Genomic DNA, 57,329 nt, shown 5'->3' with positions numbered 1-57,329 from the left:
CTCGCGATCAGTTCGGTGGCGAACGCGGCTTCGTCGAGCGCCCATGAGGCCAGCTGACGGGTGACGAGCGACCGGGCGGTGGAGACGACGGCCGGATCGCTCGGCAGGTCCCAGCAGGCGACCCGGCCCGGGCCCAGCGCATGCGTACGGGCCACGAGCAGTGCCGCGTCCTCCCTCGGCCGGTCGGGGACCAGGGCCTCCAGCAGCATCCGGCACGTCTCGCGCACGGAACCCGGAGCACGCGCCAGCGCACCCAGCAGCCGTGCCCCGGCCGCCTCACCGGCACCGGCCCCCGGTGTCCCCGTCCGGTCCCGGGCCGCGGGCGCAGCACCCCCGGCCGGGGACTGCAGCAGCCCCGGGGTCCAGAGCACGAGCACCGCGTTCTCCGGCAGTTCGACCTCCGTCCTGCGGAACGGCGGTCCCGGACGGCCGAGCGGTGCCCCCGCCGGCACGTCGAGGTAGGTGACCGAGCCGTCCGGGCGGGCCACGGCCGGAGCGGGATGGCCGGCGCTCGCCATGGCGCAGCGCTGCGAGATCGGGTCGTAGACCAGGTACAGGCAGGTGCATCCGGCCTCCTCGCCCGTGACCGGGGCACCGGCTCCCGGGGTGGCCGGTGCCGAGGGTTCCTCGTCCCCGCCGGAACGCCGTCCGCCGAGTGCCACCTCCGGGCCGTCGCCCCCGTCGAGGCGCCGCACCAGGTCGTCCATGCGGGCGAGCAGTTCCTCCGGATCCAGGTCCAGATCCGACAGCGTGTGCACCGCGGCCCGGAGGCGTCCCATGGCGGCGGCGGTGGCGACCCCGCGTCCGGGGACGCTGCCGGCCACCAGGGCGACCCGCGCCCCGGACAGCGGGACGACGTCGACCCAGTCGCCGCCCGCGCCCGCGTGCACGTATTCGTGGGCCACCTCCACCCCGTGGTGGTGCGGCAGCTCCCCGGGCAGCAGACTGCGCTGCAGTGCCATGAGCGTGTTGCGCTCGCGCAGGTAGCGACGCGTGTTGTCCAGGCACACCGCCGTGCGCCCGGCGAGCTCCGTGGCGAGGGTCAGGTCCTCGTCCCGGAAGGGGCCCTGTGCTCCCCAGCGGTAGAAGGTGGCGATGCCGAGGACCCGGTCCTGGGCGACGAGCGGTACGACCATCAGCGAATGGATCCTGTCCTCGAGGATCCGCGCGCCGCGCGCCGGATCCCGCAGTACCCACGCGCTGTCGGCCCCCACCGCGTCGACCAGCCGCGGCTGGAGATCGGTGAGAGCCTCGAGGGACGGGGAGGCCGGCGGAAAGGTGCTGACCTCGCCCTCCGCGTACACACCCGCCGGTTCCGCCGGACTGTCCGCCAGGGACGCCGCACGGCGCAGTACCGCCCCGGGGCGCACCGCACCGGGAAAGATCTCCTCGCCTGCCAGGACCTCCTCCAGGACCTCCACGGCCATGCTGTCGGCGAACCGCGGCACCGCCACCTCCGCCAGCTCCTGCGCCGTCCGCATGACCTCCAGGCTCGTCCCGATCCGGGCCCCGCCCTCGGCGAGCAGCGTCAGCCGCTCCTGCGCCCGGTGTCGTTCGGTGACGTCGATCGCGGCATCGGCGACCCCGAGGACGCGGCCGTCCGTGTCCTCCAGCCGGAAGGAGGAGGCCGAGTACACGTGCTCGTGGCCGGGGTCCCCGGGCGGCCTGCCGCGCTTCTCCCAGCCGATCACCGGCAGGCCGGTGCGGAGCACCTGGCCCATCACCCGCTCGGCGAGTTCCGCGCTGAAGTCGGGCCACGCCTCCCCGGGCCGCTTCCCCAGCGCCTCCTCGACGGCCACACCCTGCATGCCTTCCGCCGCGGGGTTGATACGGATGAGCCGGAGTTCGGGGTCGACGACGAACAGCCCCACGGGGGAGCGGCTGAACAGCGCCTCGAGCAGCGCCCTGTCCAGCTCCGCGGCGGACCCCGCCCCGCCTGCGGTCCCGGTCGTGGGAGCCGGTCCCGCCGTGGCGGGACCGAGCAGCACCTCCCAGCCGACGCCGGGCCCGTCGGCCGATCCGGGGCGGATGCCCACACGGCAGGAGAGCAGCCCTCCGTCCCGGTGCCGCAGCAGCACGCCACCGACGCCAGGACCGGGACCGGGACCGGAGAGGGTGTCGGAGGCGGTCCCCGGGGCGGGACGGGAGGTGGAACCTGAGCGGGAGGCGGAACCGCGGCCGGGACCGGAACCGTCGGGCGCGGGAGCACCGGTGGCGGAGGACGGGGGTGCGGCGGGTGCCGGGCCCGCTCCGTGAGCAGCCACCTCGTCCGCCCCGGCCAGCAGTTCGACGGCGGGACGGCCCAGGACCCGGTCCGCCGGCCAGCCGAGCAATTGGTGGGCCGCCGAGCTCCATCCGGTCACCACACCCCGCTCGTTCACGACGACCTTGGCCCAGCCCCGCGCCGCGGCCTGCTCACGCCCGTCCCTGCTCCGGGTGACGCCGCCTGTGCCCATCGCAACCAGCCTCGCCTGAGTCGAAGCCCCGTCCGCTCCCCTTCTCTGCTCCCAGTCTCCTCCACGGCGGGGAGGTCACCACTGGGGACGGCGCGGTCACACGCAGGCTCCGCGCGGGGCGGGGCCGCGGCCGGGCACACGATCACGCCCGGCCGCACACACGGCCCGGTGGGACTCGCGTACCGAATCCCGGCGGACGGCCGACAGTCCGCCCCGCAGCCCGCCCGTCACTCCGACCGCCCGGCAGGACCGGACAGTTCCGGCAGTACCGGTACCGCTCCGGCAGCACCGGAACAGGCGATTCCGGTCGTGTTGTCGTGGGCACGTAGAAGGGATGACCGAACCAGCCCTGAAGCATCCCGTGCCACCGCCGCCCGCCCGCTCCCGCCGCGCGCTGCTCGCGGGCTCCGTCGGCAACTTCGTCGAGTGGTACGAGTTCGGCGTCTACGGCTACTTCGCCACCGTCATCGCCGCCAACTTCTTCACCCCGGAGGGCGGCAGCGACGTCGAGGCCCTGGTGAGGACCTACGCCTCCTTCGCCCTGGCATTCTTCTTCCGTCCGATCGGAGCCGTCCTCTTCGGCCGGCTCGGCGACCGCATCGGCAGACGGCCTACGCTGATCCTGGTCATCGGCCTGATGACACTGGCCACCACGCTGATCGGGCTCCTACCCACCTACGCCACGGCGGGCGCGGCCGCGCCCTGGCTGCTGACGCTGCTGCGAGTGCTCCAGGGCCTTTCCGCGGGAGGTGAGTTCGGCGGCGCCGTGTCCCTGATGACGGAGTTCGCCCCGCCCGGCCGGCGTGGGCTCTACGGCTCCTGGCAGTCGTTCACCGTCGCCCTCGGGCTGCTCGGCGGCGCGGGTGCCGCCGCCCTGTCGGCGACCGTGCTGTCCGGCGCGGCACTGGCCGACTGGGGCTGGCGGATCCCGTTCCTGCTGACGCTCCCGCTCGGACTCGTCGCCCTGTGGCTGCGACTGCGGCTGGAGGAGACCCCCAGCTTCCGCCGCGCCGAGGCAGACGCCGCCGACGCGGCCCCTCCGTCCCGGGCAGAGGTGGCGCGCGCGATCGTCCTGGGCGCCGGGCGGATCATGGGCTGGGCGGCGGCGGGCTACACCTTCCTCGTCGTCCTCCCCTCGTACCTGCAGTCCACCCTCGGCGCCTCGTTCCGCGAGGCGCTCGTCGCCACCGTCCTCGCGAACCTCGGCTTCGCCGCCTCGATCATTCCGGCCGGGCTCCTCAGCGACCGTTTCGGCCGTCGGACCGTCATGCTCTCCGGCGCGATGCTCGTCGTCCTGCTGGCCCTGCCACTGATCGACCTCCTCCAGGAAACCGGCGTCCCGGCCGCGGTGAAGGGCGGGGCGGTGCTGGTCGCGGGCGCCGTCGTCGGACTGATGGCCGGCCCGGGGCCCGCCATGCTGGCCGAGATGTTCCCGACCAGGGTGCGCTGCACCGGCCTGGGCGTGGCCTACGCCCTGTCGAACGCGGTGTTCTCCGGCTGTGCCGGGCTCGTCATCACCGAGTTGGTCGCACGCACCGGCGACGCGGACATCCCCGCGTACTACGCGGCCGGCGCCTGCGCGGTCAGCGCCCTCGCCCTGCTGACCCTGCGCGGCGACGACCACCGGCGGCCGCTGCGGTGAGGGTCGTCGGACTGATGTCGGGCACCTCGTACGACGCGATCGACGCGGCCGCAGTCGACCTCGGGACCGAGGACGGCGCGCTGGTCCTCACGCCGCTGGGCATGGTGAGCGAGCCGTACGGCGACGAACTGAGGGCACTGCTCGCCAACGCCCTTCCGCCGTCCGCGACGACGCTGGCGGACGTGTGCCGGCTGGACACGCTCATCGGGCGGGCCTTCGCGGCCGTGGCCGTACGGGCGGACCGTGAACTCTGCGGCGGTGCCGCGGAACTGGTCGCCTCCCACGGCCAGACCGTTTTCCACTGGGCGGAGGACGGCCGGGTGCACGGGACACTGCAGGTCGGCGAGCCGGCGTGGATCGCCGAGGCCACCGGCCGGACCGTGGTGTCCGGTTTCCGGACCCGGGACGTGGCGGCCGGCGGCCAGGGCGCCCCGCTGGTGAGTCTCGTCGACCTGATGTGGCTGCGCGGGCGCCCGGGTGTGCCGGCCGCCCTGAACATCGGCGGCATCGCCAACCTGACCGCCCTGCCCCGCGGCGGACAGCCGGTCGCGTTCGACACCGGGCCCGGCAACGCGCTCATCGACGCAGCGGTCCACGAACTGACGGCCGGGCGGCTCGCCTACGACGACGGCGGGGCTCTCGCGCGCTCCGGCCGCGTCCACGAACCCCTGCTCCTCAGACTGCTCGACGAGCCGTACTACCGCAGACCCGCCCCCCGGACCACCGGCAAGGAGCTGTTCCACCGCGGCTACCTGCGCGCGGCGCTGGAGGGCTTCGGCGGACTCCCGGCCGAGGACGTGGTCGCCACCGTGACCCGGCTGACCGCGCGCACCGTAGCCGACGCGGTCCGGCCGCTGGGCGCCACCGAGGTGATCGTCTCCGGCGGAGGCACCCGGAACCCCGTGCTGACGGCGATGCTCCGGGACGAGCTGGCGGGAATCGTCCTGCGGACCTCGGACGAACTCGGGCTGCCCTCGCCGGCGAAGGAGGCATGTGCCTTCGCCGTCCTCGGCTACCTCTCCCTGCACGGCCTGCCAGGCAACGCCCCGGAGTGCACCGGGGCGCGGGGGGTGCGGGTCCTCGGCTCGATCACACCGGGGAGCCGCCCCCTCCGGCTGCCCCGGACTCCCGCCGGGGCCCCGGACTCGCTGGAGGTGCGGGCACGGCGTGACCTCCGCCCGCCGTCCGGGGGGCATACGCGCGCGGCCCCGGCAGCCGGGTAGCGGCAACGGCGTGCGTGCACTGGCCCGGGCCGCCCCGGGGTGGAAAGCTTGCGGCGCACAGACTGTCGCCGCTCACCGACGGGTGGAGGCCCGACGCGTGGAGGCCCCATGACTCTCCGACGACTGGTCGTCCTCAGGCATGCGAAGTCCGCCCGGCCGCCCGGGGTGGCCGATGTGCGACGGCCGCTGGCCGAGCGCGGGCAGCGCGACGCACCCGCCGCGGGCCGCTGGCTGAGGGACGCCGACTGCGTCCCGGACCTGGTGCTGTGCTCACCCGCCGTACGGGCCCGCGAGACCTGGGACCTCGCAGCCGGAGAGCTCCCCACCGGCCCGCGGACGCGCCATGACCCTCGGCTCTACGGCGCGGACCCCGCGGACCTGCTCGCCGTCGTACGGGAAACCCCGGACGACGTGGCCACATTGCTCCTCGTCGGTCACAACCCCGCCCTGGAGGAGTTCGTTCTGCTGTTGGCGTCGGAAGGGCTCGGCGACACCCTCCAGCGGGTGGAGGAGAAGTTCCCGACCGCGGCCATCGCGGTGCTCACCCAGCAGAGGTCATGGCCCGAAGCCGCTCCCGGGGGCTCCCTGCTCACCGATTTCGCCGTGCCGCGCGGCGCGCGGCACTGACAGCGGCACGGCTCGTCTCGGCCGCCACCACCGCGCTCGCGGGCGGCCTCACGGGATCGGTGCCGGCGCTGAGGACCGGCGCCCGCACGGGGGAGAACGGCGGCAACCGCGGGGCCCGGCCACGGCACGGGGCTTCGGAGCGCCGGTCCCGGTTCCGGGCAGTGGGCCGCACACGCCGAGCGTCGACTCCCGTGGGCACCGGGGCCCCGCGCGGCCCCCGCACCGGACGGGTTGCCGATCGCGAATCCGGGCAGTGCCGAGGGCCGTCGCCCGGAGATCGCGCATGTCGGCGCGGGCACTACGGCCGCTCGAACGCCTGGAGCACCCCGCCGACGCAGAAGCAGACGGCGCCCGTCAGTGTTCCCCAGTCGGCGATGCCCGTGTTCACCAGGGCGCCGGTGGCGGGCACGGTGAAGTCCGCCAGCGCCGCGATCATGAACAGTGCGGATCCCAGCTGGTTGACGGCGACGATCCACCAGCCCAGGTCGTGCGGCAGGACCCTGGGCGGCCCGTGGGTGACCTCCATCAGCGCCAGCTGCCCGGAGACGAGGAAGAGCAGACAGCCGATCATGTCGGGGGCCCAGACCAGCCGGTTCGCCTGCTGGGCCGTCAGCCCGTGCAGGAACGAGTCCAGCAGATTGACGCCGAAGACCAGCGTGCCGGCGAACAGCACGAAGGTGCTGACCCAGTCGATCCGCCTCGGCTCGTACCTCCACCAGCGCCAGCGGCCCGACTCCAGAGTCCCGGCCCTGCCCCCGGGCCGCGGCGCGTTGGTCGCCTGGAGCAGCGAGGCGTAGGCGCCCGTGGTGAAGAACAGCCCTCCCACGAAGTACACGGACGCGCTCGTCATCGCACCGGCGGAACGGAGGGCGAGCCCGGCACCGAGCGCGAAGAGGGCGCCGCCGACGGCGAAGGACCACGAGGCGACGACGTTGAGCCTGCCCAGCCGGGCGAGTGCGGCCCGGTCCGCCCGTTTGGGGACCGGCTCGGCCCACTCGGCCGCCCTGACGCCGAGCACCCCGCGCTTGCGTCCCGGGCGCGACTCCCACACGGCGAGACCGCCCTCGGCGAGACGCCAGGTCAGACGTGTCGTGAACGGTCCGGCGCCTTCCGCCAGTGCCTCCGGTTGACCCACGCCGGTCAGCGTACTGATCACTTCGCCGCGCGGTGCCGATCGCTCCGCCGCACGGGGGAAACGGGGCGACGTGGCCGGGCGCGACACCCCGCTCACCGTTCCCGGCCGGTCCCGATCGGCGCGGGACGGACGACACTGTTCCGGGCCGCCGGGCACGCGGCCCGGACCGGAGGCCACGTTGACGAACCTCCCGCCGCCGGACCCGGCGTGCGAGCCCGACCCACGGCAGCCGACCCGGATCAACAGGCCACACCGCGGTCCGAGGCGATCTCGCCGACCAGCTCCGCGAGATGGAACGGCAGGCGGACGTGCGCCGGACCCTGTGAGACGTCTCGGGGGAACGGCGAGTCGAGTCGCCTGCCCGATCGGCGTGACGAGGAGCGGGGCAGCGACTCTGCGACCGGCATGCGTCATCATGGTCTGCCGGGCGGAACAGCGTGTGGCGGCCTGGTGGGCCGATCCGGCGGTGGGGGTGGATGCGTGGACCGGAGCGAGGACCGGATCCTGGCTGACGAGCTTGCCTCTCTCGGCGCGGTGGGCGCGGGCGGCGGTCGCCTGGTCCGGGTCGTGGCCAGGATGATGAGGAAGAACGTCCATGAGATCGACCTGCTTGTGCCCCTGCCGTTCGACGACGTGGTGCGGCGCGTTTCGAGCGTGCTCGGAAGGGCGGGCCGCGCGGTCGAAACCGAGCCGGTCGGCGCGGGCGGGAACGAGGAGACGATTCGCGTCGTCGCCGGCGGCGGTGCCGGCGGTCTGAATCCCGTGGTGGTGACCGCATGGGTGCTGAAGGCCGACGGGAACAGCTCGGAGGTCCGGCTTCGCGCGGCTGCCAAGGAGGGCCTGATCAGGCAGCGAGCCGGGGAGAAGACCGCCGTCCGTCTCGCCGCCCTGCTGAGCAGGGCGACCGGGGCGACCGGGGCGGAGGGGTGAGCGGGGCGGAGGGGTGAGCGGGGCGGAGGGGCGACCGGGGCTGAGGGGTGAGCGGAAAGGACGACAGCCGCCGGGACCGGCTCGGCGCGACCGGTCCTTCCGCAGGCCCCAGCCGGCGGTGCACAGGCTCACTGCTCGGCGAAGGGCCGCCGGGCCGGGCGTGCTTCCCCCGAGCGGCGCAACCCCCGCGCTGCGCCGCGCCCGAGCCCCCCACCGGCCCCTACGGTGTGCCATCGGAAAGGCCGGTGATCGATGGTGGCGTCGGGACAGCAGGGCCCGGGGGCGACTCCGGAGGCGGTGGCCACCGCCGCGCGGGCGGGCGACACCGCTGCGGCGCGGCTCAAGGAACGCATCTACGCGACCATCACGCTCACCGCCGTCGTGGTCGCCCTCGCCGAGACGGCACACCCCGAGCTCCTGGAGTCCGCCCTCACCGTGGCCGTGACCGCGCTCGGGATCTGGCTGGCCACCCTCGTCGCCGACGAGCAGTCGCACCGGGCGCTCACCGGCCGTGCCGCGAACCGCCAGGAGATCCGTGCCGCGCTGCACGTCTCCAGCCCGCTGCTGCTCACCGCGGTGGGTCCCCTCACGCTGATCGGCGTCTCGGCGCTGGGCGCGCTGGACCTGGGAACCGCTCTGCTCCTGAGCGCGGCGGTCGAGGTCGCCACCTTGTTCTTCTGGGGCTGGCGGACCGGACTGCGGATGGGCAACGGCCCGCTCAGCGCGTTTCTCTCGGGGATCGTGGACACCGCCATCGGGGTCAGCGTCATCGCGGTGAAACTGCTCTCAGGCCATTGAGAGTGGTTCGCGCCGGATGTCCGCCGACGAGGCATCAGAAGAAGTTCGCACCGGTGCACAGCGGACATCCCGCCCGTGTCGGGCTACGGTGGCGGCACTGAGTGCCAATTCAGCGAGCAAGGTCACAGCCGTCTCCTCTGCTGCTCATCCGTAACCCTGCCCTAGCATCCGAGCATGACGGTTCTGCCTGATGACGGGCTCACGCTCGCCGCCGAGTTCCCCGACGCCACCCATGAGCAGTGGCAGCGCCTCGTCGAGGGTGTGCTGCGCAAATCGGGCAAGGACGTATCGGGAGCGGCGGCCGAAGAGGCGCTGACGACAGCCCTGGACGACGGGCTCGCGGCGAGCCCCCTCTACACCGCGCGGCACGCCGCGCCCGACGCCGGCTATCCCGGCTTCGCGCCCTTTGTGCGCGGCGGCCGACCCGTCGGCGGCTGGGACGTGCGCCAGCGCCACGGCCGGCCCGAGGCCGACCGCACCAACGAGGCCGTGCTCACGGATCTAGAGAACGGCGTCACCTCGCTCTGGCTCACCGTCGGCGCCGCGGGGGTGCCCCTGACGGGCCTCGCCCGGGCCCTGGACGGCGTCTACCTCGACCTCGCGCCGGTCGTCCTCGACGCCGGCGCGGAGACCGCTGCCGCCGCCGCCGAACTGCTGCGGCTGTACGAGGAGCGCGGCGTCCGCCGCGATGAGGCGCGCGGCAACCTCGGCGCCGACCCGCTGGGCCTCTCCGCCCGCACCGGGGCTTCCGTGGACACCGAGGCGGCCGTGGAACTCGCCCGCCGCGTCCACGAGCGGTACCCGGGACTGCGCGCGCTCACCGTGGACGCGCTGCCCTACCACGAGGCGGGCGCCTCGGCCGCTCAGGAGCTCGGCGCCTCGCTCGCGACCGGCGTCGCCTACCTGCGGGCGCTCACCACGGCCGGACTGTCGGCCGGGACCGCCTTCCGGCAGCTGGAGTTCCGCTACGCCGCCACCGCCGACCAGTTCCTCACCGTCGCCAAGATGCGCGCCGCCCGCAGGCTGTGGGCGCGCGTCGCCGAGGTGTCCGGTGCCTCCGGGGACGCGGGCGCGGCCCAGCGCCAGCACGCGGTGACGTCGCCGGTGATGATGACCCGCCGCGATCCGTACGTGAACATGCTGCGCACCACGATCGCCTGCCTCGGCGCGGGTGTCGGCGGCGCGGACGCCGTGACCGTCCTGCCCTTCGACCACGAACTCGGCCTGCCCGACCCGTTCGCCCGCCGCATCGCGCGCAACACCTCCTCGATCCTCCTGGAGGAGTCGCACCTCGGCCGGGTCGCCGACCCCGCGGGCGGCTCCTGGTACGTCGAGCGGCTCACCGACGAACTCGCCCACGCCGCCTGGGCGTTCTTCCAGGAGCTGGAGCGTGCGGGCGGTCAGGGCGAGGCCCTGCGCTCCGGGCTGGTCGGCGAACGCATCGCCGCCACCTGGGAGGAGCGCAAGCGCAGGCTCGCCGAGCGCCGTGAACCCGTCACCGGCGTCAGCGAGTTCCCGTTCCTGGCGGAGAGGACCGTCGTGCGGGAGCCCACCCCCGAGGCGCCCCGCAACGAGGCCGGCCTGCCCCGTGTCCGCCGCGACGAGGACTACGAGGCCCTGCGCGCCCGCTCCGACGCGCACCTGGCCGCGACCGGCGCCCGCCCTCGCGTCTTCCTCGCCGCGCTCGGCCCCGCCTCCGCGCACACCGCGCGCGCCGGGTTCGCCTCGAACCTGTTCCAGGCGGGCGGCGTCGAGCCGGTCCACGACCCGGTGACGGTCGACGCCGCCACGGTCGCCGGCGCCTTCGCGCGCAGCGGCGCCGCCGTCGCCTGTCTCTGCTCCAGCGACGCGCTGTACGAGGAGCAGGCCGAGGAGGTCGCCGAGGCCCTCAGGTCCGCCGGTGCCCAGCAGGTGTTCCTGGCCGGCCGGCCGGGCGACCACACCGGTGTCGACGCCTACGTCTTCGCGGGCTGCGACGCCGTCGGCGTCCTGTCCTCCGTTCTCGACCGCATGGGAGTGGCCCCGTGACGCAGATCCCCGACTTCTCCGAGGTGGCCCTCGGCGAGGGCACCCCGCCCGCCGAGGCCACGGAGGAGCAGTGGCGCGCCGCCGTGAAGGAGTCCACCGGCAGCAGCGCCGACGACCTGCTGTGGGAGACGCCGGAGGGCATCGGCGTCAAGCCGCTCTACACCGGCCGCGACCTGGAGGGCCTGGACTTCCTCGGCACCTACCCGGGCGTGGCGCCGTACCTGCGCGGCCCGTACCCGACGATGTACGTCAACCAGCCGTGGACGATCCGCCAGTACGCGGGCTTCTCCACGGCCGAGGAGTCCAACGCCTTCTACCGGCGCAACCTCGCCGCGGGCCAGAAGGGCCTGTCGGTCGCCTTCGACCTGCCCACGCACCGCGGCTACGACAGCGACCACCCGCGAGTGACCGGTGACGTCGGCATGGCGGGCGTCGCCATCGACTCCATCTACGACATGCGGCAGCTCTTCGACGGCATCCCGCTGGACCGGATGACCGTGTCGATGACGATGAACGGCGCCGTGCTGCCCGTACTGGCGCTCTACATCGTGGCGGCCGAGGAGCAGGGCGTACCGCCCGAGAAGCTGGCCGGGACCATCCAGAACGACATCCTCAAGGAGTTCATGGTCCGCAACACCTACATCTATCCGCCTCGGCCCTCCATGCGGATCATCTCCGACATCTTCGCGTACACCTCGCAGAGGATGCCGCGCTACAACTCCATCTCCATCTCCGGCTACCACATCCAGGAGGCCGGTGCCACGGCCGATCTGGAGCTCGCGTACACCCTCGCCGACGGAGTGGAGTACCTGCGCGCCGGGCGGGACGCGGGCCTCGACGTGGACGCCTTCGCACCGCGGCTGTCCTTCTTCTGGGCGATCGGGATGAACTTCTTCATGGAGATCGCCAAGATGCGCGCGGCCCGGCTGCTCTGGGCCAAGCTGGTCAAGCAGTTCGAGCCGAAGAACGCCAAGTCGCTGTCGCTGCGCACCCATTCGCAGACCTCCGGCTGGTCGCTCACCGCGCAGGACGTCTTCAACAACGTCACCCGCACCTGCGTGGAGGCCATGGCGGCGACCCAGGGCCACACTCAGTCGCTGCACACCAACGCCCTGGACGAGGCGCTCGCCCTGCCGACCGACTTCTCCGCCCGCATCGCCCGCAACACGCAGCTCGTGCTCCAGCAGGAGTCCGGCACCTGCCGCGTCATCGACCCGTGGGGCGGCAGCGCGTACGTCGAGAAGCTGACGTACGACCTCGCGCGCCGGGCCTGGCAGCACATCCAGGAGGTCGAGGCCGCCGGCGGCATGGCGCAGGCCATCGACGCAGGCATTCCCAAGCTGCGCGTCGAGGAGGCGGCGGCCCGCACCCAGGCCCGCATCGACTCCGGGCGGCAGCCCGTCATCGGGGTCAACAAGTACCGGGTCGAGAACGACGAGCAGATCGACGTCCTCAAGGTCGACAACTCCTCCGTGCGCGCCCAGCAGATCGCCAAGCTGCGGCGGCTGCGCGAGGAACGTGACGAGACCGCCTGCCAGGACGCGTTGCGCGCGCTGACCGAGGCGGCCGGACGGGACTCCGGGGCCGGCCCGGAGAGCAATCTGCTCGCGCTCGCGGTGAACGCCGCCCGGGCCAAGGCCACCGTCGGCGAGATCTCCGACGCCCTGGAGAAGGTGTACGGACGGCACGCGGGCCAGATCCGTACGATCTCCGGCGTGTACCGCAACGAGGCAGGAGAGTCCCCTTCCGTGGACCGCACACGTGCGCTGGTCGACCGCTTCGAGGAGGCGGAGGGGCGGCGTCCGCGCATTCTCGTCGCCAAGATGGGTCAGGACGGCCACGACCGCGGGCAGAAGGTGATCGCCTCCGCGTTCGCCGACCTGGGCTTCGACGTGGACGTCGGCCCGCTGTTCCAGACCCCGGCCGAGGTGGCGCGGCAGGCGGTCGAGGCGGACGTCCACGTCGTGGGCGTCTCGTCGCTCGCGGCCGGGCATCTCACCCTCGTCCCGGCGCTGCGCGAGCAGCTGGCGGAGGAGGGACGCGACGACATCATGATCGTCGTGGGCGGGGTGATCCCGCCGCAGGACGTGCCGACCCTGCTGGAGATGGGGGCGACGGCGGTCTTCCCGCCGGGCACGGTCATCCCCGACGCCGCCCACGACCTGGTCGAGCGCCTGGCCGCGGCGCTGGGCCACGACGAGCTGTAGCCGCGGATGGCCAGGGAAGTCGACGTCGACGCCTACGCCAAGGGTGTGCTCGACGGGAAGCGGGCGGCCGTCGCCCGCGCCATCACCCTCGTCGAGTCCACCCGGCCCGACCACCGCGCCGCGGCCCAGCGGCTGCTGACGGAACTGCTGCCGCACAGCGGCAGCGCACGGCGGATCGGTGTCAGCGGAGTGCCGGGGGTGGGGAAGTCCACCTTCATCGACGCCTTCGGCACGATGCTGACCGGGCTCGGCCACCGGGTGGCGGTGCTGGCCGTCGACCCGTCCTCGACCCGCACCGGCGGCTCCATCCTGGGCGACAAGACGCGGATGGAGCGGCTGGCCGTGGACCCGGCGGCGTTCGTCCGGCCGTCGCCCTCGGCCGGCACGCTCGGCGGGGTGGCCAAGGCGACCCGCGAGTCCATGGTGGTGATGGAGGCCGCAGGCTACGACGTGGTCCTGGTGGAGACCGTCGGCGTCGGGCAGTCCGAGACGGCCGTCGCCGGGATGGTGGACTCCTTCCTGCTGCTCACCCTCGCCCGCACCGGTGACCAGCTGCAGGGCATCAAGAAGGGCGTGCTGGAACTGGCCGACGTCCTCGCCGTCAACAAGGCCGACGGGCCGCACGAGCGAGACGCCCGCGCGGCCGCGCGCGAACTGGCGGGCGCGCTGCGCTTGATGCAGCCGGCCGACGCCGCCTGGACACCGCCCGTGCTGAGCTGCAGCGCCCGGGAGTCCAGTGGGCTCGACACCGTGTGGGACCGGCTGGAGCAGCACCGCGCCCTGCTCGACGCGGACGGCCGCCTGACCGCCAAGCGCCGTGAGCAGCAGGTCGACTGGGCCTGGGCGATGGTGCGGGACGAACTCCTGGGCCGCCTGTGTGCCCATCCGGCCGTACGGGCCCTCGGCCCCGCTCTCGAACAACGGGTCCGCGACGGCGAACTGACCGCCACCCTCGCGGCGGAACGCATCCTGGAGGCGTTCGCCCGGGAGGCGTGAACCGTGGCGTGCACCGCGGGCGTCCTCGCCGTGGCGGGAGCGCGTCGCGAGCCGCACCCGCCTGCCGGGGCCGGCGCGGCGGTGCGGGGCTTACGGGCAGGGAGGGGCGTACGCGGCTGGTGGCGCGTCCCCTCCTGTCCGGGGTGTGGGAACCGGGGGCTCTGCGCGGGTGGTGCGTCGCCTTCCGACGGGGGCATGCCCGTCCGCGCGATGATGTGCGGCCGGGGGCCCGGGCCGGCGCCGTCCCGTCGACGGCCCGGACCCGCCCGGTGGCCGCCTCAGCGTGCCAGCGCCAGCATCGCCAGCCGGCGCCAGTTCAGCCGCGGCCGGGCGAGGGGGACCCCGGGCCGGTGGCGGGGGACGCGCACCCGCAGCGCGCCGGGCCTGACGGTGCAGCGCACCGGCACCGGCATCGTCAGGGCCTCCCCGTCCACGCCGACCTGCACCTCCGGCGCGTCGGCCGCCACGACGACCTCGTGGGCGGTGAGTGCGGTGAAACCGGCCGAGCGTTCGCCGCGCAGCAGCCCGGCGGCCTGGGCGGCGCTGTCCACCGTCACACTCACGACGCCCAGGACGCCGCGGTCGAGGCGGTCCCGGCGCGCGACAGCGGTCCGGTCCCCGGCGCGGTAGGGGTTGTTGCTGACCAGGACCGCCTGCGGGGAGTCGAGCGTCGTCCTCGCGGCCCGCACGGTGAGCCGTGGTCCGGCCCGGTGCGTCAGCACGTCGGGGAACAACTGGAGGGCGGTGCCGACCTTGTCGTCGCGGTACGCGTCGCTCTGCACCACCAGTGCATAGGCCCCGAACGAGGCGTTGTTGACGAACACCCGGTCGCCGACCATGCCCAGGTCGACGACGAGTTCCACCCCGTCGTCCAGCGCCTCCAGCGCCCGCGAGGGGTCGTCCCGGTCGAGCCCCAGATCCAGTGCGAAATGGTTCCTGGTCCCGGCGGGGACCACCAAGAACGGCACCCCGTGCTCCGCCGCCACCCCCGCCACCAGCGCCTGCGTGCCGTCCCCGCCGGCCACCCCGAGCAGGTCGGCGCCGTCGGCGACCGCCTGCCGGGCCACGGCCGCGACGTCGCTCGGGTGGTCCGGATCCAGCAGGAAGACCTCCGCCCCCGCACGCTCCGCCTTCGCCTTCAGCCCGAAGCGCTCCACCTTCCCGCCGCCCGAGCGAGGGTTCATGATCAGGAACGGGCGTACGGTGCGCTCCGCGGCCACCGCCGGCTGGGCCTTGCGCCGGGCGTCCAGGGCGAGGGCTTCCCAGCCGGCCCAGGCGGCCAACGCGCCGAGGGCGAGACACAGCACCATGACCCACAGCACCCCGGAACGGACCTGCAGCCAGATGACGGTCAGCGGGGCGGCCAGCGCCAGCAGCACCGCGAGCACCCGCACGGGACCGCGCCGGGTCAGTGCCCACCACAGGGCCGCCGCCGTCACCACCGTCCCCGTGAGTACCAGCAGCACCATCGCGATGCCGCCCAGTCCGGAGGCCACGAGCAGAACGACGGCCGCGGCGGCCGCGAGGATCGCCAGCCGCGCGCACCAGCGCCGGCCCCGGACCACGCGCGTCCTGCCGTCGTCGTCCATGGCACCTCCGATCGGTGTCCCATTGTCCACCGCCATTGCACAACCGCGCGGAGGCGGCCGCCTCTCCTGACGCCGCGAGGCCGTGTGCACCCGGGCCGGTTCCGCACGCTGGCGGTGGTTCCCGGGCCGGTGCCTCGCACGGCCGTTCGCCGGGGTTCGCGCCCGGTTCGAGGGCCGTTCGGTTCGCGCCCGGTCGGCGGGCCCTTCGTCCCCCGGGCCCTTCGTCCCCCGGGCCGTTCGCGCCGGGCCCGTACCGCCGCGACGTCGCCCCCCTTGCAAGCCCCTGCCGCCTCGTCGGCAGGGCGCAGCGGAGCGGGACACCGTCAGCGCAGTGCCCCGCCCGCCGTTGGCGATCATGGAAGGCCGCTGGGATCATGAGGGCTGGCCGACGAACGGACGGCACGGCGGTGGAACCCATGGCCGAGGACGCCCAGCTGCACCCCAGCGGCGACCCGCTGCTGGCCGCGAAGTTCGCGGTGCCCGCCGTACCGCCTGCCTTCGTGGCCCGGCAGCGTCTACTGGACCGGCTCACCGAGGGCGCCCAGGGCCCCCTCACCGTGATCACGGGTCCCGCCGGCGCGGGCAAGACCACCCTCGCCGCCTCCTGGCGCGAGGCGGACCTGGCGCCCGGCCCGGTCGTCTGGCTCACCGTCGAGAGCGACGACAACGCGCCCGGTGTGTTCTGGGCCTATGTGCTCGGAGCGTTCCGCTACCACCGGGTGCCGCTGCCCGACGGTGTCGGCAGTCCGTCGAGCGCCGACAACGTCGACCACTCGCTGATCGTCCGGCTCGCCTCCGCGCTCACCCAGTTGCCCCAACCGGTCGTGCTCGTACTCGACGGGCTGGAACACGCGGGCGTCCACGGCGTCGCCGCCGAACTGGACTTCCTCCTCGCCCATGCCGGGCCGTCCCTGAGGCTGGTCCTCATCGGGCGGGTCGATCCCGCGCTGCCCCTGCACCGCTACCGCGCCGAGGCACGGGTCTGCGAGATCCGCCGGTCCGAACTCGCCTTCACCCCGCGCGAGACGGCGCAGCTGCTGCGCTGCCACGGGCTCACGCCCTCCCAGGAGAGCGTCGGCGCCCTCACCGACCGCACCCAGGGCTGGGCCGCCGGGCTGCGGCTGTGCGCCCTGGCCATGCAACGCGCGGAGGACGCCGAGCACTTCGCCCAGTCCTTCGCCGCCTCGCAGAACGCCGTCGCCGACTATCTGACGGCCGAGGTCCTGGCGGCCCAGCCCGCGGCCACCCAGGACCTGCTCATCCGGACCAGCATCCTCTCCCACGTCCATCCGGGACTGGCCGACGCCCTCACCGGACGGGACGACGGCGAGCACATCCTCGGCAGGCTCGTCCGCGACAACGCGTTCGTCGAGCCGATCGGCGACACCTCCTGGTACCGCTGTCACCCGCTGTTCGCCGAAGTGCTCCGGGCCCATCTGCGCAGCCGCAGCCCGGCCCTCGGCGGGCCGCTGCACCGCGAGGCCGCACGATGGCTCGACGGGCACGACAGGCTGACCGACGCGATCGAGCACGCGGCAGCGGCGGACGACTGGCCCTATGCCGCCGGTCTCCTCGTCGACAGGCTTGCCGCCGGTCGCCTCCTCACCGGACCGGACAGCCATCGCCTCGAACGACTGTTCAGTTCGATGCCGGACGGGCTGCCCGGCACCGCGCCCGCACTGGCTGCGGCCGTCTGCGCACTGGCCCGCGGGGACGCCGCCGCCGGCCGCAAGCACCTCGCGGGCGTCCGTCCCGACGGGGACACCGCACCCGAGAGCCTGCTCACCCGCGCTCTGCTGCAGCTCCTCACCGACGCGGACACCGGCATCGCGAACCCGCGGGCGTCCGCCCCGGCCGCGGGCGGCGACGACGCCGAGCGGGCCGCGGGGGAGCCGGCCCCGGACCACGTCACGCCGGACCCCGATCGCGAGGTGCGGACGCTGATGGACCGGGTGGACCCCGACCTGCTCGCCCGGCACCCGGAGATCGAGGCACTCCGGCGGTACGGCCGCGGTCGCGCCCTCCTGGCCACCGGGCACCGGCTCGAGGCACGGGAGGCGTTCACCGACGCACTCGCCGCCGCCACGGACGAGCGCACCTGGACGGTCCACTACCACTGCCTCGGCGCGCTGGCCCTCGCCGAGGCCGCCGACGGACTGCTGCGAGAGGCCGAGGCGCACGCCCGGGACGGGCTCAAGGCAGCGGAGGAGCACGGCATCCCCGTCGACCGCCGCACGGCGCGCTGCCATCTCGCGCTGGCGTCGGTCGCGGCCGACCGCGGCGACCTCACGGCCGCCGGCCGGCATCTCGCCGCGGCCCGCACCCACGGGCCCGTCCGAGACGTACCGGCCGCCGCCGAGGCCGCGGTGCTGCGTTCCCGCCTCGAACTCGCCCACGGGCGCGCGGCGGCGGCGCTGTCGGCGCTCGACGACGCACCCGTATCCGCCGACGGTCCCGCCGTCGCCGGGGGAGAGGCGGCGGGCCGCATCGCCCTGGCCCGCTGCTCCGTCCACCTGGTGCGCGGTGATGCGGCGGCCGCGCTCGCCGCGCTGGAGGAGGCACCTCCGGGCGGCCCCGCCCTCACCGTCGCGTCGGCCGCCGCCCGTCTCGTGGCCGGGGACGGCGGGCAGGCGCGCCGGCTGCTCGCCGGGCTTGCCCCCGGAGACCGTGTCCCCCCGGCGGTCCGGGTCCGTGCGCAGCTGCTCGAGGCCCAGCTGGCGGCGGTCGAGGGGGACACCGCGAAGGCGGCGACGCTCGTCGCCGGCGCCGTGCGCACCGCGCGGACGCACGGACTGCGCTCCCCGTTCACGGAGTCCGGCCCATGGCTGCGGCACCTCCTCGCCCGCGCACCCGGTCTGGCCGACGCCCGGGCCTGGCTGACGGGACGTTCCGGCGACGGGGGGAGGACGCCCGGCGGTGGCGACCCGGATTCCGGGGACACGGCGGCCGGCGCCCCTCTGCTCGTAGAGCGGCTCAGCCCCCGGGAGTGCGATGTCCTGCGCTGCGCCGCCGAGATGATGTCGACGGACGAGATCGCCGCCGAGCTGTTCCTCTCCGTCAACACCGTCAAGACGCATCTGAAGAGCGTCTACCGCAAGCTGTCGGTCTCCCGCCGCAGCGAGGCGGTACGCCGCGCCAGGGACGCCGGACTGCTCTGAGACCGGGACGGTCGGGCAGGTCACGCGCCGGGTCACCTCGTCCGGGTGATGCGGCCCGGGCGCGCACGGCGGGACCATGCGGCAAGAGCCCTCAGCGCACGGGGAAGTGCTCGCATGCGATACGAGTTCCGCATCTCCGGTCATCTGTCACCGGCCGTCGCCGGTGCCTTTCCCGAACTCGACGAGGTGACGGTGCCGGAGGAGACCGTCCTGTTCGGGCCCGTCACGGACGAGGCGCATCTGTACGGGCTGCTCGTACGCTTCCAGGATCTCGGCCTCCGTGTGGTGGAGCTGCGCCGGCTGCCCGACTGAGACCGCCGCCCGGCCCGGTCCCGCACCCGCCCGGTCCCCGCGGTCCGCCGCCCGGCACCGGCCCGACGCCGTGCGGTCGCCCAGGGCGAGGCCCGCGCCCGGACCGTCAGCCGGTCCGCTCGCCGTCGGACACGCGCTCCCGCAGCCCCGGATCGCGTCGTGCCGCCTTCTCGTACCACGATCCGTACCGCTCGCTCAGCAGCACCGAGGTCACCCCGTGCGCCAGCACGCTCAGCCCCACGGTGACGGCCACGACCCGGCCGGGCAGGGCCGCCGCGGCGCCGTACTCCTTCACCACCAGCAGCGCCAGGACCAGCGACGCCAGTCCGCGCGGCCCGAACCAGCCCACGTACGCCACGGTCGGCGGCCGCAGCCCGGTGCCGGCCAGGGCGAGCGTGACCGGCACCATCCGCACCACGGTGAGGCTGAGCAGCGCGTACAGGACGGTCCGCCAGTCCAGGTGCTCCAGCGCGGGCCCCAGCAGCACGGCACCGAACACCAGGAAGCTCATCGCCGCGAGCAGCGCGGCCACGTTCTCGGTGAACTCGTGGCTCCCGGCGAGTCCCGGGCTCCGCGCGCCGTCCGGGGAGCCGTCCGCCGGTCCGCCGCGGCGCATCGGTACGGCGAAGGCGATGCCCGCCGCCCAGACGGCGATGAAGCCGCTGCCGTCGACGAGCCGCGCGAGCGCGAAGGACGCCAGCACGGTGGCCAGGATCATCAGCTGGTTCCCCTCCCCGCTCACCCACCCGGCGGCACGGGCCCGCCCCAGCAGCAGGCCGGAAGCGATCCCGCAGGCGACCCCGAGCGCCGCGCTGAGCACCAGCGAACGCCAGAACACGCCCATGTGGTCCTCCGCGGCGGCGCCGGGCAGGGTCGCCAGCAGCAGGACGAAGACGGGGAGGACGATGCCGTCACCGACACCGCACTCCACGTTGAGGCCGCTGCGCACCAGTGGCGGCACCCGGGGCGAGGAGAGGGCGGTACGGCACACCGCCGCGTCGGTGGGCGCGAGGATCGTGGCGATCAGCGCCAGTTCCCACACCGTCAGCCCGGGCATCAGCGGCCAGGCGAGCAGCCAGCCCGCCGCGATCGTCAGCGGCAGCCCGATCGCCAGCAGCCGCACGGGAAGGAACCGGCCTTGGTGCAGCTGGCGTCCGCGCAGGCTCATCGCGTCGGTGAACAGGACCAGTGCCAGTGCCGTCTCGACCAGGACCAGCACCGGGCCCGAGCTGTGCTCGAGGCCGAAGAGGCCGAGTCCGGCGGGGCCGATGAGCACCCCGCAGGCGGTGAAGAACAGGGGCGCGGTGACGGCGGTGGCGGCGATGCGCCGCGACACCAGTGAATAGCCCGCGGCGACCACCGCCACGGCCACCCCGGTCAGGGCGTTCCCACCGCTCACGCACCCATCACCCACCCGGCCACCAGGCATCACGGACCGGTTCATCGTCGGGTACGGGACCGTCCCGCCCGGGCACCGACACGGCACGCGCCCGCCACCCCGCGTGGCCCGGCCGGGCCTCCGATTCACCCGTGCGGGGTGAGGGAACCGCTCGCCCGCCGCCCCACACTGACGGCGAGCGGACACCCGAGGTCCGACGGGAACGGCAGGAGGACGGAGATGGGCGACACGGTCTACCTCGCTTACGACTATCCGGTTCTGGGCGCGTTCTGGACCGTGATGTGGATCTTCCTCTGGGTCGTGTGGCTGGTGCTGCTCTTCCGTGTATTCGTGGACATCTTCCGTGACCACGAGATGAGCGGTTGGGCCAAGGCGGCCTGGCTGATCTTCATGCTGCTGATTCCGTTCCTCGGCGTGCTGGTCTACGTGATCGTCCGCGGCAGGGACATGGGCAAGCGCGAGATCCAGCACGCGCAGGAGCAGCAGGAAGCCTTCAACGCGTACATCCGGCAGACCGCCAAGGATGCCGGCCCCGGGGACGAGCTTGCCCGGCTCTCCGAGCTCAAGGCCAAGGGTGACCTGAGCGAGGAGGAGTTCCAGCGAGCCAAGGACAAGCTCCTGAGTTGAGGACGAGGGGACATCATGACCCAACCCACCACCGGACACTCCAAGAGCTACTTCGCCTGGGCCGGAGGCCTGACGATGTTCGCGGGAGTGGTCCTGATCATCGCCGGATTCCTCGATTTCTTCCGCGGAATCATGGGCATCGCCAACGACGACGTCTTCGTGGCGACGCCCGGCTACGTCTTCCGATTCGACCTCACCGCATGGGGCTGGCTGCACCTGATCTTCGGGATCGTCGCCGTCGCGGCCGGTTTCGCCCTGTTCAAGGGCGCCCTGTGGGCGAGGATCCTCGGCATCGCCCTCGCGGGAGTGCTGCTGGTCGTCAACTTCCTCTCCCTGCCGTACTACCCGCTGTGGTCCCTGGTCGCGATCGCCCTCTACATCGCGATCATCTGGGCCCTGTGCGTGGGACGGTCGCAGGAGGAGAAGGTCTGACGCGTCGGGCGGGACCGCGGGCCCCGGCGGGGCCCGCGGTCCCGCCCGCGGTGCGTCCGCCCCCGTGACCGCGCCCCCGCCCCCGGCCCCGGCCGGCAGCCGTCCCGGAGTGACCGCAGAGGACTCGCACACGCTCCCGAAGCCACCGCGGCGCACTCGGACAGGTGTGCACAGCGCGCGAGAGCCGGGCCCCCGGGCTGCAATGGACGGGTGACGGCCACCCCCGACGACTGCCTCGCACGCAACGAATGGATCTGCGGCGCCTATCTCTCCACCCGCCGCGAGATCCTCTGGGACGCCACTCTCCAGCACCTCCAGCTGACGTTCGTCTCCGTGGCACTGGCACTGCTCCTCGCCGTGCCGTCGGCCGTCGCGGCCCGGCGGTGGCGCTGGGCCGCCGGTCCCGTGCTCGGGGTGACGACGATCCTCTACACGGTCCCGTCCCTGGCGATGTTCTCGCTGCTGCTCCCGGTGTACGGGCTCTCCGCGTCACTGGTCGTCGCAGGGCTCGTGCTCTACTCCCTCACCGTGCTGGTCCGCAACGTCCTCGCGGGGCTCCGCTCCGTTCCCGCGGAGACCCGGCAGGCCGCACGCGGCATGGGCTACGGCCCGGCGCGGCAGCTGCTCGCCGTCGAACTGCCGCTGGCCCTGCCCGCCGCGATGGCCGGGTTGCGGATCGCGACCGTGTCCGCGGTCTCGCTGGTCACCATCGGCGCGATCGTCGGCTTCGGAGGGCTGGGCAACCTCATCTATTCGGGGATGAACACCTACTTCAAGGCCCAGGTGCTCACGGCCTCGGCGCTCTGTGTGCTCATCGCCGTGGCCGCCGACCTCGTTCTGCTGGCCGTCCAGCGGATGCTCACCCCGTGGACGCGACCCCCACGGCGGGCCGCCGCGTGAACACGCTCGCACAGACCTGGGACTGGCTGACCGACTCCGCCAACTGGTCGGGCCACAACGGTGTGTGGCGCCGACTCGGCCAGCACCTGTACCTCACCTCCGTGGGCCTGGTCATCAGCTGCGCGATCGCGCTGCCCGTCGCCCTCGTCCTGGGCCACCTCGGCAAGGGCGGCGCCCTGGCCGTCAACGTCTCCAACGTGGGCCGGGCCGTGCCGACCTTCGCGGTCCTCGTCCTGCTGCTGCTCAGCCCGATCGGCACGTGGGGGGACTGGCCCACCGTCGTCGCGCTGGTGCTGTTCGCCGTGCCGCCGCTGCTGACGAACGCCTACGTCGGCATGCGCGGTGTCGACCGGGACGTCGTGCGCGCGGCCCGGGGGATGGGCATGACGGGCAGCCAGACGCTGTTCCGCGTCGAACTCCCGCTCGCGACGCCGCTGGTCCTCACCGGGGTACGGATCGCGGCCGTCCAGCTCGTGGCCACCGCGACCGTCGCGGCGCTGGCGGGCGGCGGCGGGCTGGGCCGCATCATCACGGCGGGCTTCAATCTCGCCTCCACCCCGCAGGTGGTCGCCGGTGCGGTTCTCGTGGCCGCCCTCGCCCTGGTGGTGGAGGGCGTCTTCGTCGCCGTGGAGCGGTCCGCACCCGCCAGGACCAGGAGGCAGTCGCCATGAGGCGGCTCACCGCGGTCCTCGGCGCGTGTCTGCTGGCCCTGGCGGCCGCCTGCACCGCGGGCCCGTCCCTGGAGGACCGCGGGCGGGTGACGGCCTCGCCCGGGGACAGCAGGCATCTGACGATCGGATCCGCCGGTTTCACCGAGAGCGATCTGCTCGCTCAGATGTACTCCCTGCTGCTCGAGCACGCCGGCTACCAGACGAAGATCATCTCCGTCACCAACCGGGAGATCTACGAACCCGCCCTGGAGAGCGGCCAGATCGACGTGGTCCCCGAGTACGCCGCCACCTTCGGCGACTGGCTGGCCGCCAAGGCCCACGGCCCCGACGCACCGTCCGCCGGTTCGCCCGACCTCGGCGCCACCATGAACGCACTGCGCCCACTGGCCGACGCGCGCGGGTTGAAGGTCCTCGAGCCGGGGCGCGCCGTCGACCAGAACGCCTTCGCCGTCACCCGCGAGTTCGCCCGAGCCCACGGCCTGCGCACCCTCAGCGACCTCGGAAGGTCCGGGGTCCCCGTGCGGCTCGCCGCCGGGGACGAGTGCGTCCGGCGGCCGTACTGCGCGCCGGGGCTGGAGAAGACGTACGGCATCCGCATCAGCGGCATCGACCCCAAGGGCGTCGGCACCACCCAGGCCAAACAGGCCGTTCAGTCGGGCCGGGACCAGATGGTCCTCACCACCACCACGGACGCCACCCTCGACGACTTCGGCCTGGTGATCCTGAAGGACGACAAGCACCTCCAGAACGCGGACCACATCGTGCCCGTCGTCAACCGGGCACGGGCCGGCGGCCCCGGGGTCGGCAGAGCCCTCGGCAAGCTGAACGAGTTCCTGACCACGGAGGACCTCGCCCGGCTCAACGAGCAGGTGGACAGCCGGCGCCGGCTGCCCGAGGACGTCGCCCGGGACTACTTGCGGTCCAAGGGCCTGCTCCCGAGGTGAGCCGCCTGCCGCACCTCCACCGGGCAGCGCGAACGGCCGGTCCCACCGGCCCGGACGGCCCCTCCACGAGTGGGTCAGGCGTCCGCCACCGAGTCGAAGTCCACCTGGTCCCTGGCCACTCCCCGGGCCTCGGCGTCCACCGAACGGCGCAGCGCCTCGTGGAGTTTCGCCGGGGTCAGCACCCCCACGAAACGGCTCCCGTCCACCACCGCCACCCATCCCGCGTCGTGCTGCAGCATCTCGCTGAACGCCTGTTTCAGCGGCGCCCCCAGCGGCACCCACGCCTCCATCCGGCGCGCCAGATCGCCGACCGTGCCGCGGTCACCGGCGCGGGCCAGGGACTCGGCCGACACCCAGCCGTGCAGATCGCCCCCGGCATTGAGCACGACCGCCCAGCGCGCGTCCGCCGCCCGCAGCCGGCCCGCCGCGGCGCCGGCCGGCTCGTCCAGACGCGCCATCGGCGGCTGCTCCAGGCCGTCCTCCTCGATCCAGGTCACCGAGAGCCGTTTCAGCCCCCGGTCCGCCCCCACGAACCGGGCCACGTAGTCGGTCGCGGGCGTGCCGAGCACCGCGCCCGGCGTGTCGAACTGCTCGATTCTTCCTTGCCCGTACACGGCGATGCGATCGCCCATCCGCACCGCCTCCTCGATGTCGTGGGTGACGAGCAGCACCGTCTTGCGGACCGTCGCCTGGAGGTTCAGGAACTCGTTCTGCAGCCGTTCCCGCACCACCGGGTCGACCGCGCCGAACGGCTCGTCCATCAGCAGCACCGGAGGGTCCGCCGCCAGCGCCCGGGCTACCCCGACCCGCTGGCGCTGACCACCCGAGAGCTGCTCGGGGTAGCGAGCTCCGAAGGTCTTCGGGTCGAGGCCCACCAGATCGAGCAGTTCGGCGGCCCGGGCCCGGGCCCGGCGCCGTTTCCAGCCCAGCAGCGACGGCACGGTCGCGGTGTTGTCGAGGATCGTGCGGTGCGGGAACAGGCCGACCTGCTGGATGACGTAGCCGATCCGGCGGCGCAGCCGGACCGGGTCGACCCGGGAGATGTCCTCGCCTCCCACCAGGATCCGCCCGGACGTGGGTTCGATCAGCCGGTTGACCATCATCATCGTGGTGGTCTTGCCGCAGCCCGACGGGCCGACGAGCGTGACCAGTTCGCCCTCGGCGACCTCGAAGGACAGCCCGTCCACGGCGGCCGTTCCGTCCGGGTAGACCTTGCCGACCTCCTCGAACCGGATCATGCGTCCACGCTAGGCGCGGAGCGCGCGGCGCGCACACGGGCCGCGCCCGAATCGGGCGCCCGGCCGGAGCGGACGGCGCATGCTGAACGGCGGCGCTTCCCGACCGGGCCGGGAGCCGGGACGGCCTTCGGCCGGCCCTCGGTGCGACCCCCCGCCCGGCCGTGTGATGCACTGGGCGGGCGGGGAACGCACCATCAGCGACCACACGGCAGGAGCGCGCAGTGACCAGCTACCGGCAGCCGGGCCTCGTCCTCACGGACCGCCACTTCACCGTTCCCCTCGACCACGCCGACCCCTCGGGGGAGCAGATAGCCCTCTACGGCCGTGAGATCGTCTCCAGCAGCCGGGTGGGAGCGGACCTGCCCTGGCTGGTGTACCTGGAGGGCGGACCCGGCTTCGGGGCGCGGCGCTTCCCCGGCAAGCAGGCCTGGCTGGGACGCGCGGTGCAGGAGTTCCGCGTGCTCCTCCTCGACCAGCGCGGCACCGGACTGTCCTCGCCCGCCAACCGGCAGACGCTGCCCCTGCGCGGCGGCCCCGTGGAGCAGGCCCGCTACCTCTCGCACTTTCGGGCCGACAGCATCGTCCGGGACTGCGAGGCGGTCCGCGCGCGGCTGACCGGCGGGGCACGCTGGACCGTCCTCGGCCAGAGTTTCGGCGGATTCTGCGCCACCCACTACCTCTCGACCGCACCGGAGGGGCTGAAGGCGGTCCTGATCACCGGCGGCCTGCCCTCGCTGGACGCCGGGGCCGAGGCCGTCTACCGCGCCGCGTATCCCCGCATCCAGCGCAAGAACGACGCCCACTACGCCCGCTACCCGCAGGACGTCGAGCGTGCCCGGCGCATCTGCGAGCACCTCGCCGCCCGGCGCACCGTCCTGCCCGGCGGTTACGTCCTCACCCCCGAGGCGTTCCAGTCGCTCGGGATCCAGCTAGGCACCGGCGACGGCAGCCACCAGCTCCACTACCTGCTGGAGAACGCGTTCGTCCGAACGGCGGACGGCGACGAACTCTCCGACGCCTTCCAGCAGGGTGTCCTCACCGCGCTCTCGTACGCGGCCCATCCGCTGTACGCCGTCCTCCACGAGGCCATCTACGCCCAGGGCCAGGCCCCCACGGCCTGGGCGGCCGAGCGGGTGCGCGCCGAGTTCCCGCAGTTCGACGCGGGGAAGGCGCTGGCGGGGGACGGACCGTTGCTCTTCACAGGCGAGTCGGTGCACCCCTGGCACTTCGAGACCGACCCCGCCCTGCGGCCCCTGCGCGACGCCGCCGAGATCCTGGCAGCCCGCACCGACTGGCCCGCGCTGTACGACGCCGAACGCCTGGCGGCCAACGAGGTCCCGGTCGCCGCGGCCGTCTACCACGACGACATGTACGTCGACACCGCCCACTCCCTCGCGACAGCCCGCGCCGTCCGCGGACTGCGCACCTGGGTCACCGACGAGTACGAGCACGACGGCGTGCGGGTGTCCGGCTCCCGGGTGCTCGACCGGCTGCTCGCCCTGGTCCGCGACGAGGTGTGACGCGAGGTGACGGGTGCCGCGGTCCGGCACCGCCGAGCGCACGGGCGGGGACGGCGGCGGCGCGGCTTCCCCACCGGCGCTCGCAGCGGACGCCGGGACGTGCGGCCGCCGCGGATACGCTGCCCCCATGACCGAACTGACCGAGCCTCAGCTCGCACCCGTACCGGACGACTGGCAGCGGGCTCTCGCCGTCGTCGCCCACCCGGACGACCTCGAGTACGGCTGCGCCGCGGCTGTCGCCGGCTGGACCGACGCGGGCAAGGAGGTGACGTACCTGCTCGCCACCCGGGGCGAGGCCGGGATCGACACCGTCGACCCCGCCGAGTGCGGTCCGCTGCGCGAGCGGGAGCAGCGGGCGAGCGCCGCGGTCGTCGGCGTGAGCGCCGTCGAGTTCCTCGACCACCGGGACGGCGTCATCGAGTACGGCACGGCGCTGCGCCGCGACATCGCGGCCGCGATCCGTCGGCACCGCCCCGAACTGGTCGTCACCCTCAACCACCGCGACACCTGGGGCCCGGCCGTCGGCGGCGCCTGGAACTCGCCGGACCATCGCGCCGTGGGCCGGGCTGTGCTGGACGCCGCCGGTGACGCCGGAAACCGCTGGATCTTCCCCGAACTCCTCACCGAGCAGGGCCTCCAGCCCTGGGGCGGCGTCCGGTGGGTGGCGATCGCCGGTTCGTCGACCCCGACCCACGCCGTGGACGCCACGGCCGGACTCGAGCGCTCGGTGCGGTCGCTGCTGCAGCACCGCAGTTACATCGAGGTTCTGACGGACAGGGACCCGGAGGCGTACTGCCGGGAGTTCCTGGTGGGCAACGCCCGGTCGGTGGCGCCCCGGTTCGGCGGGGTGCCGGCGGTGGCCTTCGAACTCTTCGGCCGGTAACGGCCCGGGGCGGACCGGCGGAGCGCCACCACGCCCCGCCGCGCTGCCGGTCCCGGGAGGGCGTCGCCCCGCCCCGGCGACCGGGCACACCGTCTCGTTTGTCGCCGGGGACCCCGGGTAACCGCGGCGTGAGCCGCGACGGCAGCGTCCCCAGGGAGCGATGCGATGAGTGAGACGGGCACGGCCCGCACGGGCACTGTCGACACCAAGGTCCCCGCCCGCCTCGACCGGCTGCCCTGGTCACGGTGGCACTGGACGATCGTCGTCGGGCTTGGGACCGTGTGGATCCTGGACGGTCTCGAGGTCACCGTCGTCGGCAACGTCGCCGGGCGCCTCGCCGAGGAGGGCAGCGGTCTCGCCATCAGCGGCGCCCAGGTCACCGGGCTCGCCGCCGCGCTGTACGTGGCCGGTGCCTGTTCCGGGGCGCTGTTCTTCGGCTGGCTGACGGACCGGTACGGGCGCAAGAAGCTCTTCCTCGTCACGCTCGCCGTCTATCTGGCGGCCACCGCGCTGACCGCCCTGTCGACCTCGGCCTGGTGGTTCTTCCTCTTCCGCTTCCTCACCGGTTTCGGCATCGGCGGGGAGTACGCGGCCATCAACTCCGCGATCGACGAGCTGATCCCCAGCAAGTACCGGGGCCGGGTCGACCTCATCATCAACGGCAGCTTCTGGCTCGGCGCCATGGCGGGCGCGCTGCTGTCCGTCCTCGCGCTGAACACCGACATCTTCCCCAAGGACGTCGGCTGGCGGCTCACGTTCGCCCTCGGCGTCGTCCTCGGCCTGGCCATCCTGCTCGTCCGCCGCAACGTGCCGGAGAGCCCGCGGTGGATGTTCATCCACGGCCGCGAACGGGAGGCGGAGGAACTGGTGGCCGGGGTCGAACGCGAAGTCGAACGGGAGACCGGGAAGCCGCTGCCGGAACCGGAGACGTCGATCACCATCAGCCGGCGGCACAGTGTCGGCTTCGGCATGATCGCGAAGACGGTCTTCCGTTCGTACCCCAAGCGCGCCGTACTGGGGCTCTCGCTCTTCGTCGGCCAGGCGTTCCTCTACAACGCCATCACCTTCGGCTTCGCCTCCGTCCTGATCACCTTCTTCGACGTCGCCACCGGCGCGACGGGCTACTACTTCACGGTGATCGCACTCGGCAACTTCCTCGGCCCCCTGGTCCTCGGGCCCCTGTTCGACACGGTCGGGCGCAAGCCGATGATCGCGGGTACCTACATCACCTCGGGACTGCTGCTTTTCGCCACCGCCTGGCTGTTCGACACCGGCCGGCTGGACGCCACGACGATGACCGCGTGCTGGTGCGTCGTCCTCTTCTTCGCCTCGGCCGGGGCGAGTTCCGCGTACCTGACCGTGAGTGAGATCTTCCCGATGGAGACCCGGGCGATGGCGATCGCCTTCTTCTACGCGGTCGGCACGGCGGCGGGCGGCATCTCCGGCCCCCTGCTCTTCGCGGAGCTGACGTCCAGCGGTGTCGTCGGCGACACCGTCCTCGCCTTCTGCGTCGGGGCGGCGCTGATGACGGCGGCCGGCCTGGTCGCGCTGTTCCTCGCGGTGAAGGCGGAGGGGAGGTCCCTGGAGTCCATCGCCACCCCGCTTTCCGCGCAGGCCGCCGGCGGAGTCGCCGCGCCCGCCGCGGCCGCGGTGAGCCGTGGCGGAGGGGCCTCGCGGACCTGAGGCGCCGGCCCGGCGCGTCGCGGGTGCGCACGAGCCGATCCCCGGCGTCCCACCGGCTGCGGAGAGGACGACCGCGGACCGGCCAGGACCAGCACCCCGACGGGCCGTCGGGGCCTCCGGGCGGGGCCCGGAGGTTCCCGGGACGGCCCCTCACTCCTCCGCCGGCAGCCAGGCCCCGTGCAGCCCCAGCGGGACCCGTACGGGGATTCGCACCCGGGCGACCGGGCCCGAGGCAGATCCCGTCGTACTCGCCGGGCAGCAGGTCCACCGTGCCCGACTCGCCGTCGCCGTCGATCGGGAAGAGGTTCGAACCGAGCGGCGAGAAGCGCGGGTTGGGGCCGTTGCGCGGATACACGCCGTCCAGCTCGTCCGGGAGTTCGCCGGACACCTCCAGGCCGGCCGCGTCGACCTCCTCGGTGACGGGGGCGAACAGCCCCGTGAGACGGGGTACCCGGGGCGGGTCGAACGGGGCCGGCGGAGCGGTGTGCGCGGTCATGACGGATCTCCCGGTGGTTCCTCGGGTCTCGGCGACGGCGCTCCTGGTTGCCCTGGTTGCCCTGGTTGCCCTGGTGCCGGGCGGGTCCCGCCGTGGCCCTCACTCGGCATCGCGGCGAGCTTCGGTGGCCCGCTCGCCGTTCGCGTCGAGCTTGAACGCCCGTACGAGCAGGGCTCCGAGGATGATCAGGGCGATGCCCAGCCAGGTCGGCCCGGAGCCCAGGGCGAGCACGACGATCCCCACGGGCACCAGATAGCCGGCGAAGGGCATGAACAGGGCGCCCACGGACGTCGGGCCGCCACGGGACGGCCTGCCGCCGTGGATGCGCTCCCGTACGACCGGGGGGTACCACTCGGTGAAGCGCAGGGCGACGATGATCGCCCCGATCTGGATGACCCAGTTGGTCCAGATGTTGTCCGGCTGGCGCAGCACGAGGTCACCGATGAGCCCCGCCACCGCCGCCACCAGGAAGGCGAGTCCCCATACGGCGGTGATCACGTAGTTGGTGTGCAGGAAGCCGCGGGTTCTCCACAGCGAGCGGTCCACCCGTTCGCGCGCGTACTGCACGGTGAAGGGCTCGCGGACCGCGATCGAGCCGAAGGCGATGGCCACGAGCGCGAAGTTGGAGAGCTCCCCCGAGTACGTCTCCAGCCAGCGCAGCGTACCCGTCGAGGCGAAGAGGCCGACGACCGTGAGAGCCGCGAAGAAGACGACGTCGGAGATCTCGAGGATCTTGACCGACCTGCCGGGGCGTCTCAGCCGGTCCACCACGAGCACGAAGACGGCGATCGCCAGGGAGACCCCCACGGCGAACTCGAACCGGCCGGGGCCGACCAGGACCGAGAACATGATCCACGGGAGCATCCCGACGACGGGGTTGTCGAAGAATGCGGCGAGACGGCGCCCCGCCTCGGTGTCAGCGATGGCGTTCATGGACACGCCCTCCGGGAGACGGCCTACTGTCCAGCGTGCTCCCGGACCCGCGGTCCCGCGACGCGGCCGCACGGGCGGGGTGTTCGGCCGCGCGCGGGGCAGGGCGGAGGCGCGGACGGTCGCCGCCGCGAGGCTGGGGCCTCCGGCGGGGCGTGCGGTAGTGGGCGCCTCGCGGTGGGGTGCCTCGGGGTGGAGGAGCCGGAGCCCGGGGAGAGGGGGCCGGGCCGGTCGGGCGAGGGCCGGCGGCCGGGCGCCCGGCCGGAAGGGACTGTTCCCAGGAGGGCAAGCGACCGCTTAGTATGCGCAGAGCAGTGGTACGCCCTACACACCGCGGAGGCCCGAATGCAGGCATGGCGAGTGCACCGGAACGGCGAGCCGGGCGAGGTGATGCGCCTGGAGGAGACCGGCCGCCCGGAGCCCGGCGAAGGACAGGTCCTGCTCAGGGTGCGGGCCGCCAACGTCAACTTCCCCGACGCGCTGCTCTGCCGCGGCCACTACCAGGTGACGCCGCCGCTGCCCTTCACCCCCGGGGTGGAGATCTGCGGTGAGACCGAGGACGGCCGCCGCGTCATCGCCACCCCTGCCCTGCCGTACGGCGGGCTCGCCGAGTACGCCGTCGCCGACGAGGCCGCGCTGCTCCCCGCCCCCGACGCCCTCGACGACGCCGAGGCCGCGGCACTGCACATCGGCTACCAGACAGGCTGGTTCGGACTGCACCGCCGCGCGAACCTCCAGGAGGGCGAGACCCTTCTCGTGCACGCCGCGTCCGGCGGCGTCGGAAGTGCGGCGGTCCAACTCGGCAAGGCCGCCGGCGCCCGTGTCATCGGCGTCGTCGGCGGACCGGAGAAGGCCGCGGTGGCCCGCGAGCTCGGCTGCGACCTGGTCATCGACCGACGTGAGGACGACATCGTCACCGCGGTGAAGGACGCCACCGGCGGCCGCGGTGCCGACGTCGTCTACGACCCGGTCGGCGGCGACGCCTACGCCAAGTCCGCCAGGTGCGTCGCCTTCGAGGGCCGCATCCTCGTCGTCGGCTTCGCGAGCGGCGGCATCCCCAGCCCGGCGCTCAACCACGCGCTGGTGAAGAACTACTCGATCGTCGGACTGCACTGGGGCCTCTACAACCGGAAGGACCCCCGGGCCGTGCTCCGCTGCCACGAGACGCTCACCGACCTGGCGGCCGGGGGACTGATCAAGCCCCTCGTCAGCGACCGAGTCGCCCTCAAGGACGCCGCCGACGCCGTCCAGCGGGTCGCCGACGGCACCACCACCGGACGCCTCGTCGTCCTCCCGGAAGGAGCGGCCGCATGACCGACGCCGCCGAACTGCGCCAGCGCACCCGCGAGTTCCTCGCGGCACACCCGCCCGCCACCACCGGGCGGACCGACTTCCTCAAGGCCCGCTTCGACGCCGGTCTGGCCTGGGTCCACTACCCGGCCGGACTCGGCGGACTCGGCGCGGCCCGTTCGCTGCAGGCCGTCGTCGACGCCGAACTGGAAGCCGCCGGCGCCCCCGACAACGACCCCCGCCGGATCGGCATCGGCCTCGGCATGGCTGCGCCCACGATCCTCGCCTACGGCAGCGAGGAGCAGAAGCGGCGGTTCCTGCGGCCGCTCTGGGTCGGCGAGGAGGTCTGGTGCCAGCTGTTCAGCGAGCCCGGCGCCGGCTCCGACCTGGCCGCGCTCGGCACCCGCGCCGTCCGGGAGGGCGCCGACGGCGACTGGGTGGTCAACGGCCAGAAGGTGTGGACATCCAGCGCACACGTCGCCCGCTGGGCCATCCTCATCGCCCGCACCGACCCGGACGCTCCCAAGCACCGGGGCATCACGTATTTCCTCTGCGACATGAGCGACCCGGGCGTCGAGGTCCGGCCGCTGCGCCAGATCACCGGCGAGGCCGAGTTCAACGAGGTCTTCCTCACGGACGTGCGGATTCCCGACTCCCGCCGCCTCGGCCCCGTCGGCGAGGGCTGGAAGGTCGCCCAGACCACCCTCATGAACGAACGCGTCTCCATCGGCGGCATGCGGCTGCCGCGCGAAGGCGGAATGATCGGGCCCGTCGCCCGCACCTGGCGCGACCGTCCGGAGCTGCGCACCCACGACCTCCACCAGCGGCTGCTCACCCTGTGGGTGGAGGCCGAGGTCTCCCGGCTCACCGGCGAACGACTGCGCCAGCAGCTCGCCGCGGGCCAGCCCGGCCCCGAGGGATCGGGCATGAAGCTCGGCTTCGCCCGGCTGAACCAGCAGATCAGCGGCCTCGAGGTGGAACTCCGCGGCGGCGAGGGCCTGTTGTACGACGACTGGACCATGCGCCGCCCCGAACTGGTCGACTTCACCGGCCGTGACGCGGGCTACCGCTATCTGCGTTCCAAGGGCAACTCGATCGAGGGCGGCACCAGCGAGGTGCTGCTCAACATCGTCGCCGAGCGGGTGCTCGGACTGCCCGCCGAACCCCGCAACGACAAGGACGTCCCCTGGAAGGACCTCGCGCGATGAGCACACAGCCCGACCTCCTCTACTCCGAGACCGAGGACGACCTGAGGGCCGCGGTTCGCTCCCTGCTCACCGGTCGGTCCGACCACACGGCCACCCTCGCCCGCGCCGAGTCGGGATCGCCCTACGACGACGGGCTCTGGCAGTCGCTCGCGGCCGGCATCGGCGCGGCCGGACTGCTCGTGCCCGAGGAACTGGGCGGCCAGGGCGCCGGTCACCGCGAGGCCGCGGTCGTGCTGGAGGAGCTCGGCCGCGGGGTCACCCCCGCGCCCTACCTGACCAGTTCGGTCATCGCCACCGAGACGCTGCTCGCGCTCGGCGGGGCGCGTGAGGGTGCCACGGGTCTCCTGAAGGGGCTGGCCGCCGGCCGGACCGTGGCGGTCCTCGCCCTCCCGCTCGCCGCCTCCGCCGGGGCCGGTCGCCCGAGCGGAACGACCGTCACGGGCGTCGCCGACGCCGCCGCCGCCGATGTCCTCCTCGTGCTCAGGGACGACGGCCTCCACGCCGTGGAGCGCGGCGACGCGGCGATCGAACCGCTCACCGCGCTCGACCTCACCCGCCCCCTCGCCTCCGTCACCACCGCGGAAGGCTCCGGCACCCGGCTGGCGGACGCGGAGCAGGCCGGCGCGGCGGTGCGCCGCGGGCTTCTCGCCGGCGCCGGGCTGCTCGCCTCGGAGCAGTTGGGGATCGCGGAATGGTGTCTGGAGGAGACGGTCCGGTACACGCGTGACCGGTACCAGTTCAACCGGCCCGTGGGCTCGTTCCAGGCACTGAAGCACCGGATGGCGCAACTGTGGCTCGATGTCGCCGGAGCGCGCGCTGCGGCGCGCAACGCGGCGGACGCGCTCGCCACCGGAAGCGCCGAGGCACCGCTCGCGGTCTCCGTAGCCCAGGCGCACTGCTCCCGGGTGGCGGTGCGCGCCGCCGAGGAATGCGTCCAGCTCCACGCCGGTATCGGTATGACCTGGGAGCACCCCGCGCACCTGTATCTCAAGAGGGCCAAGGCCGACGAGATCGCCCTCGGCACCCCGGGTCGTCACAAGGAGGTGCTGGCGGAACTCGTCTCGCTGCCCGGCCCGCAGTGACGCGGGGCCCGGGGGCACGGCCGATGAGGGGCGCCGCGGCCGACGTCGTACGGCCGCGGCGAGGGAGCGGGCGCCGGGCTCCGGCAGGTTTGCACGGACTCGGCCCGTCGGACCGTCTGCGGTGGTGGCCGGGCGTGCCGTCCGTCTTCCGGTTGCCGGAGCGTCTGGTGATCGCGCTGTTCGTGGACGTCCACGAACGACACCGGTGTCGGCCCGACGACGGCCGGCAGGTGCCGGCCGGGCCGAAGGCGGGATCATCATCTGCCGTATCCTGCCGCCGTGGCGAGCCTGGCTTCGCCATCACGGTCGTGCACCCCCCGACACCCTCGGGGGCCCGGCCTGCCCGGTACGGGCTCCAGCCTCCCAAGGGGGGCCGACCCGGACCGACGCACCGTGCTCCAGCCAGAGCCGCAGGAAGGGTCTTGCGACCCGACATCACAAGAAGGAGCAGACGAATGCCCGGAAGACGCTTCTGGGGACTCATCGTCCTGTCCGTGACCCTCGTCTTCTGCGCCATCGGCTACTACCTCAACGACCACAGCCCGAGCGGTCCCTGGGGTCTCGCGGGCCTGGCCTGCGGCCTGATCGCGGTCTTCGCGGTCAGCAGGCTCCAGAAGAAGTAGGGGAACCGCAGTGCTGCCGGCCGGAGTTCCCGGCTGTTCGCGGCGCACCAGCACACCTCCGCCGGAGACCCTGCTGCCGCTCGGGCCGGGCAGGGTGACGCTCCTTCCCGGGACGATCTTGAGCACGGACGCACCAACGGCAGCAGACGGGCGCGGAGACCGCCGGGCTGCCAACGATCGCGCACGGCGTCGGTGTCGGTGTCGAGAAGGACGGCGGCAGCCAGGCGGTGGCCCGGCCGGGTGTCAGCCCATCAGCTGCCATATTCTGCGGCCGTGGCGAACTGGAAGCGGTCCATTGTCGATACGTTCTGGACGTGGGATCGATTCCTGGGCGGGCGACTGCGTCCTACCCGGATCCAAAGTGGGTGGCCATGCACCCCATCGGAGCCGGTCTCGTCGCGGCAGTCCCCTTCACGCTCCACGGCCCGCGCCGATCACATCGACACCGACGACCTCGCCGGTCTACGCCGCTGCCTCCTCGCCCACCCCGACTGACCCGCGGCAACGTCCGGGGTCAACAACGGGTTTGACGACCACCCGATCGGCGGACATGCCAGTCGGCCGTCCGGCGCCTCCACTCCGCCACACTGGCGCCCGAATGCCGCACAATCCCGGTGCGGCGGAGGGAGACCGGCCATGGCCGTTTCGGTTTCAGTGGTGCTGCTGTTGCTCGTCCTGGCGGTGATCTTCCTGCGCAACGGCGGGTTGAAGCTCTCACACGCCCTCGTGTGCGGCCTGCTCGGGTTCTTCCTCGCGGGCACGAGCATGGCGCCCACCATCCACGACGGTGTCTCCGCGACCGCAGAGGTCGTCGGCAAGCTCAAGCCCTGAGGGTTCGGCGCCCCGACGGCGGACCCCGGCCCGGGGGCGGCCCTCCGCCGCGGACGACGGCGCCCGGGTCTCAGGGCCGGACGTGCGAAGCGCACGGCGACGGTCTCCGGACGACAGGACCCCGATTCGGGCGTTCAATGGGTTCATGCACGCCGCGAAAGGCCTGCGGCCGCGCCGTGGCCGCCCGCTCGCCGCATCGGGCCTGGCCGCACTGCTCTTCGCGGCGACGGCCCTCACCTCGGGTGCGGTCGTTCGGGACCCCTCGCCCGGCCCCACCCCTCCGCCGTCCCGAGCCGTACCGAAACCCCCGACGGACCAGCCGCCGCCGCTGCTCACCCGGGCCGACGTGGACCGCGCCGTGGCCCGGCTGGACGGAGTCGTGCAGGGCATGATGAAACAGACCGGCGTCCCCGGGGTCGCGGTGGGCGTCGTGCACGAGGACCGGGTGCTGTACCTGAAGGGCTTCGGCAAGCGGCACGTCGGCGAGGCCGCGGCCGTCGACCCCGACACCGTCTTCCAGCTGGCCTCCCTCTCCAAGCCGATCGGCTCGACCGTCGTCGCGGGGGCCGTCGCAGGCAAGGACGCGGACGACCGGGGAGCCGGCTGGGACGAACCCGTCGCCCGCCACCTGCCCGGCTTCGCCCTCAAGGACCCCTGGGTGTCCGGGCATGTCACCGTCACCGACCTCATGTCCCACCGCAGCGGCCTGCCCGATCACGCGGGAGACCTGCTGGAGGACCTCGGTTACGACCAGGCGTACATCCTGGGCCGTCTCCGCGACGAGCCGCTGGCCCCCTTCCGCGCCTCGTACGCGTACACGAACTTCGGCTTCACCGCCGGTGCGGAGGCCGTCGCCCGCGCGGAGGGTGTCAGCTGGCAGAAGCTCGCCGAGGACACCCTCTTCCGGCCCGCCGGCATGGACTCCACCAGCACCACCTTCGCCGACTACGAAAAGGCCGCGAACAAGGCGGTGACCCACGTACCCGGGCCCGACGGCACCTGGCAGGCCAAGTACGTCCGCGACGCGGACGCCCAGGCGCCCGCGGGAGGCGTCAGCTCCACCGCGGCCGACATGATGCGGTGGCTGCGACTCCAACTCGCCGGAGGCAGGCTCGACGGCAGACAGCTCGTCGACGCGGCGAGCCTGCGACACACCCATCTGCCCGAGATCGTCTCCCAGCCGCCGACGGCCCCCGCGGGCCGCACCGGCTTCTACGGGCTGGGCTGGAACGTGAACTACGACAACCAGGCCCGGCTGCGGCTCAGCCACTCCGGTGCCTTCGAACTCGGCGCCAACACCAACGTGACCATGCTGCCCGGTGAGCAGCTCGGCATCGTCGTGCTCACCAACGGCAAGCCCGTCGGGCTGGCCGACGCCGTCGCCGAGGACTTCTTCGACACCGCCCAGTACGGCAAGCCCACTCGCGACTGGCTCGCCCTCTTCGCCGCGCTGTACACGGAGATGGACGACGCTGGTGTGTCGCCCACCGACTACGCCGATCCGCCCGCCACCGCCAAGGCCGCCCGGTCCGACGGCGCCTACACGGGGACGTACGGAAACTCCTACTACGGCAAGGCCGACGTCACCACCGGTCCGGACGGACTCGTGCTCGAACTCGGCCCGGAGCCGAAGCGTTTCCCGCTGCGCCACTACGACGGCGACACGTTCAGCTTCGAGACGACCGGTGAGAACGCGGTGGGGCTGACGGGCGTCACGTTCTCCTTCGCGGAGGGGAGCACGGCGGCGCGGACGCTGCGCGTCGAGTACCTCGACGGGACGGGCCTGGGCACCTTCACGCGCCGCTGAACGGCGCTCCGGCCGGCACCCCGTATGCCGTGGCGCCGTCGACGGGCCGCTGTGCCGCCTACGGCGTGCTCTCCATTGGCGACCGCGGCGGACGGCCGGGCCCGGGTGCACGCGGACGCCCGGTACCGGTCGCACGCGGTGCCGGGCGTCCGCCCGCGCGTCAGGTGAACGTCGGCATCTCGCCCGCGGTCGTGGTGGTGTCGATGACGGCGAACGCCGCGCCCTGGGGGTCGATCACGGCCGCGAACCGGCCGAAGGGCATCGACATCGGCCCGAACACCACCCTGCCGCCCAGCTTCCGGACCTTCGCCACCGCGTCGTCGCAGTCCGCGACGGTCCAGTAGACCTGGACGTAGGAGGGCACCTCGGGCGGGAACTCCTCGTCCGTCATCCTCATCCGTCCGAGGACGGGATCGCTGCCCAGGTCGAACACCTTGAAGTCCATCCCGGGATCCGCGACCGCCTTCACGCCGTAGCCGAAGACGGCGGGGAAGAACGCGTCCGACTTCCCGGGCTCACGGGTGAAGACCTCCGCCCAGCAGAAGGATCCGGGTACGTTCGTCGCCTCGAAGCCCTTGTGCGTACCCGGTTGCCAGACGCCGAAGGCGACGCCGCTCGGGTCCTGTGCCAGGCACATCGTCCCGAAGTCGCCGACCTGCATCGGCTCCATGAGCACGGTGCCGCCGTTCTGCCGGATCTTGCCCGCGGTGGCGGCGGCGTCCGGGGAAGCCAGATAGAGGCACCACTGGGAGTGCCCTTCCTGCCCGGGCATGGGCGGCACCACCGCGGCGACGGCCTTGCCGTCCGCGTACGCCTGCGTGTAGTCGCCGTACTCCGACGACGACTCGCCGAACGTCCAGCCCAGGACCTCGCCGTAGAAGGTCTTGGCCCCCTCCAGGTCGGAGAACATCGCGTCGGCCCAGATCGGTGTGCCTTCGGGTGCGTCTGCCATGACGGTGACTCTCTTCCGTGCGGATGGTGAGGGTCGGGGACTCCCCGCGAGCCACGCTAGCCACCGCCGCGCCGTCCCGCGCGGCGACGCGGCGCCGTCACCGCACGAGCCCCCCCGACACCGCCCGGTCCGGGGGAGCCCCCGCCCGGTACGTGGCGGACCATCCCCCCACCGCACCGGGGCGTCGCCGGGGCGGGGGATCAGGTGCCGAGCATCCGGGAGCGGGTCAGGAACCGCACACCCTCGGGGGCCTCCAGCGAGAACCCGCTGCCTCGCCCCTCGACGACGTCCACGATCAGACGCGTGTGGCGCCACGCCTCGTACTGGCTCACCGACATCCAGAAGGGCACCGGCGCGTCGACGCCCTCGACGGCGAGCTCGGCCAGCAGCACGTCCGAGCCGCCGGTGCGGAACTCGCCCGCCGGATAGCACATGGGGGCACTGCCGTCGCAGCAGCCTCCCGACTGGTGGAACATCAAGGGCCCGTGGGCCGCGGTCAGCCGGCGTACGAGGCCGGCCGCGGCGGGCGTGAGCTCCACGGGCGCGAGCGGGTCCGTCCCGGCGCTCATGACGCGCGGTCCGGGGGCCGAGGTGCCCACCCGCGCACCGGGCGCTCCGTATGACGCAGATACACGTTCCGCCCCTTCCCCGCCGCGGCGCTTCGCGCGGCGTGGTGGCCGAGTCAACCCCCGGCGACGTTGCGACGGGGTTGCGCCGGGCCCGGCACGTCCCGTCGCCCGGTGACCCGCGTGCCCTGTGCGATCACGCGGTGGTGTCGAGATCACGCGGTGTCGTTCGTGCCGCTCGTGTCCTGCGCGTCGCGTCCGGGCCGCCGGGCCCCGGCTCGTCCAGCCACATGGGGAGGGACTCCGGCCCCATGAACCCGGCCACGTCGTTGGCGAGCAGCCATGCCGCGTCCGCCGTCACGACCGCCCCGGTGTGCCCGCCGACCGCGCGGGACAGCTCGATCCAGTCGCCGAACGGGACGACCGGGCCGACGGCGTCGTAGGTGCCGGTAGGCGCCCCGGGTTGCTCAGCCGTTCCGTCCTGCCAGCCGCTCCAGCAGCCCCGGCACATCGGCGAAGGAGTCCAGGACGTGGTCCGGCGCCCCCGACGCGTCCCGGAGGGTCCCGGGCCGGTACTTGCCCGTCCTGACCAGGACCCCGGTGAGCCCGTGGCGCTGTGCCGCGAGGACGTCGGACTCGATGTCGTCGCCCACCATGAGCGTCCCGGCGGGATCGGCGCCGAGACGGGCCAGGGCGGTGGCGAAGAAGGCCCCCGACGGCTTGCCGATCACCTCGGCCTCCGTGCCGGCAGCCCGTTCCAGGCCGGCCAGGAACGCGCCCGAGTCGAGCTGGAGCCCCGCGTCGGTCCGCCAGTACAGATTGCGGTGCATGGCGACCAGGTGAGCGCCGCGCCGGAGATGGGCGAACGCGCGGTTCAGCGCCGCGTAGCCGAACTCGGGCCCCGCGCCGCCGACGACGACCACGTCCGCCGGGGCGTCGTCCTCAGGGCCGACGACGGCGACCCCTTCGAGGTCCCCGGCGATGTCACCGCTGTTGAGGAGCAGGCATCGAGCCCCGGGGAACCGCGCGGCGAGATACGCCGCGGTCGCGGCGGGCGCGGTCAGGACGTCGTCCGCGGCCACCGGGAAGCCGGCCCCGGCCAGTGCGGCGGCGACGGACTCGCGGGTGCGCGACGTGGTGTTGGTGACCAGCGCCAGGGGGACGCGCCGCTCCCGCAGGCGCTCCATGGCCTGGACCGCCCCCGGGAGGGGTTCCCAGGAGACGGTGAGGACACCGTCGATGTCGATCAGTACCGCGCCGGCCCGTCGCATGGTTCCGACCGTACCCACCGGCGCGCCCCGGGGCACCGTGACACGGGGCCGCGGTGCGAGCCCGGCTCGGGGGTACGGGCTCGCACCGCGGCGTTCCGGACGCCGCCGCTCAGGAGGCGGCGGGTTCGAGCACGACCGGCAGTTCCGTGAGGCCGCGGAAGGCCGGGAACGGCACCTCCATCCACGCCGGCCCGGCCTGGGGATCGGCCAGTGCGATCCTCGGGAACCGGCCGAACAGGCCGTTCAGCGCCAACTGCGTCTCCAGCCGGGCCAGCGGCGCGCCCAGGCAGTAGTGACCGCCGTGCCCGAAGCCGATGTGGGCGGCGGTGCCCTGGCGGTGCACGTCGAACTCGTCCGGGTTCTCGAACTTCAGCGGGTCGCGATTGGCCGACAGCAGCGAGATCTGCACCAGGGCGCCCTTGGGGATCCGGGTGCCGCCGATCTCCATGTCCTCGGTGGCGTACCGGAACGTCGCGCTCTCGACCGAGCCGTCGAAGCGGACCAGTTCCTCCACCGCCGGGCCGGTCAGCTCCGGGTCCGCCTGCACGGCGCGGAGCTGTGCCGGGTTGGCGAGGAAGTGGTACACGGCGTTGCCGATGAGGTACGCGGTCGTCTTGTGGCCGGCGAACATCAGCAGGAACGCCGTGGAGACCAGTTCGTTGCCGGTCAGCCCGCCCTCCTGGTCCTGGGTCGCGGCGAGCGCGCTGAGCAGGTCGTCGCCCGGCTCGGCGCGCTTGCGTGCGATGAGCTCGGTGAAGTAGGCGTGGAGGTTCTCCTCCGCCTGCTGCTGGGCCCGCTTGAACTCCTCGCCGAAGCCCGTCTGGGCGACCGTCGTCGACAGCTCCTGCATCAGCGAGCGTTCCTTCGGCGGTACGCCGAGCAGCTCGCAGATCACCGTGATCGGCACCGGGAAGGCGAACGCCGGAAGCAGGTCGAACGGCTCCCCGGTCGGGCAGGCGTCGAGCAGCCGGTCCACGATTTCCTGGATCTTCGGCCGCAGGGCCTCGACCCGGCGCGGGGTGAACTCGGAGTTGACCAGTTTGCGCAGCCGGGTGTGCTTCGGCGCGTCGGAGTTGAGCATGTTGTCGTCCAGTGCCACCGACGAGTCACCGAAGATCCTCCGGTACGCGTCCATGGCCCCGTACATGTCCTTGCTCAGCCGGGGGTCCGACAGCGCCGCGCGCGCGTCCTCGTACCGGGTGATCAGGTACGTCTCGATGCCGTGCGGCGGTGTCATCGGGCAGACGGGAGCGGTGTCCCGGAGGTGCGCGTACACCGGGTGCGGGTTCCGCCGGAACTCCGCGGTGCACCGTTCGGCTGCGGCGACGGGGTCGTGCGTCGTGGTCACGGACGGCTCCTGAGGTCGAAGAGGGCCTCGGCGTTGCCGCCGAGGATGCGCTGCTGGGCCGCCTTGTCGACGGGCAGCTTCTCGATCATGCGGACGAGGTCCTCGAGCGGCACGGACAGCGGCGGCGAGTCGGTGCCGAAAAGCATCCGCTCGGGCCCCAGGACCTCCGCGTTGAGGGTCAGGTGCGCCGGGCTGAACGGGCTGGTGTCGACGTACATGCGCTGCAGTGCGGCGCCAGGGTCGGGCGACGCCGGGACGGTCGGCCCGGGGCCCCCCGCCGGCCGGCCGGCCTCCGGCGGGGCGGAGGGCGGCGCGCCCCCGCCCCAGTGCCGGGGGCGCGCCGCCATCTGGAGGCGCTCGGGCAGCAGTGCCATGGCACCGCCGCCGGTCGCGCCGATCAGTCGCAGACCGGGGTACTTGTCCAGCCACCCCGCGAAAGCGATCATGGCCATGCCCATGGTGACGTCGCCGAAACGGCCGATCTGCTCGACGAAGGCGATGTTCTCCACCCGCTCCGTGCCGACCGGTTCCGCCGGTGCGTGCACCATGACGGGTACTCCTGCCTCGGCGGCCAGCGCGAAGAAGGAGTCCGCCCGCGGCGAGCCGAGCAGCTCGCCGTGCACGCTGGAAGTGGTGATCAGGCCGACGAAGGCGGGGTCCGCCAGCGTCTCCCGCACCCCTTCCAGATGGTCGTCGTCCCCGAACGGGTTCGCGTAGACGTACCCGCGCAACTGGTCCGGGAACGTGGTGATCAGGCCCGACATCCACGCGTGGAAGCCACGCAGCCGGTCGCGCGGTTGCTTGTAGTTGTCCACGCCCGGGACCCGTGCCATCGCCCCGGCGCCGACGGGGCTGCCGATGATGGTGAGGTCGATTCCGGCCTGGGCCCGGGCGGCGAGCATTCCGTCCACGTCGGTCAGGCTGGGGGGCATGGGGAAGCGTTCGGCCGCCTCCGGCGGGGACAGGTGTCCGTGGATGTCGATGATCATTTGTCGGTTCCCGGTTTCCGTGTGAGGGCGCGGGTGACCGCGGCGCAGTCCTCGTCACCGAACCCCTGCTCGATGGCGCGGACATGGGTCTCCGCGGCCGCCGCGGTGAGCGGCAGGCTCAGGCCGGAAGCTGCGGCCTGCTCCGTTGCGAGCATGAGGTCCTTGGCCATCAGCCGCAGCCGGAAGTCCGGCTCCTCGAAGCGGCTCGAGGCAAGGCGCCGGGACTTGAACGACATGACCGGCGACGCGAAGCCGCTGCCCGCTATCGTGCGCAGGACCTGCTTCCGGTCGAGTCCGGAGGCGGCCGCCAGCTCGGCGGCCTCGGCCATCGCCTGCACCTCTATGCCCATCAGCAGGTTGAGGAGCAGCTTCATCCGCATGCCGGAACCGAGTGCGCCCAGATGGACGACCTCCTTGGCCAGCATCTCCAGCAGCGGACGACCGGCGGTGAAGACCCGCTCCTCGCCGCCGACGAACAGGCGCAGTTCGCCGTCGCGGGCGTGGTCGCGGTTGCCGAGCATGCCGACGTCCAGGACGGCGGGCGCGTCCCCGGCGAGGCGGACGACCTCCTCGGGAGCGACGGTGCCGGCGCAGATCAGGGCGCCGGGGTAGCCGCCCCGGGCCAGGATCCCGTCCGGACCGCGCAGCACGGTCCGCAGGGCGTCGCCGTCGGCGACGGTGCAGATGGCGGCACTCGTGCCCTCGACCGCCTCGCTCGGGCGGGACGCCGCGAAGGCGCCCGCCCGGGCTAGCGGCTCGGCACGCTCCGGGGTGCGGTTCCACACCCGTACCTGTATGCCTTGACCGAGGAGGCGTGAGGCCAGGCCGCTGCCCATGGTGCCCAGACCGAGGACGGCGACGGGGCCGTTCGTGGTGTACGTCATGACGTCTCCTTCACGGTCTCCTTGACGATCCGGAACCTCAGGGACTGCGTCGAGTCGACCCACTCGCGGAGCGGGGCCACCAGTGCACGGTGGTCCTCGCTCTGCTGCCAGGCGAAGAAGTGTTCGGGAGTCTCCCACTCGCTGGTGATCACCCACTGGCGGGAGTCGTCGACGGGCTCACCGAGCCGCTCGACGATGTGGCCGGGAGTACCGGCGACGGACTTCCGGAGCTTGTCGTACATCTCCAGGAATCCCTCTTCGCCGCCCTCGATGACCCGGACCGCGAAAACCACGGACAGCCTGTCGTTCTGTCGGCTGTTCTGCACAGTGCCCATGTCTCCTCCTGATGGTGAGAACCGGCGGGACACGCTTTCCAAGGACTCACGGCCCATGGGGGGCTGCAACTCCGAATGGCGGACACCCCAATGGCCGCAGGGGTTCTCGCTCCGTGATTAGTCCATGCGGGTGAGTGACCAAAGGGCCCCGGACGTGGGGTTCGAGGGTGTTCCGGGACCCCGTGAACCGGGTTCTGTTCCCCCTTTGACGACCTGTCGCCACACGGGTTTGCGGCCTGCCCGCCGTTCGGCGGTACGAAAGACGCCCGATGGGTCAATGCCCGGGTCGAGGCGTCCTCGGTGCGAACGGGACGGGTGGACGGCCGTGTCGGACACGGGCGGATCGGCCGGCTCGGACGCCCGTGCGGGGTTTCAGCGGGCCGGCCGCTCGGGCGCCGTCTCCGCGTCCGCCTCCCTGGCGCTGCACGCGGTTCCCCGGCACGACCGCGACGCACTGCACCGCGGCGCCGGCAGCCGGCGGGGTCGGTGCGGCCGTCTCGACCGGTACCTCGGTCGGCTGGGTGGCGGTGGGGACGAGGACGAGGCCGAAGGACGGTTCGACGGTCGTGGCGCGTGCGGGCTCGCCCCCGCTCGTCGCCGCGGACGGCCCGGACGTCACCACCGCTCGCCGGAACGGCCCCGTACCGCGGGCTCGGGCGGGCCGGCGCGCCCGAACCACCGGCCGCCCGTGCCCGGGTCCCTGGCCAGCCGGAGCGCCGGTGCCGTCAGCCGCGCGGCCTGGCGGTCGAGATGGAGGAGGTACTCGTACACCCACCAGGAGCGGCATGTGCGGGGCACGACCCCGGAGAGCGCGACGCGGCCGTCCGGCGGCCCGCCCGCCGGGTCCGGCACATCCGCCCGCTCCAGCCGGTCCCCGAGCCGGGTGTAGAACGTCGCCAGCTGCGACGCGAGGTCGCCGAGCCGGAAGCGGTCGGGATCCTGGTCCAGCACGACCTGCGACTGCCGGGCGAGGCCGCTCGTCGTCATCCGCAGCCAGACGGCCGAGGAGGACAGGAAGCACAGGTCCGCCCGCTCCATCCCGCGGGAGGCGGGCTCGGCCAGGTAGCCGCGCAGGGAGTCGTGCATGTGGCGGGTCGAGGGCGACGACGCGGTCAGACGAACCGACGGACGGGTGGTGACGAAGCCCAGCGCCCAACCGGTGGACGCGGTCAGGTCCCGGCCGCCCAGCCGGAACACCTCGGCCATGTTGCTCCGCAGGACTCCCGCGGCGCCGCGGGGCCACATCAGGGCCCCGACGAGCAGGCTGACCGCGGCCCCGACGGCCACGTCCTGCAGACGGACGAGCCCCAACTGCCAACCCGAGGGGGAGAGGAGCGTGTAGAGGCAGAGGACGACCACGGTGAACGCCGCCTGGCCGACCACGTCGGGCAGCGCACCGGGACTGAACGCGGCGAGCCACACGACGAGGGGGAAGACCGCCCACACGACGGCCGAGTCGCTGCCCGCGAGGCCGATCAGCACGCCGCCCACGACGACACCCGCGACCGTTCCCAGCAGGGCGACCACGGCCCGGGACCCGGTGGACGCGACGCTCGTGCGCAGCACGGCGAGCACGCCGAGCAGCGCCCAGAAGCCCCGGTCGAGCCCCGCCAGGTGGACGACGGCGATGGTCAGCGCCATGGCGACCGCCGAGCGCAGCGCGTTGACGAACCAGATCGAGTCGATGGTCGCCGAGTCCCGCCAGGCCGTGACCACGCTGCTGCGGCGCGCCCGGCCGGCCAGGTGCCGCAGCGACGACCGGCACGGGGCGACGGCCCGGCGCCAGGCGATGTGCGGCCGGTGGGAAGGGGGCCGGCGCACCGCACGCAGGGTCTCCACCGCGGTGGTCGCCGCCGCCTCACCGATGTTGACGGTGTAGAAGGCGTGGGAGACGAACGTCCCGGACGGCGGGGACTCCTGGTCCATGCAGTCCACCCGCGTCCCGTACGCCGCCAGCAGGCGCTGGACCTGTGTCACGTCGGGCTCCGGGCCCTCGTCGTCGAGGAAGTCCGCCGTCCGGTGCAGCAGTTCGGCCGACGCCTCCAGGACCTCCGTCTCGGGCCCGTCCGCCCGGCTCAGACCTCCCACGCACCGGTTCGCGGCCTCGCCGATCAGCCCTCTGGCCCAGAGGAGCGCCCCGACCACGTCCGTCAGCGACCGGTCGGCGGACCTGGTGCCGCTCGGCTGGTGCATCCCGGAGGTGAACTCCGTGAGCATCGCGCGTACCGCCCTATCCGAGGACCGCGCCTCGTCCGGCCCCGCCGCGCCGTCCAGCAGTGCCGACAGGTGGCGGCCGAGCGCCCGCGCCATGCTCGAGACCGCCGAACGGAAGGAGTCCTCGCCAGCCGGGGCCCTCAGCAGCAGCGTGGCGACCCCTCCGGCCGCGACTCCGAGGCACCAGCCGCCGACGCGCACGGGCAGTTCGGACAGCGGGGCCGGGGTGGCGGCCGCCAGCACGTAGCCCAGCAGCGCGGCCGTCGCCCCCGACCCTCCGTGCGGGCCCTCGATCGCGAAGTAGTAGGCGAGGAAGGCCACGGGGAGGGTCACGAGCACGGCGGACGGCAGGCTCAGCGACGCCAGGCAGCCCGCGGCCACCATCAGCCCCCCGACCGCGAGCAACAGGGCGAAGGCCGGGGCCCCGGCACTCCGGGAGCCCCCGAAGGACGCGATGACGAGGGAGGCGAACGCCCCGAACGCCGCGAAGCCCGCCAGCTCCGGGTCTCCCGCGACCAGCAGACCGAGGGCGAGCACCGCGGGCAGCACGACGGCGGCGCGGCAGCCGCGGAGGACCGCGTGCGCGGGGAACCGGGCGCGCGGGCCCGTCCGGTATGGCTCCTCCGGCAGTTCCCCGGGGGTGGGCGTGGCTGAATGTGCCATCGGACTCCTCTGCGTCGCACGAGGAGGCTCGGTCTCGGCCCGACGACACTCAGTCTGCGCCCCCGCCGGGGCTTCCGCCTGCGCTCACAGCAGGTGCTCCCGCGCGGGCAGGGCCCTTCCGTCCGGGGGGCCGTACGGGCCGGAGCCGTTCCGGTCCGTACGGCCGCGAGCCCGGCCCCTGCGCCCGCGAGCGCGGGCGGAGAGCGCACCCCGGCAAGGCCCGGGGCGGGGGACGCCCGGGGGAGACGCCGTCCCGGCAGGCGCCCGTCCGACCGCGGGCGCATCATGAAGAGATGGCTAAGGCGACGATCCTGACCGTCGACGACGATCCAGGAGTCTCCCGGGCCATCGCCCGCGATCTGCGGCGCCACTACGGCGACCGCTTCCGGGTGCTGCGCGCCACCTCGGGCGACGAGGGTCTCGAAGCCCTGCGCGAGGTCAGGCTGCGGGGCGAGGCGGTCGCCGTGATGATCGCCGACTACCGCATGCCCACCATGAACGGCGTCCAGTTCCTGGAGGCCGCCATGGACCTGTTCCCCCGGGCGCGACGGGTGCTGCTCACCGCGTACGCGGACACGGGCGCGGCGATCGACGCGATCAACGTCGTCGATCTCGACCACTACCTGCTCAAGCCCTGGAGCCCGCCGGAGGAGCACCTCTACCCCGTGCTCGACACCCTGGTCGACATCTGGGACGCGGCATCCGACCCGGACGCGCCCGAGACGAGGCTGGTGGGCCACCGCTGGTCCGCCCCCTCCTTCGCCGTACGGGAGTTCCTCGCGCGCAACCTCGTGCCGTACCGGTGGATAGCCGCCGACGAACCCGAGGGCGCCCAGCTGCTCGAGGCGGCCGGGCTCACACCGGCGGACGTCCCCCTCGTCGTCACCGCGGAGGGCAAGGTGCTGCACGCCCCCACGGAGGCGGAACTCGCCGCCCACGTCGGCCTGCGCACCAGCCCCGCGGCCGACTTCTACGACGTCGTCGTCATCGGAGCCGGCCCGGCCGGGCTGGGCGCCGCCGTCTACGCCGCCTCCGAGGGGCTGCGCACCGTGCTCGTCGAGCGCAGCGCCACCGGCGGCCAGGCGGGGCAGAGCAGCCGGATCGAGAACTACCTGGGCTTCCCCGACGGGGTCACCGGCGCGCAGCTCACCGACCGGGCGCGAAGGCAGGCGGCCCGGTTCGGCGCCGAGATGCTCAGCGCCACCGAGGTGGTGGCGCTGGAGGCCGCGGGGTCCGGACGCGTCCTGCGGTTCGCGGACGGCACCTCGGTCGGCGCGCACACCGTCGTCCTCGCGACGGGCGTCACCTACCGGCGCCTCGCGGGCGCACAGCTCGACGGCTTCTGCGGTGCGGGCGTCTTCTACGGCTCGGCGGCCTTCGAGGCGGCCAGCTGCCGCGGCGACGACGTCTACATCGTCGGCGGCGCCAACTCCGCCGGGCAGGCGGCGGTGTACTTCTCGCGCTTCGCCGCGAGGGTCCGTGTGCTGCTGCGCGGCCCGGACCTGACCCACTCCATGTCCGCCTATCTGATCCAGCAGATCGAGGACGTGCCCAACATCGAGATCCATCCGTGCACCGAGGTGGCCGCCGGGGGCGGGGAGGGCCATCTGGAGCGGCTGACCCTGCGGGACAACCGCACCGGGGCCCTGACGGAGGTCGACGCCACCTGGCTGTTCGTGTTCATCGGGGCCGAACCGCAGACGCAGTGGCTGGACGGACTGGTCGCCCGTGACGACCGGGGATTCGTCCTGACCGGCCCCGACCTCCCCGAGGCGGGCGGACGGTCGCCCCGCTGGCCGCTGGTGCGGGCGCCGTACCACCTCGAGACCAGCGTGCCCGGGGTGTTCGCGGCGGGGGACGTCCGCGCCGAGTCGGTCAAGCGGGTGGCGTCCGCGGTCGGCGAAGGGGCGATGGCCGTCACGCTCGTGCACCGCTATCTGGAGGCCCAATGACAGCCTCGGTCTCACGGGAGGTGCTCACCCCGGACGAGCTGCGCACCCTGTTCCTCTTCGAGGCGCTCGACGACGACCAGCTTGCCTGGCTGTCCGAACGCGGGCGGGTGGAGGCGCGCGGGGCGGGAACGCCCGTGTACGCCCAGGGCGAGGGCGCGACCTGCTTCTTCGTGCTGCTCTCCGGCACCGTCGCGATCAGCCGTCAGCTCCACGGAGACGAGATCGAACTCAGCCGCAGCGACCAGCGCGGCGCCTACGGCGGGGCCACCCAGGCCTACCTCGGCGACCGCGTGGACCAGGCGTATCCGAACACGATGCGTGCGGTGACCGACGTGGAGCTGTTCGTCCTGCCCGCGTCCGAGTTCGCCACGGCCATCCGGACCTGGTTCCCCATGGCCCTGCATCTGCTCGAAGGACTGTTCCTCGGGCTCCGGGCCAGTGACATCATCGTCGGAGAGCGCGAGCGGCTGCTCGCCCTCGGCTCGCTGACCGCCGGTCTGACCCACGAGCTCAACAACCCCGCCGCAGCGGCGGCCCGCGCCACCGACACCCTGCGTGACCGGGTGACCCGCATGCGGCACAAGCTGGCGCTGATCGCCGACGGCCGCGTCGACGGCAAGCGCCTCCACGAGCTCGTGGAGATGCAGGACGCCGCGGTGCGGCGGGCCCGGGACGCCCGCCGGCTCTCGGCGATCGAGGCGGCGGACGCCGAGGACGAACTGGGCGACTGGCTGGAGGATGCAGGGCTGGAGAACGCCTGGGACATCGCGCCCACTCTCGTCTCCGGCGGCATCGACGCCGACTGGCTCGCCGACGCCACCGCGGAACTGTCCGACGAGAACCGCCGGGCGGCGGTGGCCTGGCTGAACTACACCGTCGACACCGAGATGCTGATGGGCGAGATCGAGGACGCCGTCCGCCGCATCTCCGGACTGGTGGACGCGGCACGGCAGTACTCCCAGCTCGACCGCGCCGCCCAGCAGCCCGTGGACGTCCACGAACTCCTGGACGCCACCCTGGTGATGCTCAAGGCCAAGATCCCCGCCGGGGTGCGGGTGGAGAAGGAGTACGACGGGGACATGCCGCTCGTCCCCGCGTACGGCGCGGAGCTCAACCAGGTGTGGACGAACCTCATCGACAACGCCCTCTCCGCCATGGACGGCGACGGCACCCTCACCCTCGCCACCTGGCACGAGGGCGGCAAGGCCTACGTCGAGGTACGGGACACGGGCACGGGCATCGATCCCGACATCCGCCCCCGCATCTTCGAACCGTTCTTCTCGACGAAACCGGTCGGCGAGGGGACGGGCCTGGGACTCGACATCTCGTACCGGATCGTGGTCAACAAGCACGGCGGTGACATTCGCGTCGCCTCGCACCCGGGCGACACCCGGTTCCGGGTCTGCCTGCCCCTCGTCCGGCCCTCCGGGGACGAACCGCTCTGACGGCCCGGCCCCGCCGCCGCGGCGGGCTCAGCCGCGCAGGGCCGCTGCCACCACGGACCGGGCCTCGTCCTGGACCCTCGTCAGATGGTCCGGCCCGAGGAACGACTCGGCGTACACCTTGTAGACGTCCTCCGTGCCCGAAGGCCGCGCCGCGAACCAGGCGTTGGCGGTGGTCACCTTGATGCCGCCGATCGGTGCGCCGTTGCCCGGCGCGTGGGTCAGCACCGCGGTGATCGGCTCCCCGGCCAGGGTGTCCGCGGTCACCTGCTCGGGGGAGAGCCGGCTCAGCACGGCCTTCTCCTCGCGGGTCGCGGGAGCGTCGACCCGTGCGTAGGCCGGTTCGCCGAACCGCTCGGTGAGCGAGGCGTAGTGGCGGCTGGGCGACGCCCCCGTCACGGCCAGGATCTCGGACGCGAGCAGGGCGAGCACGATGCCGTCCTTGTCGGTCGTCCACACCGAGCCGTCCCTCCGCAGGAACGAGGCTCCGGCGGACTCCTCACCGCCGAAGCCGAGCGAGCCGTCGAGCAGACCGTCCACGAACCACTTGAAGCCGACCGGCACTTCGCGCAGCTCCCGGCCGAGGTCGGCCGCCACCCGGTCGATCATGCTCGACGACACCAGTGTCTTGCCGACCGCCGCTCCGGCCGGCCACTCGGCGCGGTGGGAGTAGAGGTACGAGATCGCCGTGGACAGATAGTGGTTGGGGTTCATGAGCCCGCCGTCCGGGGTGACGATGCCGTGCCGGTCGGAGTCGGCGTCGTTGCCCGTGGCGACCTGGAACCGGTCGCGCTGCTCGATCAGGGACGCCATCGCGTACGGGGAGGAGCAGTCCATGCGGATCCTGCCGTCCCAGTCCAGCGTCATGAAGCGCCACGCCGGGTCCGTGAGCGGGTTGACGACGGTCAGATCGAGGCGGTGCTGCTCGGCGATGCGGCCCCAGTACGCCACGGACGCCCCGCCCAGCGGGTCGGCGCCGATGCGCACCCCCGCGGCGCGCACCGCGTCGAGGTCGAGCACGGACGGCAGGTCGGACACGTAGGAACCCAGGAAGTCGTACCGGCCGGTCGTCGCGGCGGCCAGCGCCCGGGCCCAGGGGATGCGGCGTACGTCCTTCAGCCCGCCGGTGATGATCTCGTTGGCGCGCTCCTGGATCCAGCCGGTCGCCTCGGAACCGGCGGGCCCGCCGTTCGGCGGGTTGTACTTGAAGCCCCCGTCCGACGGTGGGTTGTGCGACGGCGTGACCACCACACCGTCGGCCAGGCCGGAGGTGCGGCCGCGGTTGTGGACCAGGATGGCGTGCGAGACGGCCGGGGTGGGGGTGTAGCCGTCGGCCTCGTCGACCAGCACGGTGACGCCGTTGGCCGCGAACACCTCGACCGCAGTGACCTTCGCGGGTTCGGACAGCGCATGGGTGTCGGCGCCGAGGAACAGCGGCCCGTCGACGCCCTGCCGGCTCCGGTACTCGCAGATCGCCTGGCTGGTCGCGGCGATGTGGTCCTCGTTGAAGGCCGTGGCGAGCGAGGACCCGCGGTGCCCCGAGGTGCCGAAGGCGACCCGCTGGGCGGGGTCCGCCGGATCGGGGTGCAAGGCGTAGTACGCCGTCACCAGCCGAGGCACATCGATCAGGTCCTCCGGCCGCGCCGGCCGGCCTGCGCGCTCGTTCGGCATCCGTTCCACTCCTCCGCATCGGTGGGTGCGATCAGTGCACCTGTCATGATCGCTCGTCAGTCGCCGCTCGTCCGGTTGCCTCTCCGCACGCACGTGCCGGGGGGCACCCGGAGTCGGGCATGCCCAGCGTGCGCCCCCGCACGCACCCGCACCGGCGATTCGCCGGAATCCCGCCCCGTCCCGCCCGCGGCCGGCCCCCGCCTCCTCGAACGTCTCCGCCCGCCGGGGGGCGGATCGACCCTGATCACCTACACTCGCCGGATGGCGAAGTACTTCGACGTCCATCCCGAGAACCCCCAGCGCCGTACCGTCGGCACCGTGGCCGACACCATCCGGTCCGACGGCCTCGTCGTGTACCCGACGGACTCCTGTTTCGCCCTGGGCTGCCGCCTCGGCAGCCGGGAGGGCATCAACCGGATCCGGTCGATCCGCGATCTCGACGACCGCCACCACTTCACCCTGGTATGCCGGGACTTCGCCCAGCTCGGCCAGTTCGTGCACGTCGACAAGGACGTCTTCCGGGCGGTCAAGGCGGCCACCCCCGGCAGTTACACGTTCATCCTGCCGGCGACCAAGGAGGTGCCGCGCCGGCTGCTGCACCCCAGGAAGAAGACGGTCGGCGTCCGCATCCCCGACCACGTCGTCGCGCAGGCGCTCGTCGAGGAACTCGGCGAGCCCCTGCTGTCCAGCACCCTCCTCCTGCCCGGCGAGGACGAGCCGATGACTCAGGGGTGGGAGATCAAGGAACGGCTCGACCACGTGGTGGACGCCGTGCTCGACTCGGGCGACTGCGGCACCGAGCCGACCACCGTCATCGACTTGTCCGGCGGCGAACCGGAGATCGTCCGCCGGGGCGCCGGCGACACCGCACGTTTCGAGTAGCCGCGGGGGCCCAGGACGCCGCCGGGCACCGCACCGGCCGTCCCGGCCCGTGCGGGACCGACCCCCCACGGCCCCGCTCCCCGCACCGGCCGTCGGTCCCGCGCGCCGCCGGGTGCCGCGGCGCGCCTCCGCACCGGCCGGGTCACGCCCTGCCGTGCGCCTTCTGCGAGTGCCGTGCCAACGAGTCGAGGACCACCGCGGCGAGCAGCACACATCCGGTGATCACCGACTGCATCGGCGTCGGGATGCCCAGCAGCACCATGCCCGACGCGATCGACTGGATGACGAGCATGCCCAGCAGCACGGACCATGTCGTCCCCCGCCCGCCGAACAGGCTCACGCCGCCGATCACGGCCGCGGCGATCGCGTTGATCAGGAGGATGCTGGAGCCCGACGTCTGGCCGACCGCGGCCACCCTGGAGGCCAGGAAGAGCCCACCGACCGCGGCCAGCGTCCCGGACACCATGAACGCCGAGATCCGCAGCCACACCACGTTGATCCCGGCACGGCGGGCCGCCTCGCGACCGCCGCCGATGGACACGATCCTGCGGCCGTAGAAGGTGCGTCGCAGCACGAAGTCCAGGCCGACGACGAACACCAGGAAGATCAGCAGCGCGAGCGGCAGGCCCTGGAAGCGGTTCAGGACGTACGCGGCGGCGAAGGCGACCGCCGCCACCGCGGCCGTGCGCATGACGACGACGCTGAGCGGCCGGTACGCCACACCGACGGACCGGCGCCGGCGGGAGTCCCGGCACGACGCCAGGAGGAACACGGCCACGCTCAGCGCGGCCAGCCCGTAGGCGACCGCGGTCTCCCGGAAGTAGTAGCTGGTCAGGGCGTGGATGAAGCCTTGCTCGGGGAGGTTGATGGTGCCGCTGGAGCCCAGCACGTACAGCATGAGCCCGTTCCAGGCCAGCAGCCCCGCCAGGGTGACGACGAACGCCGGGACGCCGAGGCGGGCCGAGAAGAAGCCCTGAGCGGCGCCGACCGCCGCACCCACCACCAGGGCGGCGAGCACGGCCGCCCACTCCGGCATGCCCTGGTTCACGTTGAGCACGGCGAACACGGCCGCCGTGAGCCCGCTGACGGAGCCGACGGACAGATCCACGTCGCCGAGGAGCAGCACGAAGACCAGACCGAGCGCGATCATGCCCGTGCCGACGATGTCGATGCTGAGGTTGGACAGATTGCGCGGAGAGAGGAACTGCTGGTCCAGGCTCTGGAAGATGATCCACAGCAGGGCGACGGCGGCGACTCCCGGGACCGCGCCGAACTCGCCGCTGCGCATCCGGCGGGCGAAGTCCAGGGCGTGGCCCCTGAAACCCCTGTCGGTGTCCACACGGCCTCGGCCGGCGCGCGCGGGGGTGCCCCGGGCCGCGCCCTCGCCGGGTCTCGTGGCCCCGGTGCGCTCCGACGCCCCGGTCCGCTTCACCGCAGCACCTCCCCCCACCGGTCCCGGCGATGGGTCACGGCGTTGTTGGTGGCGCCGGTCATGGAGGAGACGATCTGCTCCTGGGAGGTGGTCGGCACGCTGAAGAAGCCGTTGTTGCGGCCGAGGTGGAGCACCGCTACCTGGTCCGCGACCGCCTTCACGTCGCCCAGGTTGTGGCTCACCAGGAGCACCCCGAGCCCTCGGTCCCGCAGCCGTTCGATCAGGTCCAGGAACTGGGCGGTCTGTCTGACCCCCAGCGCGGCGGTGGGCTCGTCCAGGATGAGCAGCCTGGGTTCGCTGAGCAGCGCGCGGGCGATGGCGACAGTCTGCCGCTGCCCGGCGGAGAGCGAGGCGACGGGCACCCGGAAGCTGGGGAGGCGCGTCGACAGCGACTCCAGCACGTCCAGTTCCTGGGCCCGTCGTTCCATGGACACCTCGTCGAGGACGCAGCTTCCGCCGAGTTCGTGCCCCAGGAAGATGTTGCCGACGACGTCGAGCGTCTCGCACAGGGCGAGGTCCTGGTAGACGCTGGTGATGCCCAGGGCCTGGGCGTCACGGGGGCGGGATATCCGCACGGGTCGGCCGTTCCACTCGATGACGCCCTTGTCGGCGGGTCCGACCCCGGTGATCACCTTGACCAGCGTGGACTTGCCGGCGCCGTTGTCGCCGACCAGGGCGACGACCTCGCCGGCGTTGATCTCCAGCTCGATGTCGGTCAGTGCCCACACGGCGCCGTACCGCTTGCTGATCTGGCGCATCGCCAGGAGTGGGGCGTTCGGCACCTGAACCATCTCCTTCGCCCGTCCCGTCCGTCGCTCCGGCCGGCGGCCTCGCCGGGGACACCGGCGGCATCCGGCCCGCTATCCGGTGAGTCCCGCTTTCCGGCAGGCGGCCTCGACCGCCGGGGTGCAGATCTGGTCGACCGTGTAGAGGCCGCTCCTGACCACCGTGGCCTCGACGTTGTACGCGGTCACGGGCACCAGGGGCCCCAGGACCGCGGGGATGCCCTCGTCGGTGTCGTTGCGCACGCGGTCCCGGGCGACGTCGTCGAGCTTCTCGCCGCGTCCCAGGGCGACGGCCATCTCGGCGGCGGCCTCGGCCTCCGCCTCGAAGGACTTGTAGACGGTCATGTACTGCTCGCCCTTGACGATCCTGCGGACGGCGGACAGGTCGGCGTCCTGCCCGGTGACGGGCGGCAGCGGTTTGACGCCTGCCGCCTTGAGCGCCGTGACGACACCGCCCGCCAGCCCGTCGTTGGCCGACAGCACGCCGTCGATGCGGTCCGGGCCGAGCTCGGCGATCGCCGCGGACATGTTCCGGAAGGCGTTCTCCGGTATCCACCCGCCGGTGTAGTAGGACCTGGCGATCTTCACCTTGCCCTGGAGCACGGACAGCGCGCCCCGGCGCAGATCCCGGGTGTTGGGGTCGGTGGGGTCGCCGTTCATCATCACGATCTCGCCGCCGCGGGCCTTGGGTCCCATCGCCTTGAGAAGCTCCTGGGCCTGGATCCTGCCGATCTCCTCCGAGTCGTAGCTGGAGTAGGCGGAAACGGGCCCCTGGGCGAGGCGGTCGTACGAGACGACCGGCACGTTCGCGTCCCGGGCCCGGGCGACCGAGGACCGCAGTGCCTTGTCGTCGACGGGGTCGAGGATGAGGACCTTGGCCCCCTTCGCGATCATGGACTCGATCTGCTGCTGCTGAGTGGCCACGTCCGCGGAGGCGTAGGCGTGCAGCAGCTTGCAGTCGGGGCACAGCGCCTTGACCTTCGCCTGGATGAGGGGCTTGTCGGCGGTCGCCCAGCGCGCGGTGTGGACGTCCGGGAGCAGCAGCCCGATCGTGAAGCCGCCCCCGCCCGAGGGGGCGCCCGCGTCCTTGGGCGCTTCCCCGGCCGTCCCGCAGGCCGTGAGCCCGGCGAGCGCCGCGGCCGCGGTGGCGGCGGCCATCGCACGGGCCGGGCGGCCGAGCGTCCACGGCGTTCTTCCGCCACGGCCACGGCCGCTCTGCGAGCGGTGAGGTGAAACTCGCATATACCCCAATGTATGGGAAAACGGAAGAACGAGCTGTCGGGCGAGGCGGTGGGGCGGCCCCGTCGGGTGCCGTCCCGCGCGGCCCGTGCGGCGGCGATCGACGGATGTGCGCGGGGCCGTCCGGGCCGAGGCAGGAGCGAGTGCGAGCGGGCCGTCAGGTGGCCCCTGGCACGGCCGGCCGGTTCTCGGCGCGGACGAGGTGCACGACCTGGTCGGCGATCGTGTCCAGGACGTCCGATGCGGCGGCCGCGTCGCCGAGGACCAGGAAGTTCAGGGTGAGCCCGTCGGTCATGACGGCCAGGTAGTGTGCCAGGACCGCGACGGGGACGCTCGTCTCGATCCCCATGTCGTTGCGCAGTTGGTCGATGAGCTCGGTGAACGTGTCCGTGTACAGCTCGTACTGACGGCGTGCCAGATGTTCGAACCCCGGCTGGCGCAGCGCGTACTGGGTCAGCTCGTAGGTGAGCATGTGTTCACCGGGGTTGGCGCAGACATGGTCCCAGTAGGCCTGGAATCCCGCGCGGACCGTCTCCCGCAGGGTCGCCTTGGGCCGGATCGCCTCCCGCACCACCGAGATGTAGTGCTCGGTGATCGCCTCGATGACGGACTCCAGCAGTTCCTGCTTGGAGTCGAAGCAGTAGTGGAAGACGCTCAGCGACACGTCCGCCTCGGCGGCGATCGACCGTGTCGTCGTCCTGGGGACACCGTCACGGGTCATCGCCCGGATCGCTGCCTCGATCAGCTGCCGGCGCCGCTCGGCCGACGGCATCCGTGCCATGAGGTTCCCTCGTTCCTGTGCTGTGCTGTGCTCCGTCGTGCCGTGCTGTTCGGCGCCTGTCGTGTCGTGTCGTGCCGTGCCCGCCGTGCCGCGGTGTGTCCCGCGGTGCCAGGTGTGGTGGTGCCGATGCCCGCCCGTCCCGTCCCGGGGCCTCGTGAGGTGTTGCGGGCGTCGACCGTGAGGTCGTAGACCGTGCTGGAATCCAGACCCGAGCGGTCGCGGAGGGCCGTCACCGCCCGGAAGAGGCCGTCCGGGGTG

At 73.2% G+C, this 57,329-nt stretch carries 47 protein-coding genes and 2 pseudogenes (1 of these 49 only partly in view); 27 read left to right on the top strand and 22 right to left on the bottom strand.

The genetic code is table 11. From position 1 onward, the window contains the following. A protein-coding gene (locus tag AB0J10_RS03700) for a SpoIIE family protein phosphatase (protein WP_363057405.1) crosses the window boundary here: on the bottom strand, positions 1-2,456 show its 5' portion. The gene continues 241 nt to the left of window position 1, outside the view; the window shows 2,456 of its 2,697 coding nt (coding positions 1-2,456); its start codon is at positions 2,454-2,456; the stop codon falls past the left edge of the window. A 334-nt stretch (positions 2,457-2,790) separates the two neighbouring features. Between AB0J10_RS03700 and AB0J10_RS03695 the strand changes: the two genes are divergently transcribed. The 3 genes from AB0J10_RS03695 to AB0J10_RS03685 all read left to right on the top strand — a co-directional run bounded on the left by AB0J10_RS03695 (position 2,791) and on the right by AB0J10_RS03685 (position 5,948). After that, positions 2,791-4,098, top strand: a complete 1,308-nt coding sequence (locus tag AB0J10_RS03695; RefSeq protein ID WP_363057403.1) for an MFS transporter — start codon at positions 2,791-2,793, stop codon at positions 4,096-4,098. Further along, entirely contained in the window at positions 4,095-5,321 is a 1,227-nt protein-coding gene (locus AB0J10_RS03690) for an anhydro-N-acetylmuramic acid kinase (RefSeq protein ID WP_363057401.1), read from the top strand. Before AB0J10_RS03695 ends, AB0J10_RS03690 begins: the two co-directional genes overlap by 4 nt. Before the next feature lie 108 nt (positions 5,322-5,429). Further along, on the top strand, positions 5,430-5,948 hold the full coding sequence (locus AB0J10_RS03685; RefSeq protein WP_363057399.1) for a histidine phosphatase family protein: 519 nt from the start codon (positions 5,430-5,432) through the stop codon (positions 5,946-5,948). Positions 5,949-6,246: 298 nt separating this feature from the next. On the opposite strand, the gene AB0J10_RS03680 is transcribed toward AB0J10_RS03685, so the two are convergent. Beyond that, a complete protein-coding gene (locus tag AB0J10_RS03680) occupies positions 6,247-7,083 on the bottom strand; it encodes a hypothetical protein (protein WP_363057397.1) in 837 nt (278 codons plus the stop codon). Positions 7,084-7,322: 239 nt separating this feature from the next. Next, positions 7,323-7,490 carry a hypothetical protein gene (locus tag AB0J10_RS03675; protein ID WP_363057395.1) on the bottom strand — a complete coding sequence of 56 codons (168 nt, stop codon included), beginning with the start codon at positions 7,488-7,490 and terminating at the stop codon, positions 7,323-7,325. Positions 7,491-7,563: 73 nt separating this feature from the next. On the opposite strand from AB0J10_RS03675, the gene AB0J10_RS03670 reads away from it, so the two are divergent. The 5 genes from AB0J10_RS03670 (at position 7,564) to meaB (ending at position 14,042) form a co-directional block, all read left to right on the top strand. After that, positions 7,564-8,013 (top strand): hypothetical protein, encoded by a 450-nt coding sequence (locus AB0J10_RS03670; RefSeq protein WP_363057394.1) that lies wholly within the window; start codon positions 7,564-7,566, stop codon positions 8,011-8,013. A gap of 252 nt (positions 8,014-8,265) precedes the next feature. After that, complete coding sequence (locus AB0J10_RS03665; protein ID WP_363057392.1) at positions 8,266-8,811, top strand: hypothetical protein; 546 nt, start codon at positions 8,266-8,268, stop codon at positions 8,809-8,811. A 174-nt stretch (positions 8,812-8,985) separates the two neighbouring features. Then, positions 8,986-10,839, top strand: coding sequence for a methylmalonyl-CoA mutase small subunit (gene mutA, locus AB0J10_RS03660; RefSeq protein ID WP_363057390.1), 1,854 nt, complete (start codon positions 8,986-8,988; stop codon positions 10,837-10,839). Then, complete coding sequence (gene scpA, locus AB0J10_RS03655) at positions 10,836-13,046, top strand: methylmalonyl-CoA mutase (RefSeq protein WP_363057388.1); 2,211 nt, start codon at positions 10,836-10,838, stop codon at positions 13,044-13,046. Before mutA ends, scpA begins: the two co-directional genes overlap by 4 nt. A gap of 6 nt (positions 13,047-13,052) precedes the next feature. Next, positions 13,053-14,042, top strand: coding sequence for a methylmalonyl Co-A mutase-associated GTPase MeaB (gene meaB, locus AB0J10_RS03650; RefSeq protein WP_363057386.1), 990 nt, complete (start codon positions 13,053-13,055; stop codon positions 14,040-14,042). A 278-nt stretch (positions 14,043-14,320) separates the two neighbouring features. Here the strand turns inward: meaB and AB0J10_RS03645 are convergent, their stop codons facing one another. Then, complete coding sequence (locus AB0J10_RS03645; protein ID WP_363057384.1) at positions 14,321-15,631, bottom strand: diacylglycerol kinase family protein; 1,311 nt, start codon at positions 15,629-15,631, stop codon at positions 14,321-14,323. Positions 15,632-16,047: 416 nt separating this feature from the next. Here AB0J10_RS03645 and AB0J10_RS03640 point away from each other — a divergent pair, with 416 nt between their 5' ends. Together AB0J10_RS03640 and AB0J10_RS03635 are read left to right on the top strand one after the other, a co-directional pair. Beyond that, positions 16,048-18,789 (top strand): LuxR C-terminal-related transcriptional regulator, encoded by a 2,742-nt coding sequence (locus AB0J10_RS03640; RefSeq protein ID WP_363057382.1) that lies wholly within the window; start codon positions 16,048-16,050, stop codon positions 18,787-18,789. A gap of 114 nt (positions 18,790-18,903) precedes the next feature. Beyond that, a complete protein-coding gene (locus tag AB0J10_RS03635) occupies positions 18,904-19,101 on the top strand; it encodes a hypothetical protein (protein WP_363057380.1) in 198 nt (65 codons plus the stop codon). 106 nt (positions 19,102-19,207) lie between these two features. On the opposite strand, the gene AB0J10_RS03630 is transcribed toward AB0J10_RS03635, so the two are convergent. Next, positions 19,208-20,500: a cation:proton antiporter gene (locus AB0J10_RS03630; protein WP_363057378.1), complete on the bottom strand. Its 1,293-nt coding sequence runs from the start codon at positions 20,498-20,500 to the stop codon at positions 19,208-19,210. Positions 20,501-20,719: 219 nt separating this feature from the next. On the opposite strand from AB0J10_RS03630, the gene AB0J10_RS03625 reads away from it, so the two are divergent. The 5 genes from AB0J10_RS03625 (at position 20,720) to AB0J10_RS03605 (ending at position 24,074) form a co-directional block, all read left to right on the top strand. Continuing rightward, positions 20,720-21,127, top strand: a complete 408-nt coding sequence (locus AB0J10_RS03625) for an SHOCT domain-containing protein (protein WP_363057583.1) — start codon at positions 20,720-20,722, stop codon at positions 21,125-21,127. 15 nt (positions 21,128-21,142) lie between these two features. After that, positions 21,143-21,559 carry a hypothetical protein gene (locus AB0J10_RS03620; RefSeq protein ID WP_363057377.1) on the top strand — a complete coding sequence of 139 codons (417 nt, stop codon included), beginning with the start codon at positions 21,143-21,145 and terminating at the stop codon, positions 21,557-21,559. Between the two features lie 210 nt (positions 21,560-21,769). Then, entirely contained in the window at positions 21,770-22,459 is a 690-nt protein-coding gene (locus AB0J10_RS03615) for an ABC transporter permease (RefSeq protein WP_363057375.1), read from the top strand. Next, the gene (locus AB0J10_RS03610) at positions 22,456-23,130 is read left to right on the top strand and encodes an ABC transporter permease subunit (RefSeq protein WP_363057581.1); all 675 of its coding nucleotides are present in this window, start codon (positions 22,456-22,458) and stop codon (positions 23,128-23,130) included. The genes AB0J10_RS03615 and AB0J10_RS03610 overlap by 4 nt, the downstream gene beginning before the upstream one ends. After that, positions 23,127-24,074 carry an ABC transporter substrate-binding protein gene (locus AB0J10_RS03605; protein WP_363057373.1) on the top strand — a complete coding sequence of 316 codons (948 nt, stop codon included), beginning with the start codon at positions 23,127-23,129 and terminating at the stop codon, positions 24,072-24,074. The genes AB0J10_RS03610 and AB0J10_RS03605 overlap by 4 nt, the downstream gene beginning before the upstream one ends. Positions 24,075-24,148: 74 nt before the next feature. Here AB0J10_RS03605 and AB0J10_RS03600 read toward each other — a convergent pair whose 3' ends face one another. Next, positions 24,149-25,312, bottom strand: coding sequence for a betaine/proline/choline family ABC transporter ATP-binding protein (locus AB0J10_RS03600; protein ID WP_363057371.1), 1,164 nt, complete (start codon positions 25,310-25,312; stop codon positions 24,149-24,151). A gap of 221 nt (positions 25,313-25,533) precedes the next feature. On the opposite strand from AB0J10_RS03600, the gene AB0J10_RS03595 reads away from it, so the two are divergent. The 3 genes from AB0J10_RS03595 to AB0J10_RS03585 all read left to right on the top strand — a co-directional run bounded on the left by AB0J10_RS03595 (position 25,534) and on the right by AB0J10_RS03585 (position 29,398). After that, positions 25,534-26,832 carry an alpha/beta fold hydrolase gene (locus AB0J10_RS03595; RefSeq protein WP_363057369.1) on the top strand — a complete coding sequence of 433 codons (1,299 nt, stop codon included), beginning with the start codon at positions 25,534-25,536 and terminating at the stop codon, positions 26,830-26,832. A 127-nt stretch (positions 26,833-26,959) separates the two neighbouring features. Continuing rightward, entirely contained in the window at positions 26,960-27,715 is a 756-nt protein-coding gene (locus AB0J10_RS03590) for a PIG-L deacetylase family protein (protein WP_363057367.1), read from the top strand. Between the two features lie 165 nt (positions 27,716-27,880). Continuing rightward, positions 27,881-29,398: an MFS transporter gene (locus AB0J10_RS03585; RefSeq protein WP_363057365.1), complete on the top strand. Its 1,518-nt coding sequence runs from the start codon at positions 27,881-27,883 to the stop codon at positions 29,396-29,398. A gap of 283 nt (positions 29,399-29,681) precedes the next feature. On the opposite strand, the pseudogene AB0J10_RS03580 reads toward AB0J10_RS03585, so the two are convergent. Then, positions 29,682-29,894, bottom strand: a pseudogene (locus AB0J10_RS03580) (carotenoid oxygenase family protein); the annotation flags it as partial. Between the two features lie 99 nt (positions 29,895-29,993). Beyond that, positions 29,994-30,827: a hypothetical protein gene (locus tag AB0J10_RS03575; RefSeq protein ID WP_363057363.1), complete on the bottom strand. Its 834-nt coding sequence runs from the start codon at positions 30,825-30,827 to the stop codon at positions 29,994-29,996. Positions 30,828-31,169: 342 nt separating this feature from the next. On the opposite strand from AB0J10_RS03575, the gene AB0J10_RS03570 reads away from it, so the two are divergent. From AB0J10_RS03570 to AB0J10_RS03545, 6 genes are all read left to right on the top strand, one after another. Next, positions 31,170-32,138, top strand: a complete 969-nt coding sequence (locus AB0J10_RS03570; RefSeq protein WP_363057361.1) for an NADPH:quinone oxidoreductase family protein — start codon at positions 31,170-31,172, stop codon at positions 32,136-32,138. Beyond that, the gene (locus tag AB0J10_RS03565) at positions 32,135-33,322 is read left to right on the top strand and encodes an acyl-CoA dehydrogenase family protein (RefSeq protein WP_363057359.1); all 1,188 of its coding nucleotides are present in this window, start codon (positions 32,135-32,137) and stop codon (positions 33,320-33,322) included. Before AB0J10_RS03570 ends, AB0J10_RS03565 begins: the two co-directional genes overlap by 4 nt. After that, positions 33,319-34,404: an acyl-CoA dehydrogenase family protein gene (locus AB0J10_RS03560; RefSeq protein ID WP_363057357.1), complete on the top strand. Its 1,086-nt coding sequence runs from the start codon at positions 33,319-33,321 to the stop codon at positions 34,402-34,404. Before AB0J10_RS03565 ends, AB0J10_RS03560 begins: the two co-directional genes overlap by 4 nt. A 455-nt stretch (positions 34,405-34,859) precedes the next feature. Then, positions 34,860-35,027, top strand: a complete 168-nt coding sequence (locus tag AB0J10_RS03555) for a hypothetical protein (protein WP_363057355.1) — start codon at positions 34,860-34,862, stop codon at positions 35,025-35,027. A gap of 636 nt (positions 35,028-35,663) precedes the next feature. Continuing rightward, a complete protein-coding gene (locus AB0J10_RS03550; RefSeq protein ID WP_138051660.1) occupies positions 35,664-35,858 on the top strand; it encodes a hypothetical protein in 195 nt (64 codons plus the stop codon). A gap of 145 nt (positions 35,859-36,003) precedes the next feature. Then, positions 36,004-37,665: a serine hydrolase gene (locus AB0J10_RS03545; protein WP_363057353.1), complete on the top strand. Its 1,662-nt coding sequence runs from the start codon at positions 36,004-36,006 to the stop codon at positions 37,663-37,665. 160 nt (positions 37,666-37,825) lie between these two features. On the opposite strand, the gene AB0J10_RS03540 is transcribed toward AB0J10_RS03545, so the two are convergent. The 9 genes and pseudogenes from AB0J10_RS03540 to AB0J10_RS03500 all read right to left on the bottom strand — a co-directional run bounded on the left by AB0J10_RS03540 (position 37,826) and on the right by AB0J10_RS03500 (position 46,887). After that, a complete protein-coding gene (locus tag AB0J10_RS03540) occupies positions 37,826-38,617 on the bottom strand; it encodes a VOC family protein (protein WP_363057351.1) in 792 nt (263 codons plus the stop codon). 200 nt (positions 38,618-38,817) lie between these two features. Continuing rightward, positions 38,818-39,186, bottom strand: a complete 369-nt coding sequence (locus tag AB0J10_RS03535; RefSeq protein WP_363057349.1) for a DUF779 domain-containing protein — start codon at positions 39,184-39,186, stop codon at positions 38,818-38,820. Positions 39,187-39,454: 268 nt separating this feature from the next. Further along, positions 39,455-39,634: pseudogene (locus AB0J10_RS03530) on the bottom strand (oxidoreductase); the annotation flags it as partial. A 16-nt stretch (positions 39,635-39,650) separates the two neighbouring features. Continuing rightward, positions 39,651-40,454 carry an HAD-IIA family hydrolase gene (locus AB0J10_RS03525; protein WP_363057347.1) on the bottom strand — a complete coding sequence of 268 codons (804 nt, stop codon included), beginning with the start codon at positions 40,452-40,454 and terminating at the stop codon, positions 39,651-39,653. Positions 40,455-40,563: 109 nt separating this feature from the next. Continuing rightward, positions 40,564-41,802, bottom strand: coding sequence for a cytochrome P450 (locus AB0J10_RS03520; protein ID WP_363057345.1), 1,239 nt, complete (start codon positions 41,800-41,802; stop codon positions 40,564-40,566). Then, a complete protein-coding gene (locus AB0J10_RS03515; protein WP_363057343.1) occupies positions 41,799-42,791 on the bottom strand; it encodes an amidohydrolase family protein in 993 nt (330 codons plus the stop codon). Before AB0J10_RS03515 ends, AB0J10_RS03520 begins: the two co-directional genes overlap by 4 nt. Further along, entirely contained in the window at positions 42,788-43,675 is an 888-nt protein-coding gene (locus tag AB0J10_RS03510; protein WP_363057341.1) for an NAD(P)-dependent oxidoreductase, read from the bottom strand. Before AB0J10_RS03510 ends, AB0J10_RS03515 begins: the two co-directional genes overlap by 4 nt. Next, complete coding sequence (locus AB0J10_RS03505; RefSeq protein WP_363057339.1) at positions 43,672-44,010, bottom strand: antibiotic biosynthesis monooxygenase family protein; 339 nt, start codon at positions 44,008-44,010, stop codon at positions 43,672-43,674. The genes AB0J10_RS03510 and AB0J10_RS03505 overlap by 4 nt, the downstream gene beginning before the upstream one ends. Before the next feature lie 615 nt (positions 44,011-44,625). Beyond that, positions 44,626-46,887 carry an FUSC family protein gene (locus tag AB0J10_RS03500; RefSeq protein ID WP_363057337.1) on the bottom strand — a complete coding sequence of 754 codons (2,262 nt, stop codon included), beginning with the start codon at positions 46,885-46,887 and terminating at the stop codon, positions 44,626-44,628. Between the two features lie 293 nt (positions 46,888-47,180). Between AB0J10_RS03500 and AB0J10_RS03495 the strand changes: the two genes are divergently transcribed. Together AB0J10_RS03495 and AB0J10_RS03490 are read left to right on the top strand one after the other, a co-directional pair. Beyond that, the gene (locus tag AB0J10_RS03495) at positions 47,181-48,839 is read left to right on the top strand and encodes an FAD-dependent oxidoreductase (protein ID WP_363057335.1); all 1,659 of its coding nucleotides are present in this window, start codon (positions 47,181-47,183) and stop codon (positions 48,837-48,839) included. After that, the gene (locus AB0J10_RS03490; RefSeq protein WP_363057333.1) at positions 48,836-50,284 is read left to right on the top strand and encodes an ATP-binding protein; all 1,449 of its coding nucleotides are present in this window, start codon (positions 48,836-48,838) and stop codon (positions 50,282-50,284) included. The genes AB0J10_RS03495 and AB0J10_RS03490 overlap by 4 nt, the downstream gene beginning before the upstream one ends. Positions 50,285-50,311: 27 nt before the next feature. Here the strand turns inward: AB0J10_RS03490 and pgm are convergent, their stop codons facing one another. Continuing rightward, complete coding sequence (gene pgm / locus AB0J10_RS03485) at positions 50,312-51,952, bottom strand: phosphoglucomutase (alpha-D-glucose-1,6-bisphosphate-dependent) (protein WP_363057331.1); 1,641 nt, start codon at positions 51,950-51,952, stop codon at positions 50,312-50,314. A 261-nt stretch (positions 51,953-52,213) separates the two neighbouring features. Here pgm and AB0J10_RS03480 point away from each other — a divergent pair, with 261 nt between their 5' ends. Continuing rightward, positions 52,214-52,834, top strand: coding sequence for an L-threonylcarbamoyladenylate synthase (locus tag AB0J10_RS03480; RefSeq protein WP_363057329.1), 621 nt, complete (start codon positions 52,214-52,216; stop codon positions 52,832-52,834). A 142-nt stretch (positions 52,835-52,976) separates the two neighbouring features. Here the strand turns inward: AB0J10_RS03480 and AB0J10_RS03475 are convergent, their stop codons facing one another. The 4 genes from AB0J10_RS03475 to AB0J10_RS03460 all read right to left on the bottom strand — a co-directional run bounded on the left by AB0J10_RS03475 (position 52,977) and on the right by AB0J10_RS03460 (position 57,071). Further along, complete coding sequence (locus tag AB0J10_RS03475) at positions 52,977-54,266, bottom strand: sugar ABC transporter permease (RefSeq protein WP_363057327.1); 1,290 nt, start codon at positions 54,264-54,266, stop codon at positions 52,977-52,979. Further along, positions 54,263-55,057 (bottom strand): ATP-binding cassette domain-containing protein, encoded by a 795-nt coding sequence (locus AB0J10_RS03470; RefSeq protein ID WP_363057325.1) that lies wholly within the window; start codon positions 55,055-55,057, stop codon positions 54,263-54,265. The genes AB0J10_RS03475 and AB0J10_RS03470 overlap by 4 nt, the downstream gene beginning before the upstream one ends. Before the next feature lie 69 nt (positions 55,058-55,126). After that, entirely contained in the window at positions 55,127-56,293 is a 1,167-nt protein-coding gene (locus AB0J10_RS03465; protein ID WP_363057323.1) for a substrate-binding domain-containing protein, read from the bottom strand. 154 nt (positions 56,294-56,447) lie between these two features. Next, complete coding sequence (locus AB0J10_RS03460) at positions 56,448-57,071, bottom strand: TetR/AcrR family transcriptional regulator (protein WP_363057321.1); 624 nt, start codon at positions 57,069-57,071, stop codon at positions 56,448-56,450. Between the last annotated feature and the right edge of the window lie 258 nt (positions 57,072-57,329).

It is taken from the genome of Streptomyces sp. NPDC049887, from assembly GCF_040656535.1.
Classification (GTDB): Bacteria; Actinomycetota; Actinomycetes; order Streptomycetales; family Streptomycetaceae; genus Streptomyces.
Note: the sequence above shows the minus strand (reverse complement) of the source record. Positions and strands in the feature narration are given on the sequence as shown.

Coding starts and splice junctions, on each gene's coding strand:
- AB0J10_RS03695 (WP_363057403.1), top strand. CDS start 2,791: ATGACCGAACCAGCCCTGAAGCATCCCGTGCCACCGCCGCCCGCCCGC.
- AB0J10_RS03685 (WP_363057399.1), top strand. CDS start 5,430: ATGACTCTCCGACGACTGGTCGTCCTCAGGCATGCGAAGTCCGCCCGG.
- AB0J10_RS03675 (WP_363057395.1), bottom strand. CDS start 7,490: ATGCCGGTCGCAGAGTCGCTGCCCCGCTCCTCGTCACGCCGATCGGGC.
- AB0J10_RS03665 (WP_363057392.1), top strand. CDS start 8,266: ATGGTGGCGTCGGGACAGCAGGGCCCGGGGGCGACTCCGGAGGCGGTG.
- mutA (WP_363057390.1), top strand. CDS start 8,986: ATGACGGTTCTGCCTGATGACGGGCTCACGCTCGCCGCCGAGTTCCCC.
- meaB (WP_363057386.1), top strand. CDS start 13,053: ATGGCCAGGGAAGTCGACGTCGACGCCTACGCCAAGGGTGTGCTCGAC.
- AB0J10_RS03645 (WP_363057384.1), bottom strand. CDS start 15,631: ATGGACGACGACGGCAGGACGCGCGTGGTCCGGGGCCGGCGCTGGTGC.
- AB0J10_RS03640 (WP_363057382.1), top strand. CDS start 16,048: ATGGCCGAGGACGCCCAGCTGCACCCCAGCGGCGACCCGCTGCTGGCC.
- AB0J10_RS03635 (WP_363057380.1), top strand. CDS start 18,904: ATGCGATACGAGTTCCGCATCTCCGGTCATCTGTCACCGGCCGTCGCC.
- AB0J10_RS03625 (WP_363057583.1), top strand. CDS start 20,720: ATGGGCGACACGGTCTACCTCGCTTACGACTATCCGGTTCTGGGCGCG.
- AB0J10_RS03620 (WP_363057377.1), top strand. CDS start 21,143: ATGACCCAACCCACCACCGGACACTCCAAGAGCTACTTCGCCTGGGCC.
- AB0J10_RS03605 (WP_363057373.1), top strand. CDS start 23,127: ATGAGGCGGCTCACCGCGGTCCTCGGCGCGTGTCTGCTGGCCCTGGCG.
- AB0J10_RS03600 (WP_363057371.1), bottom strand. CDS start 25,312: ATGATCCGGTTCGAGGAGGTCGGCAAGGTCTACCCGGACGGAACGGCC.
- AB0J10_RS03590 (WP_363057367.1), top strand. CDS start 26,960: ATGACCGAACTGACCGAGCCTCAGCTCGCACCCGTACCGGACGACTGG.
- AB0J10_RS03585 (WP_363057365.1), top strand. CDS start 27,881: ATGAGTGAGACGGGCACGGCCCGCACGGGCACTGTCGACACCAAGGTC.
- AB0J10_RS03575 (WP_363057363.1), bottom strand. CDS start 30,827: ATGAACGCCATCGCTGACACCGAGGCGGGGCGCCGTCTCGCCGCATTC.
- AB0J10_RS03570 (WP_363057361.1), top strand. CDS start 31,170: ATGCAGGCATGGCGAGTGCACCGGAACGGCGAGCCGGGCGAGGTGATG.
- AB0J10_RS03565 (WP_363057359.1), top strand. CDS start 32,135: ATGACCGACGCCGCCGAACTGCGCCAGCGCACCCGCGAGTTCCTCGCG.
- AB0J10_RS03560 (WP_363057357.1), top strand. CDS start 33,319: ATGAGCACACAGCCCGACCTCCTCTACTCCGAGACCGAGGACGACCTG.
- AB0J10_RS03555 (WP_363057355.1), top strand. CDS start 34,860: ATGCCCGGAAGACGCTTCTGGGGACTCATCGTCCTGTCCGTGACCCTC.
- AB0J10_RS03550 (WP_138051660.1), top strand. CDS start 35,664: ATGGCCGTTTCGGTTTCAGTGGTGCTGCTGTTGCTCGTCCTGGCGGTG.
- AB0J10_RS03545 (WP_363057353.1), top strand. CDS start 36,004: ATGCACGCCGCGAAAGGCCTGCGGCCGCGCCGTGGCCGCCCGCTCGCC.
- AB0J10_RS03540 (WP_363057351.1), bottom strand. CDS start 38,617: ATGGCAGACGCACCCGAAGGCACACCGATCTGGGCCGACGCGATGTTC.
- AB0J10_RS03535 (WP_363057349.1), bottom strand. CDS start 39,186: ATGAGCGCCGGGACGGACCCGCTCGCGCCCGTGGAGCTCACGCCCGCC.
- AB0J10_RS03525 (WP_363057347.1), bottom strand. CDS start 40,454: ATGCGACGGGCCGGCGCGGTACTGATCGACATCGACGGTGTCCTCACC.
- AB0J10_RS03515 (WP_363057343.1), bottom strand. CDS start 42,791: ATGATCATCGACATCCACGGACACCTGTCCCCGCCGGAGGCGGCCGAA.
- AB0J10_RS03510 (WP_363057341.1), bottom strand. CDS start 43,675: ATGACGTACACCACGAACGGCCCCGTCGCCGTCCTCGGTCTGGGCACC.
- AB0J10_RS03505 (WP_363057339.1), bottom strand. CDS start 44,010: ATGGGCACTGTGCAGAACAGCCGACAGAACGACAGGCTGTCCGTGGTT.
- AB0J10_RS03500 (WP_363057337.1), bottom strand. CDS start 46,887: ATGGCACATTCAGCCACGCCCACCCCCGGGGAACTGCCGGAGGAGCCA.
- AB0J10_RS03495 (WP_363057335.1), top strand. CDS start 47,181: ATGGCTAAGGCGACGATCCTGACCGTCGACGACGATCCAGGAGTCTCC.
- AB0J10_RS03490 (WP_363057333.1), top strand. CDS start 48,836: ATGACAGCCTCGGTCTCACGGGAGGTGCTCACCCCGGACGAGCTGCGC.
- pgm (WP_363057331.1), bottom strand. CDS start 51,952: ATGCCGAACGAGCGCGCAGGCCGGCCGGCGCGGCCGGAGGACCTGATC.
- AB0J10_RS03480 (WP_363057329.1), top strand. CDS start 52,214: ATGGCGAAGTACTTCGACGTCCATCCCGAGAACCCCCAGCGCCGTACC.
- AB0J10_RS03470 (WP_363057325.1), bottom strand. CDS start 55,057: ATGGTTCAGGTGCCGAACGCCCCACTCCTGGCGATGCGCCAGATCAGC.
- AB0J10_RS03465 (WP_363057323.1), bottom strand. CDS start 56,293: ATGCGAGTTTCACCTCACCGCTCGCAGAGCGGCCGTGGCCGTGGCGGA.
- AB0J10_RS03460 (WP_363057321.1), bottom strand. CDS start 57,071: ATGGCACGGATGCCGTCGGCCGAGCGGCGCCGGCAGCTGATCGAGGCA.